This is a genomic window from Microbacterium sp. 69-10, assembly GCF_001897945.1.
In the GTDB taxonomy this organism is placed as follows: domain Bacteria; phylum Actinomycetota; class Actinomycetes; order Actinomycetales; family Microbacteriaceae; genus Microbacterium.
The window spans coordinates 30,162-76,338 of the sequence record NZ_MKRT01000017.1 but is presented as its reverse complement, the minus strand read 5'-3'; the positions used below and the strand labels follow the sequence as shown (position 1 = coordinate 76,338).

Annotated in this window: 40 protein-coding genes and 1 pseudogene; 19 read left to right on the top strand and 22 right to left on the bottom strand. The window is 70.7% G+C overall.

Going from position 1 to position 46,177, the window contains the following annotated elements:
* The 5 genes from BGN97_RS06720 to BGN97_RS06700 form a co-directional block, all read left to right on the top strand.
* On the top strand, positions 1-737 hold a 737-nt coding region (locus tag BGN97_RS06720), incomplete at its 5' end, for an extracellular solute-binding protein (RefSeq protein WP_292699173.1).
* A complete protein-coding gene (locus BGN97_RS06715) occupies positions 734-1,672 on the top strand; it encodes a sugar ABC transporter permease (protein WP_292699169.1) in 939 nt (312 codons plus the stop codon). The genes BGN97_RS06720 and BGN97_RS06715, both read left to right, overlap by 4 nt.
* Positions 1,669-2,493 carry a carbohydrate ABC transporter permease gene (locus BGN97_RS06710; protein WP_292699167.1) on the top strand — a complete coding sequence of 275 codons (825 nt, stop codon included), beginning with the start codon at positions 1,669-1,671 and terminating at the stop codon, positions 2,491-2,493. Before BGN97_RS06715 ends, BGN97_RS06710 begins: the two co-directional genes overlap by 4 nt.
* Positions 2,490-3,383 carry an alpha/beta hydrolase gene (locus BGN97_RS06705; protein WP_292699164.1) on the top strand — a complete coding sequence of 298 codons (894 nt, stop codon included), beginning with the start codon at positions 2,490-2,492 and terminating at the stop codon, positions 3,381-3,383. The genes BGN97_RS06710 and BGN97_RS06705 overlap by 4 nt, the downstream gene beginning before the upstream one ends.
* 13 nt (positions 3,384-3,396) lie before the next feature.
* Entirely contained in the window at positions 3,397-4,128 is a 732-nt protein-coding gene (locus tag BGN97_RS06700) for an N-acetylmannosamine-6-phosphate 2-epimerase (protein WP_292699220.1), read from the top strand.
* Here the strand turns inward: BGN97_RS06700 and BGN97_RS06695 are convergent.
* Entirely contained in the window at positions 4,070-5,194 is a 1,125-nt protein-coding gene (locus BGN97_RS06695; RefSeq protein WP_292699161.1) for a HAMP domain-containing sensor histidine kinase, read from the bottom strand. The two genes, BGN97_RS06700 and BGN97_RS06695, sit on opposite strands and share 59 nt — an antisense overlap.
* A gap of 2 nt (positions 5,195-5,196) precedes the next feature.
* The gene (locus BGN97_RS06690) at positions 5,197-5,862 is read right to left on the bottom strand and encodes a response regulator transcription factor (protein WP_292699159.1); all 666 of its coding nucleotides are present in this window, start codon (positions 5,860-5,862) and stop codon (positions 5,197-5,199) included.
* Between the two features lie 88 nt (positions 5,863-5,950).
* Here BGN97_RS06690 and BGN97_RS06685 point away from each other — a divergent pair, with 88 nt between their 5' ends.
* Positions 5,951-6,769, top strand: a complete 819-nt coding sequence (locus BGN97_RS06685; RefSeq protein WP_292699156.1) for an acyltransferase family protein — start codon at positions 5,951-5,953, stop codon at positions 6,767-6,769.
* A 77-nt stretch (positions 6,770-6,846) separates the two neighbouring features.
* On the opposite strand, the gene BGN97_RS06680 is transcribed toward BGN97_RS06685, so the two are convergent.
* Positions 6,847-9,327 carry a DEAD/DEAH box helicase gene (locus BGN97_RS06680; protein ID WP_292699153.1) on the bottom strand — a complete coding sequence of 827 codons (2,481 nt, stop codon included), beginning with the start codon at positions 9,325-9,327 and terminating at the stop codon, positions 6,847-6,849.
* 211 nt (positions 9,328-9,538) lie between these two features.
* Here BGN97_RS06680 and BGN97_RS06675 point away from each other — a divergent pair, with 211 nt between their 5' ends.
* On the top strand, positions 9,539-9,901 hold the full coding sequence (locus BGN97_RS06675) for a metalloregulator ArsR/SmtB family transcription factor (protein WP_292699150.1): 363 nt from the start codon (positions 9,539-9,541) through the stop codon (positions 9,899-9,901).
* Positions 9,898-11,529: a SulP family inorganic anion transporter gene (locus BGN97_RS06670; RefSeq protein ID WP_292699147.1), complete on the top strand. Its 1,632-nt coding sequence runs from the start codon at positions 9,898-9,900 to the stop codon at positions 11,527-11,529. Before BGN97_RS06675 ends, BGN97_RS06670 begins: the two co-directional genes overlap by 4 nt.
* 161 nt (positions 11,530-11,690) lie before the next feature.
* On the opposite strand, the gene BGN97_RS06665 is transcribed toward BGN97_RS06670, so the two are convergent.
* A complete protein-coding gene (locus tag BGN97_RS06665; RefSeq protein WP_292699144.1) occupies positions 11,691-12,503 on the bottom strand; it encodes an SDR family NAD(P)-dependent oxidoreductase in 813 nt (270 codons plus the stop codon).
* A gap of 57 nt (positions 12,504-12,560) precedes the next feature.
* Here BGN97_RS06665 and BGN97_RS06660 point away from each other — a divergent pair, with 57 nt between their 5' ends.
* The gene (locus tag BGN97_RS06660; RefSeq protein ID WP_292699142.1) at positions 12,561-13,208 is read left to right on the top strand and encodes a TetR family transcriptional regulator; all 648 of its coding nucleotides are present in this window, start codon (positions 12,561-12,563) and stop codon (positions 13,206-13,208) included.
* A 40-nt stretch (positions 13,209-13,248) separates the two neighbouring features.
* Here BGN97_RS06660 and BGN97_RS06655 read toward each other — a convergent pair whose 3' ends face one another.
* Both BGN97_RS06655 and deoD read right to left on the bottom strand, forming a co-directional pair.
* Positions 13,249-14,286 (bottom strand): FUSC family protein, encoded by a 1,038-nt coding sequence (locus tag BGN97_RS06655; protein ID WP_292699141.1) that lies wholly within the window; start codon positions 14,284-14,286, stop codon positions 13,249-13,251.
* Positions 14,287-14,364: 78 nt separating this feature from the next.
* Positions 14,365-15,075 carry a purine-nucleoside phosphorylase gene (gene deoD / locus BGN97_RS06650; RefSeq protein ID WP_292699140.1) on the bottom strand — a complete coding sequence of 237 codons (711 nt, stop codon included), beginning with the start codon at positions 15,073-15,075 and terminating at the stop codon, positions 14,365-14,367.
* 40 nt (positions 15,076-15,115) lie between these two features.
* Here deoD and BGN97_RS06645 point away from each other — a divergent pair, with 40 nt between their 5' ends.
* Together BGN97_RS06645 and BGN97_RS06640 are read left to right on the top strand one after the other, a co-directional pair.
* Positions 15,116-16,186, top strand: a complete 1,071-nt coding sequence (locus BGN97_RS06645) for a DUF998 domain-containing protein (protein ID WP_292699138.1) — start codon at positions 15,116-15,118, stop codon at positions 16,184-16,186.
* A 104-nt stretch (positions 16,187-16,290) separates the two neighbouring features.
* Positions 16,291-17,415 (top strand): hypothetical protein, encoded by a 1,125-nt coding sequence (locus BGN97_RS06640; RefSeq protein WP_292699136.1) that lies wholly within the window; start codon positions 16,291-16,293, stop codon positions 17,413-17,415.
* A 159-nt stretch (positions 17,416-17,574) separates the two neighbouring features.
* Here BGN97_RS06640 and BGN97_RS06635 read toward each other — a convergent pair whose 3' ends face one another.
* From BGN97_RS06635 to BGN97_RS06615, 5 genes are read right to left on the bottom strand one after another with little or no spacing between them, the layout of a single operon-like run.
* Positions 17,575-18,237 carry a DNA alkylation repair protein gene (locus BGN97_RS06635; protein WP_292699134.1) on the bottom strand — a complete coding sequence of 221 codons (663 nt, stop codon included), beginning with the start codon at positions 18,235-18,237 and terminating at the stop codon, positions 17,575-17,577.
* A 20-nt stretch (positions 18,238-18,257) separates the two neighbouring features.
* Positions 18,258-18,812, bottom strand: coding sequence for a hypothetical protein (locus BGN97_RS06630; RefSeq protein WP_292699132.1), 555 nt, complete (start codon positions 18,810-18,812; stop codon positions 18,258-18,260).
* Positions 18,813-19,109 (bottom strand): WXG100 family type VII secretion target, encoded by a 297-nt coding sequence (locus BGN97_RS06625; protein WP_292699131.1) that lies wholly within the window; start codon positions 19,107-19,109, stop codon positions 18,813-18,815.
* On the bottom strand, positions 19,106-19,594 hold the full coding sequence (locus BGN97_RS06620; RefSeq protein ID WP_292699129.1) for a hypothetical protein: 489 nt from the start codon (positions 19,592-19,594) through the stop codon (positions 19,106-19,108). Before BGN97_RS06620 ends, BGN97_RS06625 begins: the two co-directional genes overlap by 4 nt.
* The gene (locus BGN97_RS06615; protein ID WP_292699127.1) at positions 19,581-20,795 is read right to left on the bottom strand and encodes a hypothetical protein; all 1,215 of its coding nucleotides are present in this window, start codon (positions 20,793-20,795) and stop codon (positions 19,581-19,583) included. The genes BGN97_RS06620 and BGN97_RS06615 overlap by 14 nt, the downstream gene beginning before the upstream one ends.
* 139 nt (positions 20,796-20,934) lie before the next feature.
* Here BGN97_RS06615 and BGN97_RS06610 point away from each other — a divergent pair, with 139 nt between their 5' ends.
* Positions 20,935-22,674: a beta-galactosidase family protein gene (locus BGN97_RS06610; protein WP_292699125.1), complete on the top strand. Its 1,740-nt coding sequence runs from the start codon at positions 20,935-20,937 to the stop codon at positions 22,672-22,674.
* The gene (locus BGN97_RS06605; RefSeq protein WP_292699124.1) at positions 22,671-23,705 is read left to right on the top strand and encodes an alpha-L-fucosidase; all 1,035 of its coding nucleotides are present in this window, start codon (positions 22,671-22,673) and stop codon (positions 23,703-23,705) included. Before BGN97_RS06610 ends, BGN97_RS06605 begins: the two co-directional genes overlap by 4 nt.
* Positions 23,706-23,856: 151 nt before the next feature.
* Here BGN97_RS06605 and BGN97_RS06600 read toward each other — a convergent pair whose 3' ends face one another.
* Positions 23,857-24,495: a TetR/AcrR family transcriptional regulator gene (locus BGN97_RS06600; RefSeq protein ID WP_292699122.1), complete on the bottom strand. Its 639-nt coding sequence runs from the start codon at positions 24,493-24,495 to the stop codon at positions 23,857-23,859.
* Positions 24,496-24,579: 84 nt separating this feature from the next.
* Here BGN97_RS06600 and BGN97_RS06595 point away from each other — a divergent pair, with 84 nt between their 5' ends.
* The 6 genes from BGN97_RS06595 (at position 24,580) to BGN97_RS06570 (ending at position 34,448) form a co-directional block, all read left to right on the top strand.
* Positions 24,580-25,899, top strand: a complete 1,320-nt coding sequence (locus BGN97_RS06595) for a nucleotide disphospho-sugar-binding domain-containing protein (RefSeq protein ID WP_292699120.1) — start codon at positions 24,580-24,582, stop codon at positions 25,897-25,899.
* A 154-nt stretch (positions 25,900-26,053) separates the two neighbouring features.
* Positions 26,054-26,272: a hypothetical protein gene (locus BGN97_RS06590; protein WP_292699118.1), complete on the top strand. Its 219-nt coding sequence runs from the start codon at positions 26,054-26,056 to the stop codon at positions 26,270-26,272.
* A 144-nt stretch (positions 26,273-26,416) separates the two neighbouring features.
* Complete coding sequence (locus tag BGN97_RS06585) at positions 26,417-29,263, top strand: LuxR family transcriptional regulator (protein WP_292699116.1); 2,847 nt, start codon at positions 26,417-26,419, stop codon at positions 29,261-29,263.
* Positions 29,264-29,489: 226 nt separating this feature from the next.
* The gene (locus BGN97_RS06580; protein WP_292699113.1) at positions 29,490-29,699 is read left to right on the top strand and encodes a heavy-metal-associated domain-containing protein; all 210 of its coding nucleotides are present in this window, start codon (positions 29,490-29,492) and stop codon (positions 29,697-29,699) included.
* A gap of 54 nt (positions 29,700-29,753) precedes the next feature.
* The gene (locus BGN97_RS06575; protein WP_292699112.1) at positions 29,754-32,012 is read left to right on the top strand and encodes a heavy metal translocating P-type ATPase; all 2,259 of its coding nucleotides are present in this window, start codon (positions 29,754-29,756) and stop codon (positions 32,010-32,012) included.
* Positions 32,013-32,366: 354 nt separating this feature from the next.
* Positions 32,367-34,448 carry a copper-translocating P-type ATPase gene (locus BGN97_RS06570; protein ID WP_292699110.1) on the top strand — a complete coding sequence of 694 codons (2,082 nt, stop codon included), beginning with the start codon at positions 32,367-32,369 and terminating at the stop codon, positions 34,446-34,448.
* 172 nt (positions 34,449-34,620) lie between these two features.
* Here BGN97_RS06570 and BGN97_RS06565 read toward each other — a convergent pair whose 3' ends face one another.
* From BGN97_RS06565 to BGN97_RS06520, 10 genes and pseudogenes are all read right to left on the bottom strand, one after another.
* Positions 34,621-35,211, bottom strand: coding sequence for a GNAT family protein (locus BGN97_RS06565; RefSeq protein ID WP_292699108.1), 591 nt, complete (start codon positions 35,209-35,211; stop codon positions 34,621-34,623).
* Positions 35,212-35,459: 248 nt separating this feature from the next.
* Positions 35,460-36,284 carry a helix-turn-helix transcriptional regulator gene (locus BGN97_RS06560; protein WP_292699106.1) on the bottom strand — a complete coding sequence of 275 codons (825 nt, stop codon included), beginning with the start codon at positions 36,282-36,284 and terminating at the stop codon, positions 35,460-35,462.
* Positions 36,285-36,352: 68 nt separating this feature from the next.
* Positions 36,353-37,942: an AMP-binding protein gene (locus BGN97_RS06555; protein ID WP_292699104.1), complete on the bottom strand. Its 1,590-nt coding sequence runs from the start codon at positions 37,940-37,942 to the stop codon at positions 36,353-36,355.
* A gap of 52 nt (positions 37,943-37,994) precedes the next feature.
* The gene (locus BGN97_RS06550; protein ID WP_292699102.1) at positions 37,995-38,666 is read right to left on the bottom strand and encodes a response regulator transcription factor; all 672 of its coding nucleotides are present in this window, start codon (positions 38,664-38,666) and stop codon (positions 37,995-37,997) included.
* Complete coding sequence (locus BGN97_RS06545; RefSeq protein ID WP_292699100.1) at positions 38,663-41,176, bottom strand: DUF4118 domain-containing protein; 2,514 nt, start codon at positions 41,174-41,176, stop codon at positions 38,663-38,665. Before BGN97_RS06545 ends, BGN97_RS06550 begins: the two co-directional genes overlap by 4 nt.
* The gene (gene kdpC / locus BGN97_RS06540; protein ID WP_292699098.1) at positions 41,176-41,799 is read right to left on the bottom strand and encodes a potassium-transporting ATPase subunit KdpC; all 624 of its coding nucleotides are present in this window, start codon (positions 41,797-41,799) and stop codon (positions 41,176-41,178) included. The genes BGN97_RS06545 and kdpC overlap by 1 nt, the downstream gene beginning before the upstream one ends.
* Before the next feature lie 21 nt (positions 41,800-41,820).
* On the bottom strand, positions 41,821-43,983 hold the full coding sequence (gene kdpB / locus BGN97_RS06535) for a potassium-transporting ATPase subunit KdpB (protein ID WP_292699096.1): 2,163 nt from the start codon (positions 43,981-43,983) through the stop codon (positions 41,821-41,823).
* 1 nt (position 43,984) lies between these two features.
* Positions 43,985-45,661: a potassium-transporting ATPase subunit KdpA gene (kdpA, locus tag BGN97_RS06530; protein WP_292699094.1), complete on the bottom strand. Its 1,677-nt coding sequence runs from the start codon at positions 45,659-45,661 to the stop codon at positions 43,985-43,987.
* On the bottom strand, positions 45,661-45,750 hold the full coding sequence (locus BGN97_RS06525; protein ID WP_292699092.1) for a potassium-transporting ATPase subunit F: 90 nt from the start codon (positions 45,748-45,750) through the stop codon (positions 45,661-45,663). The genes kdpA and BGN97_RS06525 overlap by 1 nt, the downstream gene beginning before the upstream one ends.
* A gap of 180 nt (positions 45,751-45,930) precedes the next feature.
* A pseudogene (locus BGN97_RS06520) lies at positions 45,931-46,177 on the bottom strand (DNA-binding protein); the annotation flags it as partial.

The following is a 46,177-nucleotide window of genomic DNA, read 5'->3' as shown; positions in this document are numbered from 1 at the left end:
CCGACGTCGTGCCGATCTCGTTCGCCTTCGGTGCCGCCGATCAGATCCCTTCGATCTTCCAGGGTGCGTACAACAGCTACTACGTGAACTCCGATGGCAAGTGGGCACTCGACGAGGCCCGCGCGACGAAGGCCATGCAGACCATCGGCGACATCGCCGCGCTCGGCACTGCCAACGCCGCATCGCTGAGCATCGACGAAGCCAACGAGAACTTCCTCGCGGGCAAGGCTGCCATGCTGATCGTCTGGCCGAGTTTCGTGCGCGGCGCTCTCAACGACGAATCACGCTCCACGCTGGGCGACGCCTGGGCTCAGGTTCCGTTCCCCGGCCCGGGCACCCCGGCGCTGTCGACGTGGTCGCTGTCGGTGTCGAAGCTGTCGAAGAACAAGGACCTCGCCTGGTCGTGGATCGAGGACTTCCTGACCCCCGAGCACGCCACCGAGTGGATGTTCACGTACGGCATCGGCTCGCCGTTCCAGTCGACCTACGAAGACCCCGAGCTGCTGAAGACGCACGCCAATGACCTGCCCATCCAGGCACAGAACCTGGCGAAGGCGCTTCCGCTGCCGCTCACGCTCAAGTCGTTCGATCCGTTCATGCGCCCGATGAGCGAGTTCGTCTCGGGCAAGGGCACGGCCGCTGACGCGGTCGCCGCCATCAACCAGGGCTGGGCGGGACTCGAAGTTCCCAAGGCGCTGATCACCACCGGCAAGGCGAACGGGTTCGTCCAGAAGTGAGTACCCAACTCGTGACGACGGGGAGGTCGCGCCGCCGCGCGGCCTCCCCGCTCACCACCCGTCCTGACCGATTCTTCTTGTGGGTGTGTCTCGCGCCCGCCCTGCTGGCCGTTATCGCGCTGCAGGTCTACCCCCTGGCGAATGCCAGCCTGCTGTCGTTCCGTGAGTGGTCACTGACCAACTCCACCGAACCCGGCGACTTCATCGGGTGGGCCAACTACGCCAAGGTGCTCGCCGACCCCGTGTTCTGGGGCGCTGCGCGCACCAGCTTGATCATCACCGTGTGCGGTGTGGCATTGCAGCTGGTGTTCGGCACCGGGCTCGCCGCCCTGCTGCGCAAGGGGCGTGCTCTGCACCGCACGGCACGCGCCATCTTGCTGTTGCCGATGGTGATCGCCCCCGTCGCGGCAGCCAACATCTGGCGCCTCATGTTCAACTCGCGCAGCGGCTCGGTCAACGCGATGCTCGCCTCGGTGGGTGTCACCGGCCCCGAATGGCTTGCCGATCCGTTCTGGTCGATCGTCGCGATCATTGTCGTCGACACGTGGCAGTGGACTCCCTTCGTCATGCTGGTCGTCAGCTCGGCGATGCTCTCCATTCCTCAGGAGCTCGTCGAAGCGGCAAGCGTCGACGGCGCCGGGCGCTGGCGCGCCTTCCGCAGCGTGGAACTGCCGATGCTCACCGGGGCGTTCGCGCTCGTGGTGACCTTCCGTTCGCTCGACTCGCTACTGCAGCTCGACACCGTTTACACGCTCACGCAGGGTGGACCGGGCTACTCGAGCTACACGCTCACCTACTACCTGTACGCGCTCGGCCTGCGCAACTTCGAGATCAGCTCGTCGGCTGCCGGTTCCTGGCTGTTCATGATCATTGTCGCTGTGATCATCGTGATGATGTTCCGGCTTGACCGGGCATCGAGGGAGGTCTCCTCGTGAACAAGCGCATCGTCGGTGCGATGATGACGGCACTGATCGTGATCGTCGTGATCGTGTGGTCTTTCCCGTTCTTCGAGCTCATCTCGGCGAGCTTCAAGAGCCCGGCAGACTTCTTCTCGTCATCGTTCTTGCCCGAGCATCCCACGACCGAGAATTTCGCCGAGATCTTCTCTGACCCCAAGACCGGGGTCATGCTGCGCAACTCTCTGATCATCGTGACGATCACCACCATCGTCTCGGTACTGCTCGGAACCCTCAGCGGGTACGCGTTGGCTCGCCTGGGGCTTCGCCCCTGGGTGATCGGCGCCGTGATCTTCGTGCTGCTGTTCTTCCGCTTCTACCCGCGCATCGCCATGGTGATTCCGTTCTTCGTGATGATGCGTGACTGGGGCCTGTTCGACACCCCGTTCGCGGTCGTGCTCGGTCATCTGTCGATCACGATCCCGTTCGCCACCTGGCTCATGCTCATTGCATTCCGCGGTCTGCCGAACGAGATCGACGAAGCCGGAGCGATCGATGGGGCGACTCTGCCTCAGCGATTCCTGCACCTGACTCTGCCGATGGTGGGCAGCAGCATGGCCACCGCGGGTGTGCTCACGGCGGTGCTCAGCTGGAACGAGTTCCTGATCGCGCAGTCCCTGACCCGTTCGAACAACCCGGTGCTCAGCACCGGTGTGGCATCGTTCATCACCGACGCCGGGGTGAAGTACGGCTCGATGGCCGCGCTGAGCCTGATCATCTGTCTGCCGATCGTCATCTTCGCCCTGCTCATGCAGCGCCACTACGTCGCCGGTATGACCATGGGTGCGGTGAAGGGATGAAGCCGAGACCAGCAGTCGCCCCGCCGCTGCGGCAGGGGTTGGCGGAGCTTGCCGGGATCGTTCCGACCGACGTGGCGTCGCCGGCGGAGGTCGCGGAGTACCGCCGCATCGCCGCGCAGCGAGGAACGACCGCGGATGCTGTGGCGCACAGCCGCGGACTCAGCTGGTCGGAGCCGGCGGAGGGCATCACGCTCTTCCTCGGCGAAGAGGCGCCGGTGCTGCGGGTGGTGTTCCTGCACGGCGGCGGGCTCATCGCCGGCGACCGCTTCGACGGCGTCGACGTGCTGGCGCGCCACTGCGCGGCCCTTCGACTCGACGTGTGGACCTGCGAGTACCCGCTGTCGCCGGATGCGACGTTCGATGCGATGGTGGCGCGAGTCGTGGAAGCGGTCGTGGCGGCCGCGAAGGACGGTCTGCCGATCGTGCTCGCCGGCCAGAGCGCCGGTGGCGGAGTCGCCGCGGCGGCCGCCTTGGAATGCCGAGATCGTGGCATCGACCTCGCCGGTCTCATGCTGGTGTGCCCGATGCTCGACGACATCGACACGGCATCCGCCGGGCAGTTCGAGGGAGACCCGTCGTGGAGCTCGTCGTCGAACAGGACGGCCTGGGCGATGGCGCTGGAGGGCTCTGTCATCGCAGCGCCCGGCCGGCGACAGGACCTCGCCGGCCTGCCGCCGGTCTATCTGGACGCGGGATCGGCGGAGGTGTTCCGCGATTCGATCACGGGCTTCGCAGCCTCGCTGTGGGCGTGCGGGATCAGCGCTGAGCTGCACGTGTGGTCCGGCGGATTCCACGGGTTCGATTGCGTCGTGGAGGATGCCGTGGTCTCGAAGGAATCCCACCGCGCCCGCCGGGAGTGGCTGCGTCGTGTTCGGAACGGCGAGGTGTGAGACGAAGGTGACCGTGTACGAACGTGACGAGATTCTCGCCGCTCTCGACGGAAGGCTGGTGGTGTCCTGCCAGGCCTACCCGGGTGAGCCGATGCGCGACGCGAACACGATGGCGCAGATCGCTCGCGCGGCTGTGCAGGGCGGGGCGGCCGGTATTCGCCTGCAGGGCATCGATGATCTTCGTGCCGCGAGCGACCTGACCGTGCCCGTGATCGGGCTGTGGAAGGACGGGGTCGACGGCGTGTTCATCACCCCGACCCTTCGCCACGCGCTCGCCGTCGCCGAAGCCGGGGCCGATGTGGTCGCCCTGGACGGCACCCGACGCCCGCGCCCCGACGGGCTGAGCCTGGCCGAGACGGTGGCGCGGCTTCGCGACGAGCATCCGACCGTACGGGTGATGGCGGACTGCGGTTCGCTCGCAGATGCGCGTGCGGCCGAGGAAGCGGGCGCCGACATCCTCGGCACCACGCTCTCGGGCTACACGGGGGAGCGACCGCGCACTCCGGGGGTGGATCTTGAGTTGATCGCGAGCATTGCTGCGGCCTGCAATGCTCCTGTGATGGCTGAGGGGCGGATCCACACGCCTCAGGATGTCGCCGCGGCGCGTGCCGCGGGCGCCTTCGCCGTGTGCGTTGGCACCGCGATCACCCACCCGACGACGATCACCTCCTGGTTTGCGCAGGCGCTCACCGCGCCCGCGGCAGCCAGGCCTCCACGAGCAGACCGCCCTCGGGGCGGGCGGTGAGGCGCAGCAGCGCGCCGTGCGCGCGGACGATGCTCTGCGCGATGGCCAGTCCGAGGCCCAGGCCGCGCTGCTCGCCTGGGGCGTCGAGCGGCTGCGTGTCCGTGCGCCGCGTGCGACCCGCGCCGCGCTGGAAGGGCTCCGCGAGCGTCGCGAGCAGGGCATCCGGGATGCGCGGACCCGTGTTCGCGACCGCCAGCAGCACCGAGGACTCGGTCGTCGAGATCCGCAGCCCGATGCGCCCGTTCTCGGGGATGTTGTGCACGATCGCGTTGTGCAGCAGGTTCGTGATCAGCTGCTGCAGCAGGGTCGGCGAGCCGATCACGAACCCGGGGTCGGAGGCCGACTCGATCACGATCCCGCGGCGCTCGGCCAGCGGCAGCAGCGTCTCCACCGCCTCCTCGGCGAGCAGCGACAGGTCCACCCGCTCGCGATCGAACGCCTGGCCGTCGGCGCGTGCGAGCAGCAGCAGCGCCTCGGTCAGATCGATCGCATGCCCGTTCACCTGATGCAGCCGGGCGAGCACGGCATCCGCATCCCGATCAGGGTCCGCCTGCGCCACCTCCAGCTGGGTGCGCATGATCGCCAGCGGCGTGCGCAGCTCGTGCGAGGCGTTGGCTGCGAACCGCTGCTGCTCGGCCACCTGCGCCTCGATGCGGTCGAGCATCATGTCGAAGACGTCGGCCAGGTCGCGGAACTCGTCGCCCCTGCCCTCCAGGGCGACCCGGCGCGACAGGTCGCCCTGCGCGGCGAGGCGGGCGACCTCCCCGATGCGCTCGAGCGGTGCCAGCATCCGCCCCGCCACGAACCACCCGACTGCGAAACCGATTCCGGTCAGGGCGATGAGCACACCCGCCGAAACAGGCACGAGGAAGTCCAGCAGGAACTGCCGGTACTGCGAGGGGATCGCCGCGTGCAGCATTTCGTCGAGCACGGGGAAGTAGCTGCGCAGCAGCATCATCACCCATCCTGCGCCGACGATCAGCGCCCCCGCCAGCAGGAACGCCCCGGCGTAGCTGAACGTGAGCTTCATCCGCGCGCTGACACCGCGCCGGCGGGACTCGGTCACCGTCATCCCTCCGTGTCGATCCGGTAGCCGACGCCAGGAACGGTCGCGATCACCCAGGGCTCGCCGAGCCGCTTGCGCAGCGCCGAGACCGTGATCCGAACGGCGTTGGTGAACGGGTCGGCGTTCTCGTCCCAGACGCGCTCCAGCAGCTCCTCCGCGCTCACAACGCCGCCCTCGGCGCCCACGAGCACCTCCAGCACCGCGAACTGCTTGCGGGTGAGCGCCACGTACCTGCCGTCGCGGAAGACCTCGCGCCGGAACGGGTCCAGACGCAGGCCCGCGATCTCGCGCACGGGCGGCCTCGCGTGCACGCGGCGGCGGTCCAGCGCCCGCAGCCGCATGACCAGCTCTCGCAGCTCGAACGGCTTGGTGAGGTAGTCGTCGGCGCCCAGCTCGAAGCCGGACGCCTTGTCGTCGAGACGATCCGCCGCGGTCAGCATCATGATCGGGATGCCGCTGCCGGACGCCACGATCCACGCAGCCACCTCGTCGCCGGAGGGCCCGGGGATGTCCCGATCGAGCACCGCCAGGTCGTAGGAGTTGATGCTCAGCAGCTCCAGCGCGGTGTCGCCGTCGCCGGCGATGTCGGCGGCGATCGCCTCGAGACGAAGCCCGTCGCGGATGGCCTCCGCGAGATAGGGCTCGTCCTCGACGATCAGCACGCGCATGTGAAGGATCCTACGCACCGGCGCATATCGGGAACATATCGAAAAGCGCATACGTCCTCGCAACGGGCGCGCGCGTGGACTGGTCAGCATGAACTCATCTGCCGCCGATGCCCGGCGCAACCGACGGGCCGCCGCTCTTTTCGCCGTCATCCAGACCTTCGCGCTCGCCGCAGCCGGGCCGGACTTCGACACCGCCCGGGCGACGGATGCCTGGAGCCTGCTCCTGCAGCTGACGGTCAGCCCGACCAATCTCTGGTACCTGCTCGCGCTGGCGCTGTACCTGCTCGTGGGCAGGGTCACTCGTCGCATCCCCGCGGCCGTGCTGCTTGCTCTCGGCTTCGTCGTCTCGGCGGTCACGGCGGCCGGGATGCTGCCCGACAGCGGCAACCTCTGGCAGGTCGTGCAGAACGTCGTCTTCTTCCTGGCGGGCCTGCGCCTGCCGGGGCTGGTGCGCCGCTTCGCCGCGCGCGCGAGCTGGGCGACCGCCGCAGGGCTCGGCGTGCTCTACACCGCATCCCTGGTGATCGTGTCGCTGCTGGGTGCGCGACAGTGGTTCGGCGTGTGGACACTGCTGTCGGCGCTCGCCGTGTTCGCGGGCATCAGCGCGTGCGCCCTGATCGACAGGTGGGAGCCGCTCGCGGCGCCGCTGCGCTGGATCGGGCGGCGGACCCTGCCGATCTACGTGATCCACATGATCCCGCTGGCACTGCTGGATCGGATGCTGCGGGGCGTGGAGCCCTGGGTGTACCGCGGGCCCGTGTTCGCGATGATCGAGCCGCTGCTGATCACCGCGCTGGTGATCGCCGCGAGCCTCGGCGCGCACGCGCTGCTGCGGCGGGTGCGCGGGGAGGCGCTGTTCGATCCGCTGCTGCTGGGTCGGTTCGGCCGGAGGGCGGCGCGCGTCTGAAGGACGGATGACGTTCTGAAGGAGGCTGGGCGCGCGGACGTCCTTCAGAACCGCGAATGTCCTTCAGAGGCGGCGCGTCACAGCCGGTCGACGCCCGTGACGCGGATCACGGCTTCGCCGGCCTCGTCGGATGCCGCCAGGTCGACGGTCGCGGAGATGCCCCAGTCGTGATCCCCGGCGGGGTCGTCCAGGATCTGCCGCACGGTCCACTGCTCCGCGCCCTGCTCGATGAGCAGGAGGGCGGCCCCGCGGGCATCCGCTCCGGTGAGGATCTCGTCGTGCTCGGCGAAGTACGCGTCGAGGGCGTCGGACCAGCCGTCGAACGCGGGGTCCAGGGCATCCAGCGACTCGAGGTCCTCGCGAGCGGCGAGCTGCACGCGCCGGAACAGCTCGTTGCGCACCAGGATGCGGAAGGCGCGCACGTTCGCGGTGAGCCGCTTGGGCGCGGGCGGGACGACCGGCCCTTCCGCATGGTCGACCAGCACGCCGCTGACCAGCTCCTGCCACTCGTCCAGCAGGCTCGAGTCGACCTGGCGCACCAGCTCGCCGAGCCACTCGATCAGATCCCGCAGCTCCTCGGTCTTCAGATGCTCGGGGATCGTCTGAGATGCCGCGCGATAGGCGTCCGAGAGGTAGCGCAGCACCACGCCCTCCGACCGCGCCGTCTTGTAGAAGGCGACGTACTCCCCGAACGACATGGCCCGCTCGTACATGTCGCGCACCACAGACTTGGGGTGCAGCTCGAAGTCGCGGATCCATGGCTGCGCGGCGCTGAAGGTCTGGAAGGCGGCGGCGAGCAGCTCCTCGAGCGGCTTGGGCCACGTGATCTGCTCGAGCAGCTCCATGCGCTCGTCGTACTCGATGCCCTCGGCCTTCATCGCGGCGACGGCCTCGCCCCGTGCGATGAACTCCTGCTGCGAGAGGATCGCGCGTGGGTCGTCGAGGGTCGACTCGACGATCGAGATCATGTCCAGGGCGAAGGTCGCCGAGCCCGGGTCGAGCAGCTCGAACGCCGCGAGGGCGAAGGGCGACAGCGGCTGGTTGAGGGCGAAGTTCGGCTGCAGGTCCACCGTGAGCCTGACTCCCTCCGGACCGTTCTCCACCACGCCCGACTCGAGCAGCGTCCGGTAGATCCCGAGCGCTCTCAGGGCGAGGAGGCGCTGCTTCGCCCTGGGCTCGTGATTGTCGTATACCAGCGCGCGCATATTGCCGAACACGTCGCCGCCGCGCGCGATGACGTTGAGCATCATGGCGCTGGTGAGCTGCATGTGCGAGGTGAGCGTCTCGGGCTCGGAGGAGATCAGCTTCTGGAACGACGGCTCGCCCCAGGACACGAAACCGTCCGGCGCCTTCTTGCGGATGATCTTGCGCTTCTTCTTCGGGTCGTCGCCGGCCTTGCGGATCGCCGCGAGGTTCTCGGTCTCGTGTTCCGGGGCCTGCGCCACGACCGTGCCCGCCGTGTCGAAGCCGGCGCGGCCGGCGCGCCCTGCGATCTGGTGGAACTCGCGGGCGTTCAGCTGCCGCATCCGCTGGCCGTCGAACTTGGTCAGCGCGGTGAGCAGCACGGTGCGGATGGGCACGTTGATGCCGACGCCGAGCGTGTCGGTGCCGCAGATCACCCGCAGCATCCCGCGTTGGGCGAGCTGCTCGACCAGACGCCGGTACTTCGGCAGCATCCCGGCGTGGTGCACGCCGATGCCGAGCCGCAGCAGGCGCGAGAGCGTCCTGCCGAACGCTGTGGTGAACCGGAACCCGCCGATGAGGTCGGCTATCGCATCGCGCTGTTCGCGCGTGGCGACCTTCGCGCTGGCGAGCGCCTGCGCGCGCTCCATCGCCGCGGCCTGCGAGAAGTGCACGATGTAGACCGGGGCGCGGTCCGTGTGCAGCAGGTCCTCGATGGTCTCGTGGATCGGCGTCGTCTCGTAGAAGAAGTGCAGTGGAACGGGCCGCTCCACGCCCGTGACCACGGCCGTCTCCCGTCCGGTGCGCCGTGTCAGATCGGATGCCAGCTCCGTGACGTCGCCGAGGGTCGCGGACATGAGCACGAACTGCGCCTGAGGGAGCGTGAGCAGCGGCACCTGCCATGCCCAGCCCCGGTCGGGGTCGCCGTAGAAGTGGAACTCGTCCATCACGACCTGGCCGACGTCGGCATCCGCACCCTCGCGCAGCGCGAGGTTCGCGAGGATCTCGGCCGTGCAGCAGACGATCGGGGCGTCGGCGTTCACCGCCGAGTCGCCGGTGACCATGCCGACGTTCGCGGCTCCGAACACGTCGACCAGGCTGAAGAACTTCTCGCTGACGAGCGCCTTGATCGGCGCCGTGTAATAGGTGCGGCGCCCCTCGGCCAGCGCGGCGAAGTGGGCGCCGATCGCGACCAGCGACTTCCCCGTGCCCGTGGGCGTGGACAGGATCAGGTTCTGACCCGAGACGATCTCGATGACCGCCTCGTCCTGCGCGGGATAGAGGCTGATGCCGGTTGACTCCGCCCACTCCACGAACGCCAGGTAGACGGCATCCGCGTCGGCGCCGTTGACGGTCGTGGGATCGAGGAGGGTCACCCCTCGATCCTTTCACGCGGGCATCCGCCACAACTCCGGAAGGACGACGGCGGGCGGGGCCGAAACCCGGTCTGCGGAGCGGTTCCGGCGCGTTTCTCCGGAGTTGTGGCGCGCTCCCGGTCGCCGTAGGCGAGCACACCGCGCGTCGGCGGCGGGTTCACCATGTTGCGATATGATGAATCCGTCATACCGACCGCAAGGAGGAGAGCGGATGCTGAGCGACCCGACCCGTCCGCTGTACGAGGTGAAGGCCGGCCTGTTCAAGGGGCTCGCGCACCCGATCCGCATCCGCATCCTCGAGGTGCTGTCGGCATCCCCCGAGGCGTCGGTGTCGGAGCTGCTCGATGACATCGGCCTCGAGGCGTCGCACGTCTCGCAGCACCTCGCCGTGCTGCGGCGGAACCGGCTGGTCGTCTCCGAGCGGCGCGGCAGCCTGGTCTACTACCGGCTCGCCTATCCCGAGGTCGCCGACCTGCTCCGCGTCGCCCGCACCCTGCTCGGGGAGATCCTGCAGACCACCCAGCAGCAGCTCGTCGAGCACGACGGACTCCCCGAGATCCCGGTGCGGGCGTGACCCAGCACGGGCTCCGGGGCCTGCTCCCGTCCCGCGTCGACTACGCTGCGCTGCCGCGCACCTGGCGCGGCGATCTGCTCGCCGGCATCACGGTCGGCATCGTCGCGCTCCCGCTGGCCCTCGCCTTCGGCGTGAGCTCGGGCGCCGGGGCGGAGAGCGGCCTGGTCACCGCGATCATCGCGGGCGTCGTCGCCGCCGTCTTCGGCGGCTCGAACGTGCAGGTCTCCGGTCCGACGGGCGCGATGGTCGTGGTGCTCGCACCCATCATGGCCGCCCAGGGCACCGGGGCCCTGGCGCTGATCTGCCTGCTCGCCGGCGTCATGGTCCTGCTGGCCGGCGTCCTGCGCCTGGGCCGCACGATCAGCTACATCCCCTGGCCGGTGATCGAGGGGTTCACCCTCGGCATCGCGATCATCATCTTCCTGCAGCAGGTGCCGACCGCCACCGGCACGGCGCCGGGGGAGAGCACGAACGCCGCCGTCGCGGCCGTGCAGTCGCTGCTGACGGCGTCCTGGCCGAAGCTCGGCTGGTCGCTGCTGCTCGTCGCGATCGTCGTGGTGATCATGCTGGTGTCGCTCAGGCTCGCCCCGAAGTTCCCCGGCTCGCTGCTCGCGATCGTCGTCGCCGGGCTCCTCGCCGCACTGCTCGGCCTGCCCGTGGAGATGATCGGCGAGCTCCCTCCGGGGCTGCCTGCGCCGACGCTGCCCGTCAGCGAGCCGGGTGCCGCCCTCGGCCTCGTGGGGCCGGCCCTCGCCGTCGCTGCGCTCGCCGCGATCGAGTCGCTGCTGGCCGCCCGCGTCGCCGCGAGCATCTCCGACACCGGCCCCTACGACGCCGACCGCGAGCTGGTCGGTCAGGGTCTGGCATCCATCGCCGCCGGGCTCTTCGGCGGGATGCCGGCCACCGGCGCCATCGCCCGCACCGCGGTCAGCATCCGTGCCGGCGCGCGCACCCGCCTCGCCGCCGTCGTGCACGGGCTGCTCCTGCTCGCGGTGGTGCTGGTCGGGGCATCCGTCGTCTCGCACATCCCGCTCGCCGCGCTCGCGGGAGTGCTGATGGTCACGTCCTGCCGCATGATCGCGCCCTCGACCGTGCGGGCAGTGCTGGGATCGACCAGAGCGGATGCCGTGGTCTTCATCGTCACGGCGATCGTGACGGTGAGCGTCGACCTGATCTACGCCGTGCTGATCGGCCTGCTCGCCGCCGGGTTCTTCGCCCTGCGGCAGCTGGCGAAGGCCAGCGGCGTGCACCGCGAGGAGCTGCCCGGTGCCGCGCAGCCCGGCGACGAGCGGATCGCGCTGTTCCGCCTGGAGGGCGCCCTGTTCTTTGGTGCGGCCGAGCGGATGCTGGAGCGCGTCACCGCGCTGCGCGACATCGAGGTGGTGATCATCCGGATGTCACAGCTGCAGTTCCTCGACGCCACGGGTGCGCAGGTCATCACCGACATGACCGTGTCGCTGGAGCGCCGTGGCATCACGGTGCTGGTCAAGGGCATCCAGCCGCAGCATCTGAAGCTCGCGGAGCGGGTCGGCGTGCTGCGCTCGCTGCGCCATCAAAACCACCTCTTCGACGACCTGGACGCCGCCGTCGCGCATGCCAGGAGCCACGTGGCGCGGGCGTCGGCCTGAGTCGCAGCGCGTCCGTGAGCGGGTCGCCGGAGCTGCGGTCGACGCACGCGCACGGCCACAACTCCGGAGAATCCGCGTCGAAATGGTCCGAACCCGGCCTGTGGCGCCGACTCCAGTCTGATTCTCCGGAGTTGTGGAGTCCGCCAGCCCGTGACGGGAGCTCAGGCGTATCCGAACTGCTTGCGGGTGAGGGCGTCGAATGCGCGGTCGGGCAGGATCGTCGACAGCGCGACGGCGACGCCTGCGCCCGGGCCGATCCGGTAGCGGGTCTTCGGGCGTGCGGTGAGCGCGGCCTTCGCAATCAGCTCGGCGACGGCCTCGGGGCTGGACATCTGCTTCGCCAGGGCCGGGCTGGAGAAGTACCGGCGCATCGCCGCGGCCATGCTCGCGTAGGGGCCGCTCGCAGATGCGTGCTCCAGGCGGTCCATCGCCGTGTCGTGCCAGTCGGTCGCGACGTAGCTCGGCTGCACCAGCGTGACGTCGATGCCGAACTGCGCGACCTCGCCGCGCAGCGAGTCGGACAGCGCTTCGAGCGCGAACTTGGAGGCGTGATACCAGCCGCCCAGCGGTGCGGCGAACTCGCCGGCGAGCGAGGAGACGTTCACGATCCGGCCGCTTCCGGCCTGACGCATGCCGGGCAGCACGGCCTGGATCAGCCCGATGGCGCCGAGCACGTTGACCTCGAGCTGCGCGCGGGCGTCGGAAAGGGAGGTCTCCTCGACGCTGCCGAACTCGCCGTAGCCGGCGCAGTTGATCAGCACGTCGATCGGGCCGGTGGCGGATGCCGCGGCTGCGGCGTCGCGGATCGAGGTCTCGGCGCTGAGGTCGAGCGCCACCGGGATCACGCCCTCGATCCGGGCGATCGCCTCCGTACTGCGTGCGGCGCCGTGGACGGTGTGCCCCTGCGCCGCGAGGATGCCGGCGGCGCGCGCGCCGATACCCGACGATGCGCCGGTGATGAGGATGTTCGCCATGCCCTGCTCCTTACTGTGAATGACATTCACTGATGTGGATACGTTACAGTGAACGGCATGCACAGTCAAGGTGATCGGGCGCTGCGTCAGCTCTGGGGCATCGATCCGCCCACCGTGCGCGGACCGAAGGCGCGGTGGAGCCCACTCGAGGTCGCCGACGCGGCGGTGGCCCTCGCCGACGCGATCGGACTGGAGGCGCTCTCGCTCGCCCGGGTCGCGACGCGGCTGGAGATGACCACGACCGCGCTGTACCGCTACGTCGACGACAAGGCGACGCTCATCGAGTTGATGGTGGATCGCGCCGTCGGCGATCCGCCCGCGATCGACGGCGCCGACTGGCGGGGTCGCTGCCGCCGGTGGGTCGAGCTGCTCGCGGCGCGGTACGCGCAGCATCCGTGGCTCTCCGAGGTCTCCCCTACTGGTATGCCCACGCAGCCGCGCGCCTACGCCTGGATCGACGCTCTCGTCGGCGCGATCGATGACGCGTCCATCGACGCGCTCAGGCTCGCGATGCTGCTGGACGGCCTGGTGCGCACCTACGCGACTCTGGAGCGCACGGTCCAGGGGACGCCGCCGCCGTCGTGGTTGGGCGGGGCGGTCGCCGACCGCTTCCCGCGGCTCGCAGGTGCCGAGCGGCAGGACGTCACGGATGCCGGCGCCGAGCTGCGGTTCGCTGTCGACGCGGTGCTGCGCGGACTCGGATGAGCGCGCCCCTGCGCGAGCGGTGGCCGAGGGCCGCGAGCGCTCAGGGCTCGTCGCGCAGCTCGCCGTGGATGCGGCGCAGATCCTCCATGAGCGAGCCGACCAGGATCCAATGATCGGATGCCGGTGGACGCACCACCAGCGGGGTGGTCAGCGCCGGGATCGTCGAGGTCATGGCGTCCGGTTCCGGGGCGACGTCGGCCGTCTGCACGGCGAGTCGCATGTCGTGTCCTGCGCGGCGCAGCTGATCGCCGATCGCGCGCACCGCGGGGTCCTGGGCGAGGGAGTCCTCGTAGTGGTCGATGTACGCGCGCGTCATGCCGATCACCTGAGTGACCACGGGGGAGATGCGCTCGAACAGGGTGCGCAGCGCGGTCAGATCGTCGCGGTGCCGTCCCCGGCGCGGGTTCAGGGCGAGTGACTCCTCGGCCTCCTTGAGCGAGGCCTCCGCGGCATCCTTCATCGGCCGCAGCAGACGCGCCTCGAGCATCAGCTCCTGCAGCTGCGGACCGCTGCGGTTCGCGGAGAGCGCCTCCGCGAGGCGGTCGAGGGATGCCGCGAGCTCGCGCCCCAGCATCCCGATGTCACGCCGGGCGGGTGCGGTGAGGACCGGCGGCACGATCGCGATGTTGATCACGAAGCCGATCGCCGCGCCGATCAGGGTCTCGATGATCCGGTCGAAGGCGTAGTCCGGGTTCGAGGCGCCCAGGGCCAGCACGAGCACGGCCGAGATCGCGACCTGATTCCCCGTGCCGGTGGAGGCCCGCATCGCCCAGGCCGCCAGCATCGCGACGACGACGGCGGCCAGCACGACCCAGCTCTGCGCGCCCAGCACCACCGTCAGCAGCACCGCGATGATCACGCCGAGGATCACGCCGACGCTGCGCTCGATCGCCTTCGACAGCGACTGGTTCACGCTCGGCTGCACGACCAGCAGGGCGGCGATCGCCGCGAATACCGGCAGCGGACCCGGCAGCACCCAGCCCGCGATCAGCCAGGCCGCGATCGTGGCGGCCGCCGACTTCAGCACCTGCAGCAGCGGGGCCCGTCGGGCCGAGCGGAGCGTGGCGGGGAAGCGCATGGGACAACGGTAGTCGCGAGTGGTGTCACCCTGGGGGCCGGTGTCGCTCCGCCCCCTCCTGCTCCCGAACGGACGCCCTCAGGCGGTCGCGGCGCGCAGCGCGATCTCGATCATGTCGCCGAAGGTCTGCTCGCGCTCCTGGGACGTCGTCTCCTCGTGGGTGACGAGGTGGTCGGACACCGTGCAGATGCTCAGGGCGCGGCGCTGCCGGTAGGCGGCGAGCGTGTACAGCGCACTGGTCTCCATCTCGACGGCCAGGGCCCCGTGCGCGACGAGCGGCTCGGTCAGCTCGGGACGGGTCGTGTAGAACTGGTCGCTCGAGTAGAGCAGGCCCACGTGCGTGCGGTCCTGCAGTGAGAGCGCCTCCGAGGCCTCGACCGCTGCGCGCAGCAGCGAGAAGTCCGCGACGGGTGCGTAGTCCAGTCCGTGGAAGCGCGTGCGGTTGATGCCGGAGTCGGTGCAGGCGCCGTTGGCGATGATGATGTCGCGCATGCCCACGCGCTCGGTCAGCCCGCCGCACGAACCGACGCGCACGATGGTCTGCACGTCGTAGGAGTCGAACAGCTCGTTGGCGTAGATCGACATCGACGGCTGGCCCATGCCCGATCCCTGCACCGACACGCGGTGCCCGTTCCACGTGCCCGTGAAGCCCAGCATCCCGCGCACCTGGGTGTACAGCTGCGCGTCGTCGAGGAAGTTCTCGGCGATCCACTTCGCCCGCAGCGGGTCGCCGGGGAACAGGACGATGGGGGCGATCTCGCCGGGCGCGGCGCCGATGTGGGTGCTCATGATCCCAGGTTATGTCCCCGCGGAGTGGTTGCATGAGGTCATGGACGTGGAGCGGATGCTGCAGCAGCAGAGACGGATGCTGTGGGCGACCGCCGTTTGCTTCGCTGTGGGACTGCTCGCCGGCACCGTGGTGCTGTGGGGCGGGACGCGCCCGTTCAGAGGCGACGGCCCAGTGCTGGTCTCAGGCGGAGTGCTGATGCCCGTCGCCGTGGTCGCCGGGATCATCGCGGCGGCGGCGTTCGCGGTGAGCACCTGGATGCATCGGGCAGGGGAGACCGCACCGATGCCCACCTGGCAGGCGGTGGTCTCCGACATCAGCACGGTCGCCGTCGCGCTCGCACTCGTCGGCGTGGCAGGCCTGGGAGTGCTTCTCGCCGGAGAGGTCCTGGCGACCGGGCTGCAGGGCCTGCAGCTGCCGGCGATCGGCGGAGGACTGCTGGCGGGCGTGGCGTCGGCGCTCGGCGGGAGGTTCGCGTTCCGCGCCGGCATCCGGCTGAGCACGCGTGACGTCGCCTCGCTGCTGTTCGCGTTCCTCGTGATCGGCACGCTGTTCGCCGTGCTCACCGCCACCGACACGACCTGGTGGGACCGCAGCTTCTCGCAGCTCGGCATCGGCGCGGGAGGCTGGGCGTTCAACGGCACGGTGATCATCGCGGGTCTGCTGATCGCGACGACCGGCTCGTACGTGGGCCGGGATCTGCACCGGATGCTGGGCGACGCCGCCCTGCGCGGCATCGCCGTCGTCGTGGTCGCGTGGTCGGGAGCCGGACTGGCGCTCGCCGCCGTCGGTCTTCTGCCGCTGGATCAGGTGCCGGTGCCGCATGCGATCGCCGCGTTCGCGACCCTGGGCCTGATCGTCGCAGCGGCGATCGCGACCACCGTGCTGATGGGGGAGCTGCGGATGCTGCGCGCGCTCACGGTGGTGCTGGCGGTGCTCATCGCCGTCGCGGTGGTGCTCGCGTTCGTCCTGCGGATGCTGTCGGTGGCCGCGCTGGAGGCGATCGTCGTCGGGCTGGTGCTGCTGTGGCTGTCGACGCTGGTCCAGCTGCTCGGCATCCTCGCTCCCGACGAATCCCGCCCCTCGGCCCGCCGGACCCCGCTGCGTCCATAGCTGCTGCCCGTATCCTGGAGAGGCGACTGGCGAGGCCGGATGACCGGCAGGGAGCGCGACAACGGCATCGACCGCCTGGGTGCCCATCACAGATGGGAGTGCCCGTGCGCTACGGGATGAATCCGCACCAGTCCGCCGCCGTCACCGGAGGCCCCGCCGTGCTCGGCGGCGAGCCGTCGCTGATCAACTATCTCGACGCGCTCAACGCCTTCGCCCTCGTGCGAGAGGCCGACCACGCGGGCGGGCTGCCGGCCGCGGCATCCTTCAAGCACGTCTCACCGGCCGGCGCCGCACTGGCCGGTCCGATCGACGACGTCGCCGCCGAGACCTGGCGGGTCTCGGGTGTCCCCGCCGACAGCCTGATCTCCGCCTACGTACGCGCCCGCGATGCCGACCCGAAGTCGTCCTTCGGCGACGTGGTCGCGCTGTCGCGCCCGGTGGATGCCGAGACCGCCGAGTTCCTGCGCACCGTGATCTGCGATGCGGTCATCGCGCCCGGGTACGAGGAGGGCGCGGTCGAGATCCTGCGGGCGAAGAAGTCGGGACGGTTCCTGATCTTCGATGCCGGCTCCGACTGGCAGCCTTCCGCGCGGGAGCGCCGCGAGGTGCTGGGTGCCGTGCTGGAGCAGGATCGGGACGCCGCCGATCTCGCCGCAGCTCTGCCTGCAGGTGCCCTCGACGAGCCGCACCGCCGCGACGCGCTGCTGGGCATGGCGACGGCCCGCTACACGCAGTCGAACTCGGTCGTGCTGGTGAAGGACGGTGCGGCGATCGGCATCGGCGCGGGCCAGCAGAACCGGGTCGACTGCGTCCGTCTCGCGGGCGCCAAGGCGCGCGTGTGGTGGCTGCGCAGGCATCCGCTCGTCCGCGACCTGCCGACGGCCGACGGGATGCGGCGGCAGGACCGGCTGAACTGGCAGATCCGCTTCGCCGGCGCCGAGATGACCCGTGCGCAGCGGGTCGAGTTCGCCGAGCTCTTCGGCGACGAGGCGTCCGCATGCTACGACGAGCACGGCTGGCGCGAGGAGTGGGCCGGGAAGCTCGCCGACGTCACCCTGGTCTCGGACGGGTTCCTGCCGTTCCGCGACAACGTCGACCACGCCGCCGAGTTCGGCGTCGGCACGATCGTCGAGCCCGGTGGATCGACGCGCTCCGACGAGGTGGCCGCGGCGGCGGCCGAGCACGGCATCGCCCTGGTCACGACGGGGCTGCGGCTGTTCCACCACTGAGGCGCGGCGGGTGGCGGGATGGGAAACGCTGGTTCCGGATGCCGCGGACCGACTCTTTCCATCCGTCCGCACTTCCCATGGATGGAAACGGCCGGTTCCGGACCGGTCTCACCGACTCTTTCCATTCGCCCGCACGCCGGGCAGCGGCGGCGACCGGCGTCAGCCCTGGCGGCGGACCATCTCGGCGATCCACGCCGGCGCGAACGGCGAGGTGCAGTTCGGCGGGGTCGGGTAGTCGGCGAGCACCTGCAGGCGCTCGCCGATGGCGACGGAGCGCTCGCGCAGCGTCGGGTGGTGGATGCCGATGTACGCGAGGGTCTCGTTCATCGCCCACTGCTCGCGGCTCGGCGCATCGCGAAGCTCGCTCTCGACGCGGTCCAGCAGTGCGTCGAGGTCCAGACCGTCCGGTGTCTTCTGCACCCGCACGGAGGTCAGCGACCAGGCGGCGGCACGGGCGTCGGGATCCGCGTCATCCATCCACCGCTCGCGCAGCGACTCGGCGAGCGGCGACTTCTTGGCGATGTAGTTCACCAGCCAGTCGTGCGCCTTCGCGCTGCGGGTGCTGCGCAGCACCCGATCGATCTCGTCCGCCGAGAGCTCCCGGGGCTTCGCGATCAGCAGCCCCAGCAGCTGCCCGGCGACGTCGCCGCTGTCCCACAGCTCGCGAGCCAGATCGGTCGACATCCCGACCCGCTTCGCCAGCGCGCGCAGCTTCGACAGGTTCACGCCGTGCGCGTCGCCGTGCCGCTCATTCACCGCGCGCGCTTTCGGGTCCTCCAGCGCGGCGAGCTCGGCCAGTGCTTCGGAAGCGGTCAGGGTCATGGGTCCAGGGTAGGTGAGCGTCAGGTCCAGCCGAGGCGCGTGCGGACGAACGTCGCCGACGCGGGGCAGTCCTCGTCGTCGACCGAGGTGATCGGTCCGTGCTGCAGCAGCGCACCGGGTGCCGTGAAGCGCTGCTGCAGCGTGGTGGCGGCCTTCGACATCAGAGCTCCGCTGTCATTCGTGCGCTCGCCCGCGCGCAGCATCGACGGGTGCGCGAAGAGGACGAGCTCGGTTCCGGCATCCGTCGTCCGTGCGCAGGCGACGGCGAGCGTCAGCGCGACGTGCGGCCAGAGGAAGGGGAGCAGATTGAGCGGGAAGTCCCCGTAATCGGGAGTCAGCCTCCACCGCCCGGCCGGCCGGCCGATGGTCAGGGCCTGCGCGATCCACGGCGACCCGGTGGCCGCGAGCGTCGACTGCAGTGCTGGATCGGGGGCGAAACGCGCGCTCCGGAGCGCCGTGACGCCCTCGCGCAGAACCGCGCCGGCGTCTCCTCGGACGAGGAACCTGGCTCCGCGGATCCCGCGGCGATCCGTGCCAGGGGCGACTCGAGCGCTCCTGCCTCTGCCTACGTACACTCAGATGCTCCACGCGCGCGAGACGGCGTCGTCGGCGTCCCGGTAGGCATCCGCAGCATCCCGAACTGCCGTGGAGAGTGCGGCGGCGGCGGCCATGGCCTCGCCCAGGTCGCCCTGCCAGCCGTGCTGTGTGCGTCCCCAGGCCTGCGAGGCTGCACCCGTCCAGAGGGTTAGCAGCTCGGCGGTGGATCGGTCGAGGCTCTGCTGGTGACCGTCGATCGCGCGCTTCGCATTGGCGATGTCCGTCGATGCGGCGTCAAGCGCGTCGGGTTCGACCTTGTAGGCGTTCTCACTCATCGCTGTCCTCCTCGCTGTGCGTCGCGCAGCGCCTGTGCGATCTGCGCGGCGAGCTGGTCGTACTGCTCTCGGGCCTCTCGGGCCATCCCCTGCGCCTGCAGGTGCGGCGCCAGCTGCTCGGGGCGGCCGGTGTCGTCGTTCTCCTCGCCGGGGTCCTCCCACGATGCGCGGAGCTGGGCCAGGTTGCGGCGGGCGGTCGATCGCAGCGCCTCCGCCTCGCGCGACGTGTCGGCGCCGGAGAACACGTCTCCGAAGGTGGTCTCCTCGGCGTCTATGCGTCGCTGGATGATACGCCATTCCGGCCCGAGCTCTCCGCTGCGGGCGGCCTCGGCGCGCTTCCTCTCGGACGCGGCGAAGACCGCGGCGTTCGCGGCACGATCCACCTCGAGCGCCGCGCTCTGCTCCTTGATCACGTTCAGAACGTGCGCGAGCTTCTCGGGGAACGTCCCCGCAACGGGCTGGATGGCCTCATCAGATGCCGACACGAACGGCTCCTGCCCTGACGATGCCCTCGTAGAGGTCGGACATGCGGAACCAGGTGTCCACCGTCGAGGACACGTTCCCCACCATGCCGGACACGAGGTCGTAGATGATGTTGATGAGCGAGTACATCTTCTGCGCCTTGCCGATCCACTCCATGATCTTGATCGCGCCGACGGCGGCATCGACCAGCCATCCGGCCACGGGAACCGCTGCCATGGCCGCCATCAGCATGAGGTCGTATCCGAGGTCCTCCAGGAACCCGAGGATGAGGCCGACCGCCTGCTTGCATGCGGCGACCAGCGCCGTCAGCGCCGTCGAGACCATCCCCGCCGGACCCACGACGGCCGCGTGCGCCTGCGACACGACCCCCGAGGCCGCGAGGAACATCTCCGACCCCTTGCCCTGCCAGACGGCGAGGGGCGGCAACAGGCCCATGTAGTTCTGCGAGATGGCGTCCATCGCGTCGCCGGCGTGCGTCCATGCCTGGGATGCCTCGCGCATGCGCTCCCAGTCTCCGACGAACGGCTTGGTCACCTCCTCGAGCAGAGAGAAGCCGAAGAGCTCCTCCCAGATCCAGTCGACGCCACCGAAGATCGGCCCGGCCTTCCAGCGGATGCTCTCGATCTCGGGATCCTCGCCCTGCGGGCGGGGGAGGAAGGACGAAGCATCGCTCGTCTCGACGACCTCGCGTGATGCCGAGAGCCCCGAGCGGACCCGGTCGCCCAGCCGTCCGCCGGTCTCGTCCGCCCACTCGGCCATCGAGTAGCCGTCCCAGAACGCCTGGTTGAAGAGGTTGCCGTCCGGCTCGCCGTATCGCGAGGGAGCGCCGTCGAGGGCATCGCCCAGGGTCGGCATCGTCGGCGGCTGGTACGGAGGCAGCGGGTGGCCGGTGAGCATCCGAATCACCGGAGTCATGAGCTCGCGGACGCGCCGCTCGGCGTCCTGGTAGGCCTGGACGGTCTGACCCATGCGCTCGGCGGCGAGGCTCGAGGCTTCGCGAGAGACGTTCGACACTCCGACCCCGGCATCCACGATGGCATCGCCGATCGGCTTGAAGAGCATCAGGATCAGCCCGAGCTCGCGGTGGGTCATGCGCGCGTACTGATCGAGGTGCTCGCCGATGGCACCCGCGTGCTCGCTCTGCCGCTGAAGCACCTGCTGCGCAAGTGACAGCTGGCCCATGTCGATGTCGATGTGGATCATCCCCCTCGGTGTTCGCACAGTGCGCTTCAGAAGGCTACCGCGCATCCGTTCTCCGCGACGGGGGTAGCTCTCCCCATGGGCACCGTCGATCGCGGGTAGTGTGAACGTCAACACGGCCGCCCCTCGACTCTGGAGCATCATGCCCTCTGCATCCCTCACCTGGCGCGAGGGCCACCTCTTCCGCGACGGCGAGCCGCACCGCATCCTCTCCGGCGCGGTGCACTACTTCCGCATCCACCCCGACCTGTGGGAGGACCGGCTGCGCCGCCTCGCGGCGATGGGCGCGAACACCGTGGACACCTACATCGCCTGGAACTTCCACGAGCGCACCGAGGGCGAGTTCGGCTTCACCGGCTGGCGCGATGTCGCGCGCTTCATCCGCATCGCCGGCGAGGTCGGCCTGGATGTCTACGTGCGCCCCAGCCCGTACATCTGCTCGGAGTGGTCGAACGGCGGCATCCCGTTCTGGCTGTCCGGTCGGGTGCGGGCGCTGCGGTCGTCGGATGCCGGTTTCCTGACCGCCGTGGATGCCTGGTTCGACGCGCTCATCCCGCAGCTCGAGCCACTGCAGGCCGTGCATGGCGGGCCGATCCGGCTGATCCAGGTGGAGAACGAGTACGGCTCCTTCGGCACCGACCAGGCCTACCTCGCACACCAGCGCGACGCGCTGCGCGAGCGAGGGATGGTCGAGATGCTCACCACCGCCGACGGCACGACGGCCGACATGGTGCGCAACGGCAGCATCCCTGGCGTGATGGGCACCTTTACCTTCGGCACCGGTGTCCCCCTCGCGCAGGAGCTGCGCCGCGACGATCACCACCTGATGTGCAGCGAGCTGTGGGGCGGCTGGTTCGACCACTGGGGCGAGCAGCACCACGTGCGATCGGCCGAGAGCATGATCGGCACGGTGCAGGAGCTGCTCGATGCCGGCGGCTCGGTCAGCGTCTACATGGCGCACGGCGGCACGAACTTCGGGCTGTGGGCGGGAGCAAACCACGACGGCGTCATCCAGCCCACCATCACGTCGTACGACTCGGATGCCCCGATCGGTGAGGACGGCTCGCTGAACGACAAGTTCCACGCGCTGCGCGCGGCGTTCGCCCCGTTCCATGCGGGCGAGCTTCCGGAGCCTCCGGATGCTCCGGAGCATCAGCCCGCCGCATCGGCTGCGCTCGTGCCGATCGCCTCGCTGCTCGACGTCGTGCGCGCGCAGGCGGTCGTCGCCACCGCGCCTCAGCCGCTCGCGTACGAGGAGCTGGGTGCGGAGGACGGCCTGGTCGCCTACGAGTCGGATGTCGTGTTCGAGGCCGACACGGTGCTCACGCTGCGCGAGCTGCGCGATCGCGCCACGGTGTTCCTCGACAACGTGCGTCTCGGCGCGATCGAGCACGACGGCGAGCAGAGCCTCGCGCTGCCCTCGGCCGGTGGCGCCGGGCGGCTCACGATCGTCGTCGAGAGCCTCGGGCGGATCAACTACGGGCCGCTGACGGGCGAGCGCAAGGGCATCCTCGGTGGGGTGCTGATCGGCCGCCGGTTCCAGCACGGCTGGGAGCACCGGATGCTGCCGCGCGACGCGGTTCCCGCGGCGGGGCTCGCCGCCGGAGCGGACGGCCTGGCCACGGCGTCCGTCACCGTCTCGCGCCCGCTCGACGCGTGGATCGCGCTGCCCGGCTCCGCGAAGGGCATGGTGTGGCTGAACGGCTTCCTGCTCGGACGGTACTGGGAGCGCGGCCCGCAGGTCACGCTGTACGCCCCCGGTCCGCTCTGGCGCGAGGGCGAGAACGAGATCGTCGTGCTCGACACCGACCGGCTCGGCGCCGCCGTCGAGATCCGCGAGAGCGCCGACTACGGTCCGCGGGAGGAGTTCGTCGGGTCATGAGCGCCGTACTGCGACCGACCCCCGCACAGCTGGCGTGGCAGCGTGCGGGAGTCGGGATGTTCCTGCACTTCGGGCTGAACACCTTCGCAGGCCTGGAGTGGAGCGACGGCACGCTCGACCCCGCGATCTTCGACCCGACGGATCTGGACGCCGGCCAGTGGGTGGACACGGCGGTGGAACTCGGCGCGGCGTACGTGGTGCTCACAGCGAAGCATCACGACGGCTTCTGCCTGTGGCCCACCGCGACCACGGACTACTCCGTCGCCTCCTCGCCCTGGCGGGGCGGACACGGCGACGTGGTGGCGGAGGTCGCCGACGCGTGCCGGCGGCGCGGCATCGGCTTCGGCGTCTACCTGTCGCCATGGGATCGGCATGCGCCGGGGTATCAGGACGCGGCGGCCTACGTCACCGACCGCATGGCGCTGAACCAGTACGTGACCGGCAGCGATCAGCTGGCCGAGAACGTGTACGCACCTCCGGAGTGCGACGTGTCGATCCGGCGCGGATGGTTCTGGCATCCGGACGACGCACCCAAGAGCGTCGCGCACCTGATGGCGATCCATCTGCAGTCCGTCGGCCTGGGTGCGAACCTGCTGCTGAATCTGCCGCCGGACATCTCCGGTCGGATCGACGCGGCCGACGTGGACCGGGTCCGCGAGTTCCGTGCCGAGCTCGACCGCCGCTTCGCTCGTGCGGCGCACGCGACTCTGGTCCAGCAGGAGCCCGGATGCTGGATCGCGACGCTTCCGGAATCGACCGAGGTCGGCCAGATCGAGTTGCGCGAAGCCGTCGAGAACGGCCAGCGCATCACCCGGCACGCGGTCGTCGACGACGGGCGCGAGCTCGTCGCCGGCGGCACGGTCGGCATCCGTCGCATCCATCAGGTCGCTTCCGCGACGCTGTCGAGCTTCGAGATCCGCACCGACGAGGACGCCGAGCTGAACGCGGTGATCGTCTACCCCGCGGACGCCACCCTGATCACTCCCGAACTGCCCGACGGCTACGAGGCCTCGACCGAGCCGCCTGAGTGAGCCACGCCCTCGTCGACAGCACGGCACCTCGCCGAGTGCACGGGACATTCGCGTGAACAAGCCGTGCGCTCGGCAGCATCCGGTGCACTCGGCGACAGTGTACGAGCGTGGTGCGTGACGACGCCCGATCGCCCGCGTCCGGCATCGCGAGTCAGCCCAGCTGCCTGCGCGCCGCGTCGCACAGCCAGGCCGTGTAGCGCCGCATGCTCCAGCCGGACTGCAGCACGAGCTGCTGATGCCCCTCAGGCGACCAGAGGAAGGACAGCGCGGCCGCTGCACCGTCGATGTCGGTGCCGGCCGGGGCGATCCCGCGTTCGACGAGCAGCCGGACGGTGGCGCGGTAGTCGTCCATGCGGCGGGCGAGCATGACTTCGAGCGCTTCCGCGATGGCGGGGTCGGCGCCTGCCGCACTGAGGATTTCGATCCACAGCACGCTCGTGCGCGCGTTGGCGGCGGCGATGAGCTCGGCGGCTGCGGCGAGCAGGGCCTCGCCGTCGTCGAGCGCCGCGATTCTCGCCCCCTCGGCGCTGTCGGCGAGCTGCGCTTCGCCCTCCGCTCCGGCGAACGCCTGCTCGAACGCGCCGAGCAGCAGATCGCGCTTCGGACCGTTGGCCTTGACGGTCTCGGCGGAGACGCCTGCCCGTCGTCCGATCTCGGCGAGCGAGGCGCCGGAGTAGCCGCCCTCGGCGAAGCTCGCGGCCGCGGCGTCGAGCACGCGTCGACGGGTGGCGGCCGCCTGCTCCGTGCGCAGATCGGACCGGTAGGTGCGCGTCGTGCGGGGTTCGGGCATCATTCTCCCTATTGACAACCATGATGAGGTAGTGAATGCTTCATTGGTGTAGTCGATCATATCCCTTGACCCGAGGCACTCACCATGACGTCCATCCTTCTCGCCGCCACACCCGTCCACGGACACGTCGCACCTCTGCTGGCGGTCGCCTCCTCCTTGGTCGCCGCGGGTGATCGCGTCCGGTTCCTCACCGGATCCCGGTACCGGGACGCCGTGCTCTCCACCGGCGCGGAGTTCCTTCCGCTGCCTGCGGAGGCCGACTACGACGACACCGACATGGATGCCGCGTTTCCCGGTCGCCGGGGGCTGAAAGGCCCGGCGGGCATCCGCTACGACATGATCGAGATCTTCCTGAAGCCCGTCCCCGCGCAGCTGCGCGCCGTGCGCGAGGCGATCGCCGCCGAGCAGACGGATGCCCTCCTCGCCGAGTCCATGTTCGCCGGCGCGGCCGTGCTGAGCGGTCTGCCGCGCGAAGAGCGCCCGCTGCTCGTCAACCTCGGTATCGTGCCCCTCGCGCTGAAGCATCCGGATGTCGCGCCGTTCGGCCTCGGCATCCGCCCTCTGCCCGGCCCGATCGGGCGGCTTCGGAACGCCGTGCTGACCGCGATCGCTGAGAAGGGCGTGTTCGCACCCGTGCAGCGCTTCGCCGACGAGATCGCACGGGCCGAGACCGGGCGAGGGCTGAGCCGATTCTTCCTGGACTGGCCCGCCGCGGCCGATCTGCTCGTGCAGTTCACGGTGCCGGAGTTCGAGTACCCGCGTCCCGGAATGCCCGGCACCGTCCACTTCGTCGGACCGGTGTCGCGGGCGCGGGTCTCGACCGCCCCACTGCCCGAGTGGTGGGGCGACCTCGAAGGCCGGCGCGTGGTGCACGTGACCCAGGGCACCGTCGCGAACTCCGATTGGTCCCTGGTCACCGCGGCCATGACCGGCCTCGCCGACACCGACGCCATCGTCGTCGTCAGCACAGGAGGCAGGCCCGTCGAGAGCATCCCCGGTCCGCTTCCGGAGAACACGCGAGTCGCGAGTTTCCTGCCCTACGACAGGCTGCTGCCGCTCACCGACGTGCTCGTGACGAACGGAGGCTACGGCGGGGTGCACTACGCCCTGGAGAGCGGAGTGCCGATCGTCGTCGCCGGGCGCACCGAGGACAAGATCGAGGTGAGCGCCCGCATCGCCTGGAGCGGGGTCGGAATCGACCTGCGCACCGACACGCCGACGCCGGGACAGGTCGGCGCCGCCGTCCGCGCAGTGCTCGAAGAGCCGTCCTACCGTCGGCGCGCCGAGGACATCGGCGCCGCCATCCGCCGTTCACCCGGCCCCGACGCGGTGCACGGCATCGTCGCGCAGGCACTCTCCGTCGAGAGTACGGGATCTCGCCGAGTGCACGGGGATGTCGCGTGAACAGGCCGCGCGCTCGGCAGCATCCGGTGCACTCGGCGACCGCCTCACCGCACCCCGGATCTGAGGCGCCCGGCTCGCAGGAATAGGGATTCCTCCCGATGCCCGCCCTCCCCCTTACCGAGGAGTGTAGGGATGCATCGAAAGGGGACATCCCATGAATCTGGACACCTTCGGAACCTACCGCGTCGCCGTGTTCGAGCTCCAGCGCGCGACCGAGCTGGCGGAGCGTCAGCGCATGATCGCGGAGCGCACGGGCGTCGTCGCGAAGGACGGCGTCTGGCGGCGGATGATGCGGCGGCTCGCCGCGCATCGCATTGCGGCCTCGACCGCCGACTGCCCGGCCGGCGCTCGCTGCGCGCTCGCCGACGCCTGACGCGAGACGCGCGTGACCCTCGCAGCAGGTGCCACGTCCCCGACCTCCCCCGCCCCGGCCGCGCGGAAGGTCGTCGGGCGGGGCACACGGCCGGCATCCGCCGCACCGGCCCCCGGCGTCGGTGGTGGATGGCACGATGAAGGCATGTCCCTCATCGCCTCGACCGCCGAGATGGTGGGTCGCGACGCCGAGCTCGAACTGCTCGGCGCCGCGCTGCGTCGTGCCATGGCGGGGGAGACCTCCGCCGTGCTGGTCGCGGGCGAGGCCGGCATCGGCAAGTCGCGGCTGCTGCGCGAGTTCCGCGCACGCGCGGGCGATGATGCGCTGATGCTCGCCGGATGGTGCCTGGACTACGGGTCCACTCCGGCTCCCTATGGTCCGCTGCCTGCGATCCTGCGCGCCGCGCTGGCGGCTCTCGGCGACGACGCGGCGCAGGCCGCCGGTCCCGGCAGGGATGCACTGCGGGTGCTGCTGCCCGAGCTCGGCCCGGCTCCGGTCGATCGCACCTCGGGTGCCGAGGGTCTGCGCGAGGCGATCGCCAACGTGCTCGAGGCGGCCGCCGCGCGGCATCCGCTCGTCATCGTCGTCGAAGACCTGCACTGGGCCGACGACGCCACTCTCACCGCACTCGCCTTCCTGCTGCGCGCTCTCGCCGGCCACCGCATCCTGTTCGTGTTCACCTGCCGGGTGGACGAGGTGCGCCGCGGCGGCTCGGTGCGCACGTTCCTCGTCGAGGCGGAGCGCGCCCGGCTGCTGGATCGCATCGAGGTGCAGCGCCTGGATCCCGTTCAGGTGCGTGCTCTCGTCGAGGCGCTGAACGGGCCCACCGACGATGCGGGCTTCGCCCGGCTGCTGGAGCGGTCCGAGGGCGTGCCGTTCTTCATCGAAGAGCTCTCCTGCGAGGCATCCGGCCCCCTGCCCGACTCCCTTCGCGACGTGCTGCTGGTGCGCTTCGACGCCCTCGGCGAGGACGCCAGGCGCGTGGTGCGGGTGATCTCCGCGTCGGATGCCGTGGTCGACCACGATCTGCTGACGGAGCTCGCCGGGCTCGACGACGACCGGCTCGATGCGGGCATCCGCGCCGCCGTCGGCGCGGCGATCCTCGCCGTGCGCAGCGACCGGGGCTACGGCTTCCGGCACGCGCTGCTGCGCGAGGCCGTGCACGACGACCTGCTGCCGGGTGAGCGCTCCCGCCTGCACCGCGCCTATGCCGAGGCGCTGGAGCGTCGCGCGGAGCGAGGGGAGTGCGGCCTGGAGGCGGCGCTCGCGTTCCACTGGCATCAGGCGCACGACGCGCGTCGCGCGCTCGGCGCGGCCATCGCCGCGGCGGAGCGGGCGCGCGCGAGCTTCGCCTTCTCGAGCGCGGTCCGCTTCGGCGAGCTCGCGCTGGAGCTGTGGGATCAGGTGCCGGATGCCGCGGAGGTCGCCGGCCGGTCGCACCTCGAGCTGCTCAAGGGCCTCGGATCCCTGCTGCGCAACGCAGGACACGACGAGCGGGCGATCGCGGTCGTGAATCTCGCCCTCGATGAGGTCGATGACACCACGCCGCCGATCGTGCGCGTGAAGCTCCTTCGCGACAAGGCGCTGTACGTGCAGAACAGCGGGCGCCCCGGCGCCGCCGATCTCGTGCGCCAGGCGCTGGCGGCGATGGACGACGGAGTCGACGACGAGCGGCTTCGCGCCGTGCTGCTGAACCTGCTCGCGGGGCGGCTCATGGTCGAGGGGGACCTGGCGGCGGCGGTGGATGCCGGCGAGCAGGCGCTCCGGATCGGCCGCGAAGGCGGCTTCGACAACGTGATCTCTGTGGCGGCGAACCTGATCGCCAGCAGCCGGCTGCACCTCGGAGAGGTCGACCGCGGGCTGGAACTGTACGAGCTGTCGTGGGAGCACGCCCGCGACACCGACGCCAAACTGCGCTACTGGGTCAACCACTCCGACTCGCTGAGCACCCTCGGGCGCTACCGTGAGGCGCTGAGTGCCGCGGAGCGCGGGGTCGGGCACGCCCGCGAGCTCGGACTGGAGCGCTCCAGCGGGTCGATCCTCACCGAGAACATGGTCGAGCCGCTGCTGGAACTGGGCGAGGTCGACCGTGCCGAGGAACTGCTGTCGAAGGACCTCACGCTGCGCAGCTTCCGCATCTTCCGGGTGTACACCACGGCATCCCGCATCCGCGCACTGGTCTGGCGCGGCCGGATCGACGAGGCGAGCGCCCTGCTCGAGGAGTGGCGACCGACCTTCCTGGCGGCGGCCGAGGTCGAGCGTCAGGTCTGGTACTCGATCATCGACGTCGAGATGGCGATCGGGCTCGCCTCGGGCCGGCTCTCCGACGCCGCGCAGGCTCTCGAGCGGATGCTGGACCACGAGACCCCGCGCCTCGCGCACAGCGCCCGGCGGCTGCTCGACGGCGCGCTGATCGTGGCGGGGATGCGCGCGGCCGGCGATGCCGCCCAGGCGGGTGCCCTCGCCGAGCGGATCCGCGAGGCGTGGTCGGACCACCATGCGCACTTCGAGGACTGGGGTGTGCTGGTCGAGGGGCTGCTGAACGGCGACGCGATCTCGCTGCGCGAGGCGATCGCTGTGGCGGATCGCATCGACGGGCCTGTGATGTTCCGCTCAGCACTGCGGCTCGAGCTGGCACGCGCTCTCGTCGCCGTTCAGGGCGATCGGGGAGAGGCCGCCACGGCGCTCGCCGAGGCAGCGGAGATCGCGGCGCGAACCGGGCATGCCCGGCTGCGGCGGGAGACGAGGGAGTTCGCGGATGCCAGCAGGCTGGGCGCCTCTCCGGCCCGGGGCTACGGCAGCGGGTCTTCAGACCGGCTCACCGAGCGGGAGCAGCAGGTGCTCGAGCTGATCGCCGAGGGCCTCAGCAACCGGCAGATCGCCGAGCGCCTGTTCATCAGCATCAAGACCGTGAGCGTGCACGTCTCTGCAGTGCTCCGCAAGCTCGGCGCGTCCAGCCGCACCGAGGCCGCGGCCCGCCACCGCGCCTGAGCGCGCTCTCTGCACCCCGCACCCCGCCCCACATCTCCGTCGAGAGCACGGGACCTCGCCGAGTGCACGGGACGTTCGCGTGAACATGCCGTGCACTCGGCAGCATCCGGTGCACTCGGTGAACCGTCGTCATGAGTTCGACATCGCGGGAATACCCCCTGGGGGTATTTGGTAGTACTCTGATGGAAGTACCCTGCGGGGGTACTCGAGACACAGAGGAGACGCCATGACCACCACCGAGTTCCAGGTGACCGGAATGACCTGCGGGCACTGCGAGATGTCCGTCCGCGAAGAGGTCGCGAAGATCGCCGGTGTCGACAGCATCGACGTGAGCGCCCAGACCGGCCGCCTGGTGGTCAGTTCGGCATCCGCTGTCGACTCCGAGGCCGTGATCGCGGCCGTCGACGAGGCCGGCTACCGCGCCGTCGCCGCCTGACGTCCTTCCGAACGACACCTTCCGCCGATCCAGCCCCGACCCGAGGAGCATGACATGACCATCGCAGAGCCGTCCCGCATCGATCTCGAGATCGGCGGAATGACCTGTGCGTCCTGTGCCATGCGCATCGAGAAGAAGCTGAACAGGCTCGACGGGGTGACCGCCACTGTCAACTACGCGACCGAGAAGGCGCAGGTCGTGGTCGACGGGCCGCTCGACCCGACCCTGCTGATCACGGCCGTCGAGAACGCCGGCTACACGGCATCCGTGCCCGCGCCGCCCGCCCATGCGGACGGCGCGGGCGACGAACCCGACGCGGAGGGTCCTGAGCTGCGCGCGCTGCGACACCGCCTGATCGGATCGGTCGTGCTGAGCGTGCCGGTGATCGTGCTCGCGATGATCCCCGCGCTGCAGTTCACCTATTGGCAGTGGGCGTCGCTGGCGCTCGCCGCACCGGTGATCGTGTGGGCGGCCTGGCCGTTCCACCGGGCCGCGTGGGTGAACCTGCGCCACGGCGCGGCCACCATGGACACGCTGATCAGCCTCGGCACCTCGGCAGCGTTCCTGTGGTCGCTGTACGCACTGTTCCTCGGCACCGCCGGGATGCCCGGCATGACGCACGGGTTCTCGTTCGCGCTCGAGCGCACCGACGGTGCCGGGAGCATCTACCTCGAGGTCGCCTCGGGTGTGACGATGTTCGTGCTCGCGGGGCGCTACTTCGAGAAGCGCGCCAAGCGCCAGGCGGGGGCGGCCCTGCGCGCGCTGATGGAGCTCGGGGCGAAGGACGTCGCGGTGCTCCGCCCTTCGACGGACTCACGAACCCAGGTCGAACGCCGCATCCCGATCGCCGAGCTGAGGGTCGGCGACGAGTTCGTCGTCCGTCCCGGCGAGAAGATCGCGACAGACGGCGTGGTCGTCTCCGGGACGTCGGCGGTGGACCAGTCGATGATCACCGGCGAGTCCGTCCCGGTCGAGGTGTCTGCGGGGGATGCCGTGACCGGCGCCACCGTGAACGCCGGCGGGCGGCTGGTGGTGCGAGCCACCCGCGTCGGCGCCGACACGCAGCTGGCACAGATGGCGCGTCTCGTCGAGGACGCGCAGACCGGCAAGGCCGAGGTGCAGCGCCTGGCCGACCGCATCTCGGGGATCTTCGTTCCCATCGTCATCGGCATCGCCCTGGTGACGCTCGCCACCTGGCTGCTGCTGGGCTTCCCCGCATCCATGGCCTTCACCGCCGCGGTCGCGGTGCTCATCATCGCCTGCCCGTGCGCGCTGGGCCTTGCCACGCCGACGGCCCTGCTGGTCGGTACGGGGCGCGGTGCGCAGCTGGGCGTCCTGATCAAGGGCCCGGAGGTGCTCGAGTCCACCCGCCGCGTCGACACGATCGTGCTCGACAAGACCGGCACGGTCACCGAGGGTCGCATGTCCGTCGTCTCGGCCGTGCCCGAGCAGGGCACGGATGCCGAGGAGCTGCTGCGGCTGGCCGGGGCGATCGAGCACGCCAGCGAGCACCCGATCGCCCGGGCGATCGCATCCGCGGCGACGGACGAGGCGGACGCCGGGCTCCCGACCGTCGAGTCGTTCCAGAATCACGAGGGTCGCGGGGTCACCGGCGTCGTCGAAGGACGCGCCATGCTCGTCGGGCGTCTGTCGCTGCTGGAGGACTGGTCCGTGCATCCGTCCGCCGAGCTGCTGTCGGCGAAGGCGGATGCCGAGTCCGCAGGGCAGACCGCGATCCTGGTCGCCTGGGACGGTGCGCCTCGCGGCATGATCGTCGTCGCCGACGAGGTCAAGGCGACCAGCGCCGAGGCGGTCGCGCAGCTGAAGGCGCTCGGGCTGGCGCCCGTGCTGCTGACCGGCGACAACCAGGCCGCCGCCCGCCACATCGCCGCACAGGTCGGCATCGACGAAGTGATAGCCGAGGTGCTGCCGGCTGACAAGGTCGCCGTCGTGGCGGGGCTGCAGGCCGAGGGCCGCGTCGTCGCGATGGTCGGCGACGGCGTCAACGACGCCCCCGCCCTCGCTCAGGCCGATCTGGGGATGGCGATGGGCACGGGCGCGGATGCGGCGATCCAGGCATCCGACATCACTCTCGTGCGGGGGGACCTGCGCGCGGCATCCGACGCCATCCGCCTCTCGCGCCGCACGCTCGGCACCATCAAGGGCAACCTGTTCTGGGCGTTCGCGTACAACACCGCGGCGATCCCGCTCGCGGCGCTGGGGCTGTTGAACCCGATGCTCGCAGGAGCCGCGATGGCCTTCTCGAGCGTGTTCGTCGTGGGCAACAGCCTGCGTCTGCGCTCCTTCCGCTGAACGGCGCGGTCCTCACGGGTCCCATGTGGTCGCCTCCGCGCGCGGGAGGCAGCCAGATGGGACCCGCGAACGGGAAGTGGGGTGGGCCTTGGCTTGGGCTTTCCCTGGCTGGATCCCATGTGGTCGCCTCTGCGCGCGGGAGGCAGCCAGATGGGACCCGCGAACGGGAGTGGGCCTAGTCGGAATACCCCAGGGGGGTACCCTGGTTGGGGGTATCAGAAGCCGGCGGAAGCCGGATCCGGATGCCGAGGAGGCCAGATGGACCCGCACACGCACCACGAGCACATGCATCACGCGCCCGCTCGGGAGGAGAACTCCGCAATGGGACGAGCCTTCGAGCACGAGACTCCTCCCATGGCCGAGAAGTCCTCCGGTCGCGGTGAGGGGCACGCGGGCCACGATGGTCACGCAGAGCACGGCGACCACGCAGCTCACGCAGGCCACGGCGACCACTCCGGGCACGGGGGACACGCGGGCCACGGCGACCACGTCGGCCAGTTCCGCCGGCTCTTCTGGATCAACCTGCTGATCGCTGTCCCCGTGGTCGCCTCGAGCGGCATGTTCGCGATGATCCTCGGCTACGTGGTCCCCGGCTGGGCTCGCTGGATCGCCCCGATCCTCGGCACGGTCATGTACGTCTGGGGCGGGCGGCCGTTCCTCACCGGCGCGGTCTCAGAGCTCCGGTCGCGCAAGCCCGGCATGATGCTGCTGATCGGCCTGGCGATCACCGTGGCGTTCCTCGCCTCGTGGGGCGCGAGCCTGGGCATCCTGCACCACGAGCTCGAGTTCTGGTGGGAGCTCGCCCTGCTGATCGTGATCATGCTGCTCGGGCACTGGCTGGAGATGCGCTCGCTCGCGCAGACCACCTCGGCCCTCGACTCGCTCGCAGCCCTGTTGCCCGACGAGGCCGAGCGGGTGGACGGCGACGACATCACCGTCGTCAGCCCGGCCGACCTGCGGGTGGGCGACATCGTGCGGGTGCGCCCGGGCGGCAGCATCCCGGCCGACGGGGTGATCGTGGACGGTCGCGCCGACATGGACGAGTCCATGCTCACCGGCGAGTCCCGCACGGTCAGCCGCACCACCGGCGACCCCGTCACGGCAGGCACGGTCGCGACCGACTCCGGGCTGCGCGTCGAGGTGACCGCCACCGGCGACGACACCGCACTCGCCGGAATCCGCAAGCTCGTCGCCGACGCGCAGGCATCCAGCTCCCGCGCCCAGCGGCTGGCCGACCGGGCCGCCGCCTGGCTGTTCTGGTTCGCGCTGGGCGCCGCCGTGATCACTGCGCTGGTCTGGACGTTCGTCGGACTGCCGGACGAGGCCGTCATCCGCACCATCACGGTGCTCGTGATCGCCTGCCCCCACGCGCTGGGCCTGGCGATCCCGCTGGTCGTCTCGATCGCGACCGAGCGCGCAGCGCGCGCCGGAGTGCTCGTGAAGGACCGTCTCGCGCTGGAGACCATGCGCGACATCGATGCCGTGCTGTTCGACAAGACCGGCACGCTCACCAAGGGCGAGCCCACCGTCACGGGCGTCGCTCCGGTCGAGGGATGGTCGGACGACGACGTGCTGGCGCTCGCCGCCGCCGCGGAGGCCGACAGCGAGCATCCGCTGGCCAGGGCGATCGTGCGCGCGGCATCCGCCCTGACCGTCGCCGGCGCGACCGGCTTCACGTCCTCGCCCGCTGTCGGCGTCACCGCCACGGTCGACGGGCACGAGATCCGCGTCGGCGGACCCCGGCTGCTGGAGGAGGTCGGTGCCGAGGAGGTGCCGGATGCCGCCGGCTGGCGCACCGAGGGCGCGATCATCCTGCATGTCGTGCGCGACGGGCGGGTGATCGGCGGACTGAGGCTCGCGGACGAGATCCGCGCCGAGTCGCGCGAGGCGGTGGCCGCGCTCCGCAAGCGCGGCGTCGAGGTGGTCATGATCACCGGGGACGCCGAGGCCGTGGCGCGCTCGGTCGCCGGCGAGCTGGGCATCGAGCGGGTGTTCGCGGGGGTGCGGCCGGAGGACAAGTCCGCCAAGGTCGCCGAGCTGCAGCGTGAGGGGAAGAAGGTCGCGATGGTCGGTGACGGCGTCAACGACGCCCCGGCGCTCGCGCAGGCCGACGTCGGCATCGCGATCGGTGCAGGCACGGACGTGGCCATCGCCTCGGCCGGGGTCATCCTGGCATCCGACGACCCGCGCTCGGTGGTCTCGGTGATCGAGCTGTCGCAGGCGAGCTACCGCAAGATGAAGCAGAACCTGTGGTGGGCGGCCGGCTACAACCTGATGTCGGTGCCGCTCGCGGCCGGCGTGCTCGCTCCGATCGGGTTCGTGCTGCCGATGTCGGTCGGTGCCGTGCTGATGAGCCTGTCCACGATCGTCGTGGCGCTCAACGCCCAGGCGCTGCGCCGCCTCGACCTGCGCCCCGAACGGGTCGTCGCCCGCTGAATCGGCGGCTCGGCCGGGTCCAGGTATCGACTTCTGCCGGAACCCCGTTCCCGGGTATCAGCTTCTGCCGTTATTCGGGGCGGGGATCCGACCGATCCTGATACCTGGACAGTGATTCCGTCCATCCGGCGGCCCGTCGCGGAGCCGGCCGGCCTGCCGCGGGCTGTGGTCGTCAGCGGCGGCCCGGCCACTCCTCGGCGAGCAGCCCGTAGTTCATGCCGTCCATCCACTCGCCCGAGCGGTGCAGTGCGGTCTTCCGGCTGAACTCCTCGCGGCGCATGCCGAGGCGCTCCATCAGCCGCCACGACGGCTCGTTGGCTGCGAAGCATCCGGCGTGCACGCGGCGCAGCCCGAGCGTTCCGAAGCAGAGGTCGATCACCGCGCGGACTGCCTCGGAGGCGTACCCGCGCCCGGCATAGGCGGGCGCGAGCACCCAGCCGAGCTCCGCCTCGGTGCCCTCCGCCTGCTCGGCGACCTCGGCCTGCGCCCACGCGTCTCCCACCTTGACCATCAGGTCGCCGATGATCGCGGGTGCGCCGCCGGTGGCATCCGCGAGTTCGATCACGAACGTGATCGCGCGTCGCCCGGGGTCGGAGTACGTCTCGCCGAACGCATCTCGGGTGTCCGGCGCCCGACCGAGCCACCTGTTCACCTCGGGAAGCCGGCGGAACTCCCAGACCGCGTCGAGGTCCGCGTCCTCCAGCGGCCGGATCCGCAGCCGCTCCGTCAGGATCGGCCAGTCGACACTGCTGAGTGAAGCCATTCCGTCAGCGTAGCGCCGGGCCCACTGCCGACCCGACCGCTCCGGGTCGCAGGTCGTCGCGCTATTCGAGCACACGAGACCTTCGGGTCGCATCTCGTCACGCTCTGCGGCGCCCAGAACGGGACGAAGTGCGACGTGAACCGGGGTGGGATGCCGAGAACGGGACGAACTGCGACCTGGCCGGTGGCCGGATGCCGATGGCCGGATGGCGGTGGGCGGATGCTGGACCCGGATGCGGCGGCTCCGCCTCAGGGCAGCTGCCCGGCGGCGCGCGCCAGCCGCACGGCCTCGACCCGGTTCGCCGCGCCGAGCTTGCGGGATGCCGTGCGCAGGTAGCTCTTCACGGTCTCGGCGCCGAGGTTCAGGCGCGTGCCGATCTCGCTGTTGCCGCAGCCCATCGCGACCAGGGCCAGCACGTCCACCTCGCGCGCCGAAAGCCGCGACCCCGAGGACGAGCGCGGATGGGTCATGCGCTCAAGGATCGCGTCCAGTCGCGCCCGGATGCCGGCATCCTCGACGTCCTGCGCCAGCTCGCGCAGCTCGGCGAACGCGACGCGCACGTCCTCCCACTCGCGATCGGGGGCCGAGTGCTCGCCCGAGCGCATCCTCTCCGCGGCATCCGCCACCTCCGCGCGCTGCGCCAGCGCCTCCTCCACGGCCAGGTCGTAGCCGAACCCGTCCGCCACGCGCTTCATCGCCGCGGACGCCTCGGGCGTGAGCGTCGCGGCATCCCGCGTCGCCCCGTAGATCACCCCGCGCACATCGCCCTTCACGATCACCGGGAAGGCGCTGACGGTGCGCATCCGCTCGGCCGCCACGGCGGCGTCGTAGGCGTGCGTGATGTGGCCGTCGCTGAGGTAGTCGCGCACCGTCGCCGCACGAGCGGATGCCATCACCAGCCCGCCCAGGCCGTGACCGGTGCGGATCACCAGGCCGTTCAGCCGATCGGTGCGACCGCCGAGCGTGTGCGAGATGGCGAAGTGGTTGGCGCGCGGGCGCGCGATGCCGCCGAACACGATGTCCAGCCCGCTGCGATCGCGCAGCGCGTGGAATGAGGATCCGAACGACGGCATCCTGCACCTCCTGCCGGGCGGTGCCACGGTGCCGCCGCCCGCCATAGAACCTACACCGCCGCCGGAGCTCAGCGCCCGGCGAGCAGCTGCACCGCCATCTCGCGCATCTCGACCTTGCGAACCTTGCCGGTGATCGTGATGGGGAACGCGTCGACCAGGTGCACGTACTTCGGGATCTTGAAGTGCGCCAGCTTCCCGGTCGCGAACGTCCGCACGTCCTCGGCCGTCAGCGCGGAAGCGCCGGGTCGAAGCACGATCCAGGCCATCAGCTCCTCGCCGTACTGCTCGTCGGGCACGCCGATCACCTGCACGTCCTGCACGTCGGGGTGCGAGTACAGGAACTCCTCGATCTCGCGCGGGTAGATGTTCTCACCGCCGCGGATCACCATGTCCTTGATGCGGCCGACGACCTGCAGGCGACCGTCGGCGTCCATGGTCGCCATGTCGCCGGTGTGCATCCAGCGTCCTGCGTCGATGGCCTCGGCGGTCTTCGCCGGCTCGTTCCAGTAGCCGAGCATCACCGAGTAGCCGCGTGTGCACAGCTCCCCCGGAACGCCCAGAGGCACCACCTGGCCGTCCTCGTCGATGATCTTCACCTCGACGTGCGGCATCACCTGCCCGACGGTCTGCGTGCGGGCGGCGACGTCGTCGTCCATCTTCGTCATGGTCGACACCGGTGAGGTCTCGGTCATCCCGTAGCAGATGGCCACCTCGCTCATGCCCATCTCGTTCATGGTGCGCTCCATGATCTCCACCGGACACGGCGAGCCGGCCATGATCCCGGTGCGCAGCGAGGACAGGTCGAAGTCCCTGAAGCGCGGATGCGACAGCTCGGCGATGAACATGGTCGGCACGCCGTACAGCGACGTGATGCGCTCGTCCTGCACGACCTGCAGCGTGATCTCGGGATCGAAGCCCGGCGCCGGCAGCACCGCGGCGGCGCCGTGCGAGTGCGCCCCGAGGATGCCCATCACCATGCCGAAGCAGTGGTACAGCGGCACCGGCAGCGCCACGCGGTCCTGCTCGGTGTACGCGATGCCCTCGCCCACGAAGAAACCGTTGTTGAGGATGTTGTGGTGCGTCAGCGTCGCGCCCTTCGGGAACCCGGTGGTGCCCGACGTGTACTGGATGTTGATCGGGTCGTCGAAGGCCAGGGCATCCGTGTCCTGGAACTCCGGCGCCGCCTCGATCAGCCGATCCCAGCGGTCGGTGCCGATGAACAGCGTCTTCTCATAGCCGATCTCGGCGAGCATCTCGGCGTACTTCGAGGTGCGGTACTCGACCGCGCTGACGATCAGCGCCATCTCGGACTGCTCGATCACGTACTTCACCTCGTGGGTGCGATACGCGGGGTTGACGTTCACCAGGATGGCGCCGATCAGCGCGGTTGCGTACTGCGTCAGCACCCATTCGGCGCAGTTCGGCGCCCAGATGCCGACCCGGTCGCCCTTGCGGATGCCGAGCCCGCGCAGCGCGGAGGCCAGGCGCTCGCTGTCGTGCAGCAGCTGCGTGAAGGTCCACCGGCGACCGGACGCCGAGTCGACCAGGGCCTCGCGCTCGCCGAAGCGGGCCGTCGTTTCGCGCAGCATCCCGCCGATCGTCTGGCCGAGAAGCGGGGTCGTGCTGGTTCCGGATGCATAGGAAGCGCCGTTGCTCATCGCATCAGGATGCTCCCCGGTCGGCGACCCGGCCACCCCCTTACGGGGGTGATCAGCGCACCAGCCGGTAGCCCATCCCCTGCTCGGTGAGCAGGTGCACCGGATGCGCGGGATCCGCCTCGAGCTTCTTGCGCAGCTGCGACATGTACAGCCGCAGGTAGCCGGTGTCGGCGACCTGATCCGAGCCCCACAGCTCGCGCAGCAGCTCCTGCCGGGTGACGAGCGCCTCTGGATGCCGGGCGAGGTGCTCCAGCATCCGCCATTCCGTCGGCGTCAGGTGCACGCGCGTGCCGGCGCGGGTGACCGACTTGACGGACAGGTCGACGACCACGTCGCCGAATGCGACGGTCGCCTCGCCGGACTCGGCCGCGGCGCGGCGGGACAGCGCGCGCAGCCGGGCGAGCAGCTCGTCGATCTGGAACGGCTTGGTCACGTAGTCGTCTGCGCCGGCATCCAGCGCCTCCACCTTGTCGGCTGATCCGGTGCGACCCGAGACGACGATGATCGGGATGGCGGTCCATCCGCGCAGCGCCTGGATCACCTGCACCCCGTCGAGGTGCGGCATACCCAGGTCCAGCAGCACGATGTCGGGGTGGGTCTGCGCGGCCGCGGCGATGGCGCCGGGCCCGTCGACGGCGGCGACCACCTCGTACCCGTGCGCGGCGAGCGTGATCCGCAGCGCGCGCACCATCTGCGGGTCGTCGTCGGCGACCAGCAGCTTCACGAGACGACCTCGGTGTCGGATGCCGCGACAGGCAGGGCGATGACCATCGTCAGCCCTCCTCCCGGCGTGTCCTCGGGGGTCAGCGTACCGCCCATGCCCTCGGTGAATCCGCGGGAGAGCGCCAGGCCCAGGCCGAGCCCGATCGTGTTGTCGGAGTCGCCCAGCCGCTGGAACGGGGCGAACATGCTCTCCTGCCGGTCGGCGGCGACACCGGGGCCGCGATCGACGATGCGGATCTCGGCGACGGCACCCAGCCGACTGGTGGTCACCAGCATCCGCGTCCCCTCGGGGGAGTGCCGGCGCGCGTTCGCGATCACGTTCACCAGCACGCGCTGCAGCAGCACCGGGTCGGCGAGCAGAGGCGGCAGGTCGGGGTCGAGGTTCAGATCGATCTCCGACGGCCCCGAGCCCAGTTCGTCGATCGCGGAGAGCACGGCATCGGCGGCATCGACGGGGCTGAGCGAGACGGCCAGCACGCCCGCCTCGACGCGACTGACATCGAGCAGGTCGGTGACCAGACGTGTCAGCACCGACAGGCTCTCGTCCGCGGTGGCGAGCAGCTCGCCGCGGTCGGCCTCGCTGAGCCGCCCGGCGCCGCGCAGCCCGCCGATCGCGGCCATCGCGGCGGCCAGCGGGCGACGCAGATCGTGGCTGATCGCCGAGAGCAGCGCCGCTCGCACCTGATCGGTGGCGGCCAGGACCTCGGCGTGGCGGGCTGCCGCCGTCAGCTCGGTGTGCTCGATCGCCGCGGCCAGCTGGGCCACGATCGCGTCCAGCAGCCGGCGGGCCGGCGCATCGAGCTCGTCGCCGTGGAGCTCCAGCGTCGCCCGCGGTCCGCCCTGCTGCTCTCCGACCGGCACGAGCAATGGCTCCCGGTCCGGCAGCGGCTCGCCGTCCGTGGCGAGCACGGACCCGTCCGGTGCGATCAGCCGCACCCCGCTCAGCCCGAACGCCTCGCGGGCCCGGCTCACCAGCGCCAGCGGAGCGCTCTCCCCGCGCACCACGCTGCCGGCGACGGTGGCCAGCAGCTCCGCCTCTGCCGACGCCCGCCGCGCCGCACGGGCCCGCCGCGCGGCCTGATCGACGACGATGCTGACCAGCACGGCGATGATCACGTACAGCACGAGCGCCAGCGCGTGCAGGGGCTCGGCGATGGTGATCGTGAACAGCGGCACCACGAACAGGTAGTCCAGGGTCAGACCGGAGAGCACAGCCGCGAACAGTGCGGGTCTCAGCCCGCCGATCAGAGCGACGATCACCACCAGCAGCTGGTAGGCCAGCACGTCGGAGGTGATCGACTCCTCCGTCCGCAGCGAGAACAGCAGCCACGACAGCAGCGGCCCGCCGACGAGGGCGACCACCCAGCCGAGCACCTGGCGGCGCCACCCCAGCGCGCCGCCCGAGACGCGCGGCAGCGTGAGCCGGCCCCCGGCCGCGGAGTGGCTGACGATGTGCACGTCGATGTCGCCGGAGCTGCGGATGATGCCGGCGCCGATCCCCGGCCCGGTGAGCGCCGCGGAGAGCCGGCTGCGCCTGCTCACCCCGATCACCAGCTGCGTCGCGTCGACGGACTGCGCGAACTCGACCAGGGTGGCCGGGATGTCATCGCCGACCACCTGATGGAAGCTCCCGCCCAGGGAGGCGACGAGCTGCTGCTGCGCGCTGAGCGCGCCGGGAGTCACCGTGCGCAGGCCGTCCTGCGCGGACACGTGCACGGCCATCAGCTCGCCGCCCGCCGAGCGCGCCGCGATCCGGGCACCGCGCCGGATCAGCGTCTCGCCCTCCGGCCCGCCGGTGAGAGCCACGACCACGCGCTCCCTGGTCTGCCAGGCCGAGTCGATGCCGTGCGCCTCGCGGTAGCTGCGCAGCGCGCTGTCGACCTCGTCGGCCAGCCACAGCAGCGCCAGCTCGCGCAGCGCCGTGAGGTTGCCCAACCGGAAGTAGTTCGAGAGCGCGGCATCCACCCGTTCCGCCGGATACACCTGGCCGGCCGAGAGCCGGTCGCGCAGGGACTGCGGGGCCAGATCCACGACCTCGATGTCGTCGGCGGCGCGCACCACGGCATCCGGCACGGTCTCCTGCTGCGCCACCCCGGTGATCTTCTCGACCACGTCGTTCAGCGACTCGATGTGCTGAACGTTCACGGTCGTCAGCACGTCGATGCCCGCATCCAGCAGCTCCTCCACGTCCTGCCAGCGCTTGGCGTTGCGGGAGCCGGGGGCGTTGGTGTGCGCGAGCTCGTCGATCAGCGCCACCTCGGGCGCGCGCGCCAGCACGGCGTCGACGTCGAGGTCGGTCAGCTCGACGTCGCGATGGCGGATGCTGCGCCGGGGCACGGTCTCCAGGCCCGCCACCTGCCCGGCGGTCGCGGAGCGGCCATGGGTCTCGACGACCCCGATGACGACGTCGCGGCCGGCTGCGGCGAGCTGGTGCGCCTCGGCGAGCATCTCGTAGGTCTTGCCGACACCGGGCGCTGCGCCCAGCAGCACCCGCAGCCGCCCGCGTGCCATCAGCCCTCCTCGCCGCTCGAGAGCCGGTCGAGGGCGAGGTTCAGCTCCAGCACGTTCACGCGCGGCTCGCCCAGGAATCCGAGGTCCCGTCCTTGGATCCTAGACTCCACCAGCGCGCGCACGGCGGCGTCGGACAGTCCGCGCGCGTCGGCGACGCGACGAACCTGCAGCAGCGCGTACTCCGGGCTGATCTGCGGGTCCAGGCCCGAGGCTGATGCCGTGAGAGCATCCGGCGGGATCAGAGACGGGTCGACGCCCTCGAACGCCGCGATCGCGGCCCGGCGCTGCCGGATCTGCGCCAGCAGGTCGGAGTTGGAGGGGCCGAGGTTGCTGCCGCCGGACGCCATCGCGTCATAGCCGTCCTGGCCGGATGCCGAGGGCCGGGACTGGAAGTACTGCGGCAGCGGGGTGCCGTCCTCGGCGGTGAAGGCCTGCCCGATCAGAGAGCTGCCCACGGCCTTCCCGTCCGCGGTCAGCATCGAGCCGTTCGCCTGGGCGGGGAACGCGAGCTGCCCGATCCCGGTCACGGCGAGGGGATACAGGATGCCGAGCAGGACGGTGAAGACGAGCACGGCGCGCACGGCGACGAGCGCGGTGCGACCGGTGGTGCGGAGATTCGACATGGGGGTCCTTTCCGAGCCCGGTCAGAAGCCGGGGATGAGGCTCACGACGAGGTCGATGAGCTTGATGCCGATGAACGGGGCGATCACGCCGCCCAGGCCGTAGATCAGCAGGTTGCGCTGCAGCATCCGCGCCGCGCCGGCCGGACGATAGGTCACGCCGCGCAGCGCGAGCGGGATGAGGAACACGATCACGATCGCGTTGAAGACGATGGCGCTGAGCACGGCGGATGCCGGGGAGTGCAGTTGCATGACGTTCAGCACGCCCAGACCCGGGAACGCCGTCATGAACATGGCCGGGATGATCGCGAAGTACTTGGCGATGTCGTTCGCGAGCGAGAACGTGGTGAGCGCACCGCGGGTGATGAGCAGCTGCTTGCCGATGCGCACGATGTCGATCAGCTTGGTCGGGTCGGAGTCGAGGTCGACCATGTTGCCGGCCTCCTTCGCCGCCGAGGTGCCGGTGTTCATCGCCACGCCCACGTCGGCCTGCGCCAGCGCGGGGGCGTCGTTGGTGCCGTCGCCGGTCATCGCGACCATCCGGCCGCCCTCCTGCTCGCGGCGGATCAGGGCGAGCTTGTCCTCGGGGGTCGCCTCCGCGAGGAAGTCGTCGACTCCGGCCTCCTTCGCGATCGCCGCCGCGGTGAGGGGGTTGTCGCCGGTGATCATCACGGTGCGGATGCCCATCGCGCGCAGTTCGTCGAACCGCTCGCGCAGGCCGTCCTTGACGATGTCCTTCAGGTGGACGACGCCGAGGATCCTGGCCGCGGGGGCCGCCGGGCCCGTTGAGGGGCCGGACGCCGCGACCACGAGAGGCGTGCCGCCGGACGCCGCGATCTCATCGGCGTACCGAGCGGCCTCGGCGAAGGCATCCGCGGCATCCGCTCCCTGCGAATCCAGCCAGGCGCGGATGGCGGAGCCGGCGCCCTTGCGGATGACCGTGCCGTCGGGGAGGTCGATCCCGCTCATCCGGGTCTGCGCCGTGAACGGCACCGACACCGCACCCTCCGGCGAGGTGACCCTGATGCCGCGGGCGGCCGCCAGTTCCACGATGGACGCGCCCTCGGGCGTCGGGTCGGCGAGCGACGACAGCGCGGCCGCGCGCAGCAGCTCGGCGGCGTCCGTGCCCGCGACGGGGCGCACGTCATCCGCGCGGCGGTTGCCGTAGGTGATCGTGCCGGTCTTGTCGAGCAGCAGGGTGGACACGTCTCCGGCGGCCTCGACCGCGCGCCCCGACATCGCCAGCACGTTGCGCTGCACCAGCCGGTCCATGCCGGCGATGCCGATGGCGCTGAGCAGGGCGCCGATCGTGGTCGGGATCAGGCACACGAGCAGCGCGATCAGCACGGGGATGCCGACCGGCGAGGCGACGTAGCCGGCGAGCGGGTTCAGCGCCAGCACCACCACGAGGAACACGATCGACAGGCTCGCGAGCAGGATGTTCAGCGCGATCTCGTTGGGCGTGCGCTGCCGGTTCGCGCCCTCGACGAGCGCGATCATCCGGTCGACGAACGTCTCGCCCGGCTTCGAGGTGATGCGCACCACGATCCGGTCGGAGAGCACCCGGGTGCCGCCGGTGACGGCGCTGCGGTCGCCACCGGACTCGCGGATGACGGGCGCGCTCTCGCCCGTGATCGCCGACTCGTCGACGGTTGCGATGCCGGCAACGATGTCGCCGTCTCCGGGGATCGGCTCGCCGGCCGCGACGATCACGACGTCGCCGAGGCGCAGTTCGGACGAGGCGACGTCCTCGGTGGATGCGTGCTCGGCCAGCGGGTCGGCGGGGTCGTACGCCGTCACGCGCCGGGCCGTGGTGGTGGTCCGGGTGCGACGCAGGCTCGCGGCCTGCGCCTTGCCCCGTCCCTCGGCCACGGACTCGGCGAGGTTGGCGAACAGCACGGTCAGCCACAACCAGACGGCGATCGCCCAGGTGAACCCCGCCGGGATGCCGGGCGTCGGCGCCTGCAGGAAGGGCTCCGCGATCGCCAGTGCGGTGGTGAAGGCGGCGCCCGCCCAGACCAGCAGGATCACGGGGTTGCGCAGAAGCCGCGCGGGGTTGAGCCGGCTCAGCGCGCCGGGGACGGCGGCTACCAGCTGGCGCCAGCCGAACGCGCGCGGGGGCGCGGCGGGCGCATCGTGATGATGCGATTCGGCGGAGTGGTGGACGGGGGTGTCGGTGAGGGTCATGTCAGACCAGTCCTTCGGCGAGCGGCCCGAGCGTGAGCACGGGGAAGTAGGTGAGGGCGGTGATGACGATCGCCACCGCCAGGAGGAGCCCGATGAACAGCGGGCGGTGCGTGGGCAGGGTGCCCGTGGTGGCCGGCACGCTCTGCTGCTGCGCGAGGGCACCGGCGAGGGCGAGCACGAGCACGATCGGCAGGAAGCGTCCCAGCAGCATCACGACGCCCAGCGACGTGTTCAGCCACGGCGTGTTCGCGCCCAGACCCGCGAAAGCCGAGCCGTTGTTGTTCGCGGCCGAGGTGAAGGCGTACAGCACCTCGCTCAGCCCGTGCGCGCCCGGATTCAGGATGCTGGTCCTCACCACGTCCTCGCGGATGCCGGGGATCGCGAAGCTCAGCGCCGCGCCGCCCAGCACGAGCATCGGGACGACCAGGATGTACAGGCTCGCCAGGGTCATCTCCCGCTGCCCGATCCGCTTGCCCAGGTACTCGGGGGTGCGCCCCACCAGCAGACCGCCGACGAACACGGCGATCACGGCCAGCACGAGCATCCCGTAGAGTCCCGAACCGACGCCGCCGGGGGCGACCTCGCCGAGCATCATGTTCAGCAGCGGCATCATGCCGCCGAGCGGTGTGTACGAGTCGTGCATCGAGTCCACGGCGCCCGTCGACGTGAGCGTCGACGCGCTGCCGAACAGCGCGGAGCCGAGGATGCCGAAGCGCTGCTCCTTGCCCTCCATCGCCGCGCCTGCCAGCTGCGGGGCCGCGCCTCCGCCTGCGGACTCGAGCACCGACAGCAGCGTCGTCGAGGCGAGGAACAGCACGCCCATCGCCGACGCGATCGCGTAGCCCTGGCGGTCGTCGCCGATGATCCGCCCGAAGGTGCGCGGCAGCGCGAACGGGATGGCGAGGATCAGCAGGATCTCGAACAGGTTGGTCCACGGCGTCGGGTTCTCGAACGGGTGGGCGGAGTTCGCGTTGAAGAATCCGCCGCCGTTGGTGCCGAGCAGCTTGATGACCTCCTGCGAGGCGGTCGGTCCGCCCGGGATGTGCTGGGTGCCGCCGGCCAGCGTGTGCACCTCGGTGACTCCGGTCAGGTTCTGGACCACGCCGCCGGCGATCAGCGCGACCGCGCCGAGCACGGCGATCGGCAGCAGCAGCCGGACGGCGCCGCGGGTGGTATCCACCCAGAAGTTGCCGATCGTGCCCGACCCGCGGCGCGCGAAGCCGCGCACCAGGGCGATCGCGACGGCGATGCCCACCGCCGCGGAGAGGAAGTTCTGCACGGCCAGACCCGCCGCCTGCACGATGAAGCCCACGGTCTGCTCCGGGGAGTACGACTGCCAGTTCGTGTTGGCCACGAACGAGGCCGCCGTGTTGAACGCCAGGCCCGGTGGCACGGGAGGCAGTCCGAGCGAGTACGGCAGCAGCGACTGCATCCGCTGCAGCAGGTACACCGCCAGCATCCCGCCGGCCGAGAACAGCAGCAGCCCGCGGGCGTAGGCGCGCCAGGTCTGCTCCGACTCGGGGTCGACGCCGAACAGCCGGTACAGCCCGCGTTCGACGCGCAGGTGCCGGGGGCTGGTGTAGACGAGCGCCATGGCATCGCCCAGCGGGCGGTACAGCAGCACCAGGATGAGCACCAGCGTGGCACCCTGCAGGATGCCGGCCCAGAGGTCGTTCATCAGAACCTCCCCGGGCGCACGAGGGCGACGAGCAGGTAGCCGATGGCCACGACGGCGAGGACCGCCGCGGCGATGCCGAAGGCGGTCAAAGCGACTCCACCCCCTTGGCGCTCAGGCCGATGAGGACGAAGACCAGCGCGGTGAGCGCGAGGTAGATGAGATCGAGCACGTTCCGATCCCACTCCGATCAGCGGGGGTCGGACGCGATCCTCACGGAATCCCTACGGCGCCGCAGCGGATCCATGCGCCGTGCTCACGGTCGGGTCGGCTCAGCCCTTGTCCGGGGGACCGGCGGGCCGGTGCACGCGGCGTTCGCCGTTCTGCTGGTCGCCGCCGTACAGGGCGAACGGCCGGCCGGCGCGCTCCTGGCCCGGAAGCGGCCGCGAACGGCGCCCGTAGATGAGCTCGGAGGAGTCGAGCAGCCACGGGACGAGCGTGATCGAGACGCCGTGCACGAGCATCAGCTGGTTGGCCATCCGGCGGGAGCGCCGGTTGTGCAGCACTTTCTCCCACCAG

Excerpts from the sequence above, each read along its gene's own strand:
- BGN97_RS06560 (WP_292699106.1), bottom strand. The coding sequence starts at position 36,284 with ATGCCGTCGTTCGGATCCTCATTCCACGCGCTGCGCGATCGCAGCGGG.
- BGN97_RS06690 (WP_292699159.1), bottom strand. The coding sequence starts at position 5,862 with ATGCGCGTGCTGATCGTCGAGGACGAGCCCTATCTCGCGGAGGCCATC.
- BGN97_RS06545 (WP_292699100.1), bottom strand. The coding sequence starts at position 41,176 with ATGGCACGCGGGCGGCTGCGGGTGCTGCTGGGCGCAGCGCCCGGTGTC.
- BGN97_RS06610 (WP_292699125.1), top strand. The coding sequence starts at position 20,935 with ATGCCCTCTGCATCCCTCACCTGGCGCGAGGGCCACCTCTTCCGCGAC.
- kdpA (WP_292699094.1), bottom strand. The coding sequence starts at position 45,661 with ATGAACGACCTCTGGGCCGGCATCCTGCAGGGTGCCACGCTGGTGCTC.
- BGN97_RS06575 (WP_292699112.1), top strand. The coding sequence starts at position 29,754 with ATGACCATCGCAGAGCCGTCCCGCATCGATCTCGAGATCGGCGGAATG.
- BGN97_RS06570 (WP_292699110.1), top strand. The coding sequence starts at position 32,367 with ATGGCCGAGAAGTCCTCCGGTCGCGGTGAGGGGCACGCGGGCCACGAT.
- BGN97_RS06665 (WP_292699144.1), bottom strand. The coding sequence starts at position 12,503 with ATGGCGAACATCCTCATCACCGGCGCATCGTCGGGTATCGGCGCGCGC.
- deoD (WP_292699140.1), bottom strand. The coding sequence starts at position 15,075 with ATGAGCACCCACATCGGCGCCGCGCCCGGCGAGATCGCCCCCATCGTC.
- BGN97_RS06580 (WP_292699113.1), top strand. The coding sequence starts at position 29,490 with ATGACCACCACCGAGTTCCAGGTGACCGGAATGACCTGCGGGCACTGC.
- BGN97_RS06595 (WP_292699120.1), top strand. The coding sequence starts at position 24,580 with ATGACGTCCATCCTTCTCGCCGCCACACCCGTCCACGGACACGTCGCA.
- kdpC (WP_292699098.1), bottom strand. The coding sequence starts at position 41,799 with ATGTCGAATCTCCGCACCACCGGTCGCACCGCGCTCGTCGCCGTGCGC.
- BGN97_RS06615 (WP_292699127.1), bottom strand. The coding sequence starts at position 20,795 with ATGATCCACATCGACATCGACATGGGCCAGCTGTCACTTGCGCAGCAG.
- BGN97_RS06705 (WP_292699164.1), top strand. The coding sequence starts at position 2,490 with ATGAAGCCGAGACCAGCAGTCGCCCCGCCGCTGCGGCAGGGGTTGGCG.
- BGN97_RS06655 (WP_292699141.1), bottom strand. The coding sequence starts at position 14,286 with ATGCGCTTCCCCGCCACGCTCCGCTCGGCCCGACGGGCCCCGCTGCTG.
- BGN97_RS06685 (WP_292699156.1), top strand. The coding sequence starts at position 5,951 with ATGAACTCATCTGCCGCCGATGCCCGGCGCAACCGACGGGCCGCCGCT.
- BGN97_RS06590 (WP_292699118.1), top strand. The coding sequence starts at position 26,054 with ATGAATCTGGACACCTTCGGAACCTACCGCGTCGCCGTGTTCGAGCTC.
- BGN97_RS06555 (WP_292699104.1), bottom strand. The coding sequence starts at position 37,942 with ATGAGCAACGGCGCTTCCTATGCATCCGGAACCAGCACGACCCCGCTT.
- BGN97_RS06660 (WP_292699142.1), top strand. The coding sequence starts at position 12,561 with ATGCACAGTCAAGGTGATCGGGCGCTGCGTCAGCTCTGGGGCATCGAT.
- BGN97_RS06645 (WP_292699138.1), top strand. The coding sequence starts at position 15,116 with ATGGACGTGGAGCGGATGCTGCAGCAGCAGAGACGGATGCTGTGGGCG.
- BGN97_RS06600 (WP_292699122.1), bottom strand. The coding sequence starts at position 24,495 with ATGCCCGAACCCCGCACGACGCGCACCTACCGGTCCGATCTGCGCACG.
- BGN97_RS06565 (WP_292699108.1), bottom strand. The coding sequence starts at position 35,211 with ATGGCTTCACTCAGCAGTGTCGACTGGCCGATCCTGACGGAGCGGCTG.
- BGN97_RS06625 (WP_292699131.1), bottom strand. The coding sequence starts at position 19,109 with ATGAGTGAGAACGCCTACAAGGTCGAACCCGACGCGCTTGACGCCGCA.
- BGN97_RS06635 (WP_292699134.1), bottom strand. The coding sequence starts at position 18,237 with ATGACCCTGACCGCTTCCGAAGCACTGGCCGAGCTCGCCGCGCTGGAG.
- BGN97_RS06675 (WP_292699150.1), top strand. The coding sequence starts at position 9,539 with ATGCTGAGCGACCCGACCCGTCCGCTGTACGAGGTGAAGGCCGGCCTG.
- BGN97_RS06605 (WP_292699124.1), top strand. The coding sequence starts at position 22,671 with ATGAGCGCCGTACTGCGACCGACCCCCGCACAGCTGGCGTGGCAGCGT.
- kdpB (WP_292699096.1), bottom strand. The coding sequence starts at position 43,983 with ATGACCCTCACCGACACCCCCGTCCACCACTCCGCCGAATCGCATCAT.
- BGN97_RS06585 (WP_292699116.1), top strand. The coding sequence starts at position 26,417 with ATGTCCCTCATCGCCTCGACCGCCGAGATGGTGGGTCGCGACGCCGAG.